Origin of the sequence: Cernens ardua, from assembly GCF_051251085.1 — a bacterium.
GTDB lineage: Bacteria > Pseudomonadota > Gammaproteobacteria > Pseudomonadales > Halomonadaceae > Cernens > Cernens ardua.
In genome coordinates this window covers 57,672-115,342 of record NZ_JBPCZH010000007.1, presented here as the reverse complement: position 1 = coordinate 115,342, position 57,671 = coordinate 57,672, and the positions used below count along the sequence as shown (strand labels likewise).

Annotated in this window: 48 protein-coding genes and 1 pseudogene (2 of these 49 cut by a window edge); 26 read left to right on the top strand and 23 right to left on the bottom strand. The window is 49.3% G+C overall.

The window, feature by feature from the left end; all coding sequences use genetic code 11:
* The 4 genes from LMG33818_RS12080 to galU all read left to right on the top strand — a co-directional run.
* On the top strand, nt 1-10 hold the end of the coding sequence (locus tag LMG33818_RS12080) for a TerC family protein (RefSeq protein ID WP_442323647.1). 1,574 nt of this gene lie to the left of the window's left edge; only the last 10 of its 1,584 coding nucleotides appear in the window; its start codon lies beyond the left edge, outside the window; the stop codon is at nt 8-10.
* Between the two features lie 46 nt (nt 11-56).
* On the top strand, nt 57-521 hold the full coding sequence (locus LMG33818_RS12075) for a transcriptional activator RfaH (protein WP_442323646.1): 465 nt from the start codon (nt 57-59) through the stop codon (nt 519-521).
* Nucleotides 522-713: 192 nt separating this feature from the next.
* Complete coding sequence (gene scpC, locus LMG33818_RS12070; protein ID WP_442323645.1) at nt 714-2,207, top strand: succinyl-CoA:acetate CoA-transferase ScpC; 1,494 nt, start codon at nt 714-716, stop codon at nt 2,205-2,207.
* 431 nt (nt 2,208-2,638) lie between these two features.
* Entirely contained in the window at nt 2,639-3,526 is an 888-nt protein-coding gene (galU, locus tag LMG33818_RS12065) for a UTP--glucose-1-phosphate uridylyltransferase GalU (RefSeq protein ID WP_442323644.1), read from the top strand.
* A gap of 206 nt (nt 3,527-3,732) precedes the next feature.
* On the opposite strand, the gene LMG33818_RS12060 is transcribed toward galU, so the two are convergent.
* The gene (locus tag LMG33818_RS12060) at nt 3,733-4,023 is read right to left on the bottom strand and encodes a hypothetical protein (protein ID WP_442323643.1); all 291 of its coding nucleotides are present in this window, start codon (nt 4,021-4,023) and stop codon (nt 3,733-3,735) included.
* Nucleotides 4,024-4,138: 115 nt separating this feature from the next.
* Nucleotides 4,139-4,774: an MBL fold metallo-hydrolase gene (locus LMG33818_RS12055; protein WP_442323642.1), complete on the bottom strand. Its 636-nt coding sequence runs from the start codon at nt 4,772-4,774 to the stop codon at nt 4,139-4,141.
* A 260-nt stretch (nt 4,775-5,034) separates the two neighbouring features.
* Between LMG33818_RS12055 and LMG33818_RS12050 the strand changes: the two genes are divergently transcribed.
* Entirely contained in the window at nt 5,035-5,517 is a 483-nt protein-coding gene (locus LMG33818_RS12050; protein WP_442323641.1) for an FKBP-type peptidyl-prolyl cis-trans isomerase, read from the top strand.
* 307 nt (nt 5,518-5,824) lie between these two features.
* Here LMG33818_RS12050 and LMG33818_RS12045 read toward each other — a convergent pair whose 3' ends face one another.
* A complete protein-coding gene (locus LMG33818_RS12045) occupies nt 5,825-6,601 on the bottom strand; it encodes an NlpC/P60 family protein (protein ID WP_442323640.1) in 777 nt (258 codons plus the stop codon).
* A gap of 369 nt (nt 6,602-6,970) precedes the next feature.
* On the opposite strand from LMG33818_RS12045, the gene LMG33818_RS12040 reads away from it, so the two are divergent.
* Nucleotides 6,971-7,174: a heavy-metal-associated domain-containing protein gene (locus LMG33818_RS12040; RefSeq protein WP_442323639.1), complete on the top strand. Its 204-nt coding sequence runs from the start codon at nt 6,971-6,973 to the stop codon at nt 7,172-7,174.
* Nucleotides 7,175-7,178: 4 nt separating this feature from the next.
* Here LMG33818_RS12040 and cueR read toward each other — a convergent pair whose 3' ends face one another.
* The 3 genes from cueR to LMG33818_RS12025 all read right to left on the bottom strand — a co-directional run bounded on the left by cueR (nt 7,179) and on the right by LMG33818_RS12025 (nt 10,598).
* Nucleotides 7,179-7,577, bottom strand: coding sequence for a Cu(I)-responsive transcriptional regulator (gene cueR / locus LMG33818_RS12035; RefSeq protein ID WP_442323638.1), 399 nt, complete (start codon nt 7,575-7,577; stop codon nt 7,179-7,181).
* A gap of 97 nt (nt 7,578-7,674) precedes the next feature.
* Nucleotides 7,675-10,248 carry a heavy metal translocating P-type ATPase gene (locus LMG33818_RS12030; protein ID WP_442323637.1) on the bottom strand — a complete coding sequence of 858 codons (2,574 nt, stop codon included), beginning with the start codon at nt 10,246-10,248 and terminating at the stop codon, nt 7,675-7,677.
* Nucleotides 10,249-10,352: 104 nt separating this feature from the next.
* Nucleotides 10,353-10,598 (bottom strand): GlsB/YeaQ/YmgE family stress response membrane protein, encoded by a 246-nt coding sequence (locus LMG33818_RS12025; protein ID WP_442323636.1) that lies wholly within the window; start codon nt 10,596-10,598, stop codon nt 10,353-10,355.
* Between the two features lie 483 nt (nt 10,599-11,081).
* Between LMG33818_RS12025 and coaA the strand changes: the two genes are divergently transcribed.
* On the top strand, nt 11,082-12,026 hold the full coding sequence (gene coaA, locus LMG33818_RS12020) for a type I pantothenate kinase (RefSeq protein WP_442323635.1): 945 nt from the start codon (nt 11,082-11,084) through the stop codon (nt 12,024-12,026).
* 448 nt (nt 12,027-12,474) lie between these two features.
* On the opposite strand, the gene LMG33818_RS12015 is transcribed toward coaA, so the two are convergent.
* Nucleotides 12,475-13,284, bottom strand: coding sequence for a Cof-type HAD-IIB family hydrolase (locus tag LMG33818_RS12015; protein WP_442323634.1), 810 nt, complete (start codon nt 13,282-13,284; stop codon nt 12,475-12,477).
* 393 nt (nt 13,285-13,677) lie between these two features.
* Here LMG33818_RS12015 and LMG33818_RS12010 point away from each other — a divergent pair, with 393 nt between their 5' ends.
* The 4 genes from LMG33818_RS12010 (at nt 13,678) to gpgF (ending at nt 19,225) form a co-directional block, all read left to right on the top strand.
* Complete coding sequence (locus LMG33818_RS12010) at nt 13,678-15,630, top strand: exoribonuclease II (protein WP_442323633.1); 1,953 nt, start codon at nt 13,678-13,680, stop codon at nt 15,628-15,630.
* Nucleotides 15,631-15,909: 279 nt separating this feature from the next.
* A complete protein-coding gene (gene gpgS, locus LMG33818_RS12005; RefSeq protein WP_442323632.1) occupies nt 15,910-17,043 on the top strand; it encodes an N-acetylglucosaminyl phosphatidylglycerol synthase in 1,134 nt (377 codons plus the stop codon).
* Nucleotides 17,040-17,852, top strand: coding sequence for an N-acetylglucosaminyl phosphatidylglycerol deacetylase (gene gpgD, locus LMG33818_RS12000; RefSeq protein ID WP_442323631.1), 813 nt, complete (start codon nt 17,040-17,042; stop codon nt 17,850-17,852). Before gpgS ends, gpgD begins: the two co-directional genes overlap by 4 nt.
* Nucleotides 17,853-18,184: 332 nt before the next feature.
* Complete coding sequence (gene gpgF, locus LMG33818_RS11995; RefSeq protein ID WP_442323630.1) at nt 18,185-19,225, top strand: glucosaminyl phosphatidylglycerol flippase; 1,041 nt, start codon at nt 18,185-18,187, stop codon at nt 19,223-19,225.
* 8 nt (nt 19,226-19,233) lie between these two features.
* Here gpgF and LMG33818_RS11990 read toward each other — a convergent pair whose 3' ends face one another.
* The 8 genes from LMG33818_RS11990 to LMG33818_RS11955 all read right to left on the bottom strand — a co-directional run bounded on the left by LMG33818_RS11990 (nt 19,234) and on the right by LMG33818_RS11955 (nt 26,992).
* Entirely contained in the window at nt 19,234-19,944 is a 711-nt protein-coding gene (locus tag LMG33818_RS11990; RefSeq protein ID WP_442323629.1) for a CTP synthase C-terminal region-related (seleno)protein, read from the bottom strand.
* A gap of 86 nt (nt 19,945-20,030) precedes the next feature.
* Nucleotides 20,031-20,639 (bottom strand): methylated-DNA--[protein]-cysteine S-methyltransferase, encoded by a 609-nt coding sequence (locus LMG33818_RS11985; RefSeq protein ID WP_442323628.1) that lies wholly within the window; start codon nt 20,637-20,639, stop codon nt 20,031-20,033.
* Nucleotides 20,626-21,093, bottom strand: a complete 468-nt coding sequence (locus LMG33818_RS11980) for a bifunctional transcriptional activator/DNA repair enzyme AdaA (RefSeq protein WP_442323627.1) — start codon at nt 21,091-21,093, stop codon at nt 20,626-20,628. Before LMG33818_RS11980 ends, LMG33818_RS11985 begins: the two co-directional genes overlap by 14 nt.
* A 354-nt stretch (nt 21,094-21,447) precedes the next feature.
* Nucleotides 21,448-21,870 carry a GIY-YIG nuclease family protein gene (locus LMG33818_RS11975; protein ID WP_442323626.1) on the bottom strand — a complete coding sequence of 141 codons (423 nt, stop codon included), beginning with the start codon at nt 21,868-21,870 and terminating at the stop codon, nt 21,448-21,450.
* Between the two features lie 15 nt (nt 21,871-21,885).
* Entirely contained in the window at nt 21,886-22,602 is a 717-nt protein-coding gene (rpe, locus tag LMG33818_RS11970; RefSeq protein ID WP_442323625.1) for a ribulose-phosphate 3-epimerase, read from the bottom strand.
* Nucleotides 22,603-22,649: 47 nt separating this feature from the next.
* Nucleotides 22,650-23,660 (bottom strand): asparaginase, encoded by a 1,011-nt coding sequence (locus tag LMG33818_RS11965; RefSeq protein WP_442323624.1) that lies wholly within the window; start codon nt 23,658-23,660, stop codon nt 22,650-22,652.
* Nucleotides 23,661-23,851: 191 nt separating this feature from the next.
* Nucleotides 23,852-25,348 (bottom strand): aspartate ammonia-lyase, encoded by a 1,497-nt coding sequence (gene aspA, locus LMG33818_RS11960; RefSeq protein ID WP_442323623.1) that lies wholly within the window; start codon nt 25,346-25,348, stop codon nt 23,852-23,854.
* A 249-nt stretch (nt 25,349-25,597) separates the two neighbouring features.
* Nucleotides 25,598-26,992: an MFS transporter gene (locus tag LMG33818_RS11955; RefSeq protein ID WP_442323622.1), complete on the bottom strand. Its 1,395-nt coding sequence runs from the start codon at nt 26,990-26,992 to the stop codon at nt 25,598-25,600.
* A gap of 432 nt (nt 26,993-27,424) precedes the next feature.
* Between LMG33818_RS11955 and LMG33818_RS11950 the strand changes: the two genes are divergently transcribed.
* Complete coding sequence (locus tag LMG33818_RS11950; protein ID WP_442323621.1) at nt 27,425-28,054, top strand: ANTAR domain-containing response regulator; 630 nt, start codon at nt 27,425-27,427, stop codon at nt 28,052-28,054.
* A 39-nt stretch (nt 28,055-28,093) separates the two neighbouring features.
* Nucleotides 28,094-29,269 (top strand): CmpA/NrtA family ABC transporter substrate-binding protein, encoded by a 1,176-nt coding sequence (locus LMG33818_RS11945; protein ID WP_442323620.1) that lies wholly within the window; start codon nt 28,094-28,096, stop codon nt 29,267-29,269.
* 130 nt (nt 29,270-29,399) lie between these two features.
* Here LMG33818_RS11945 and nirD read toward each other — a convergent pair whose 3' ends face one another.
* The 3 genes and pseudogenes from nirD to LMG33818_RS11930 all read right to left on the bottom strand — a co-directional run.
* On the bottom strand, nt 29,400-29,783 hold the full coding sequence (gene nirD, locus LMG33818_RS11940; RefSeq protein WP_442323619.1) for a nitrite reductase small subunit NirD: 384 nt from the start codon (nt 29,781-29,783) through the stop codon (nt 29,400-29,402).
* The gene (gene nirB / locus LMG33818_RS11935; protein ID WP_442323654.1) at nt 29,783-32,326 is read right to left on the bottom strand and encodes a nitrite reductase large subunit NirB; all 2,544 of its coding nucleotides are present in this window, start codon (nt 32,324-32,326) and stop codon (nt 29,783-29,785) included. The genes nirD and nirB overlap by 1 nt, the downstream gene beginning before the upstream one ends.
* Before the next feature lie 441 nt (nt 32,327-32,767).
* Nucleotides 32,768-33,616: pseudogene (locus tag LMG33818_RS11930) on the bottom strand (NAD(P)/FAD-dependent oxidoreductase); the annotation flags it as partial.
* Between the two features lie 938 nt (nt 33,617-34,554).
* On the opposite strand from LMG33818_RS11930, the gene LMG33818_RS11925 reads away from it, so the two are divergent.
* Nucleotides 34,555-37,275, top strand: a complete 2,721-nt coding sequence (locus LMG33818_RS11925; RefSeq protein ID WP_442323618.1) for a nitrate reductase — start codon at nt 34,555-34,557, stop codon at nt 37,273-37,275.
* 435 nt (nt 37,276-37,710) lie between these two features.
* Here the strand turns inward: LMG33818_RS11925 and LMG33818_RS11920 are convergent, their stop codons facing one another.
* The 4 genes from LMG33818_RS11920 to LMG33818_RS11905 all read right to left on the bottom strand — a co-directional run bounded on the left by LMG33818_RS11920 (nt 37,711) and on the right by LMG33818_RS11905 (nt 40,864).
* The gene (locus tag LMG33818_RS11920; RefSeq protein WP_442323617.1) at nt 37,711-38,490 is read right to left on the bottom strand and encodes an L-threonylcarbamoyladenylate synthase; all 780 of its coding nucleotides are present in this window, start codon (nt 38,488-38,490) and stop codon (nt 37,711-37,713) included.
* A gap of 469 nt (nt 38,491-38,959) precedes the next feature.
* Complete coding sequence (locus tag LMG33818_RS11915; RefSeq protein WP_442323616.1) at nt 38,960-39,619, bottom strand: TIGR04211 family SH3 domain-containing protein; 660 nt, start codon at nt 39,617-39,619, stop codon at nt 38,960-38,962.
* A gap of 542 nt (nt 39,620-40,161) precedes the next feature.
* Complete coding sequence (locus LMG33818_RS11910) at nt 40,162-40,494, bottom strand: DUF1820 family protein (RefSeq protein ID WP_442323615.1); 333 nt, start codon at nt 40,492-40,494, stop codon at nt 40,162-40,164.
* 1 nt (nt 40,495) lies between these two features.
* Complete coding sequence (locus LMG33818_RS11905; RefSeq protein WP_442323614.1) at nt 40,496-40,864, bottom strand: hypothetical protein; 369 nt, start codon at nt 40,862-40,864, stop codon at nt 40,496-40,498.
* A gap of 156 nt (nt 40,865-41,020) precedes the next feature.
* Between LMG33818_RS11905 and miaB the strand changes: the two genes are divergently transcribed.
* The 11 genes from miaB (at nt 41,021) to LMG33818_RS11850 (ending at nt 54,486) form a co-directional block, all read left to right on the top strand.
* Entirely contained in the window at nt 41,021-42,364 is a 1,344-nt protein-coding gene (gene miaB, locus LMG33818_RS11900; RefSeq protein ID WP_442323613.1) for a tRNA (N6-isopentenyl adenosine(37)-C2)-methylthiotransferase MiaB, read from the top strand.
* 646 nt (nt 42,365-43,010) lie between these two features.
* Complete coding sequence (locus LMG33818_RS11895) at nt 43,011-44,012, top strand: PhoH family protein (RefSeq protein WP_442323612.1); 1,002 nt, start codon at nt 43,011-43,013, stop codon at nt 44,010-44,012.
* Nucleotides 44,009-44,584 (top strand): rRNA maturation RNase YbeY, encoded by a 576-nt coding sequence (ybeY, locus tag LMG33818_RS11890; protein WP_442323611.1) that lies wholly within the window; start codon nt 44,009-44,011, stop codon nt 44,582-44,584. The genes LMG33818_RS11895 and ybeY overlap by 4 nt, the downstream gene beginning before the upstream one ends.
* Before the next feature lie 81 nt (nt 44,585-44,665).
* Entirely contained in the window at nt 44,666-45,532 is an 867-nt protein-coding gene (locus LMG33818_RS11885; protein ID WP_442323610.1) for a CorC family transporter, read from the top strand.
* Nucleotides 45,533-45,907: 375 nt separating this feature from the next.
* Nucleotides 45,908-47,404, top strand: coding sequence for an apolipoprotein N-acyltransferase (gene lnt, locus LMG33818_RS11880; RefSeq protein WP_442323609.1), 1,497 nt, complete (start codon nt 45,908-45,910; stop codon nt 47,402-47,404).
* 8 nt (nt 47,405-47,412) lie between these two features.
* On the top strand, nt 47,413-48,156 hold the full coding sequence (locus tag LMG33818_RS11875) for a YdcF family protein (RefSeq protein WP_442323608.1): 744 nt from the start codon (nt 47,413-47,415) through the stop codon (nt 48,154-48,156).
* 145 nt (nt 48,157-48,301) lie between these two features.
* A complete protein-coding gene (leuS, locus tag LMG33818_RS11870; RefSeq protein WP_442323607.1) occupies nt 48,302-50,884 on the top strand; it encodes a leucine--tRNA ligase in 2,583 nt (860 codons plus the stop codon).
* A gap of 221 nt (nt 50,885-51,105) precedes the next feature.
* Entirely contained in the window at nt 51,106-51,711 is a 606-nt protein-coding gene (locus LMG33818_RS11865; protein ID WP_442323606.1) for an LPS-assembly lipoprotein LptE, read from the top strand.
* Between the two features lie 14 nt (nt 51,712-51,725).
* Nucleotides 51,726-52,787 (top strand): DNA polymerase III subunit delta, encoded by a 1,062-nt coding sequence (holA, locus tag LMG33818_RS11860; RefSeq protein ID WP_442323605.1) that lies wholly within the window; start codon nt 51,726-51,728, stop codon nt 52,785-52,787.
* A gap of 158 nt (nt 52,788-52,945) precedes the next feature.
* A complete protein-coding gene (gene slyA, locus LMG33818_RS11855; RefSeq protein ID WP_442323604.1) occupies nt 52,946-53,410 on the top strand; it encodes a transcriptional regulator SlyA in 465 nt (154 codons plus the stop codon).
* A 617-nt stretch (nt 53,411-54,027) separates the two neighbouring features.
* On the top strand, nt 54,028-54,486 hold the full coding sequence (locus LMG33818_RS11850; RefSeq protein WP_442323603.1) for a universal stress protein: 459 nt from the start codon (nt 54,028-54,030) through the stop codon (nt 54,484-54,486).
* 192 nt (nt 54,487-54,678) lie between these two features.
* On the opposite strand, the gene LMG33818_RS11845 is transcribed toward LMG33818_RS11850, so the two are convergent.
* On the bottom strand, nt 54,679-56,688 hold the full coding sequence (locus LMG33818_RS11845; protein ID WP_442323602.1) for an ATP-binding cassette domain-containing protein: 2,010 nt from the start codon (nt 56,686-56,688) through the stop codon (nt 54,679-54,681).
* Nucleotides 56,689-56,972: 284 nt separating this feature from the next.
* On the opposite strand from LMG33818_RS11845, the gene LMG33818_RS11840 reads away from it, so the two are divergent.
* Nucleotides 56,973-57,671: the 5' portion of a TatD family hydrolase gene (locus tag LMG33818_RS11840; protein WP_442323601.1), read on the top strand. Its footprint extends 141 nt past the window's final position; only the first 699 of its 840 coding nucleotides appear in the window; it begins with the start codon at nt 56,973-56,975; its stop codon lies off the right edge, out of view.

Here is a 57,671-nt window from a genome sequence, read left to right as displayed (position 1 = left end):
TGGAGAATAGGGCTTTGCTGGCGTTTAATCAGCGCTAGCACGTCAGGAAGGATTGTATGTCTGAAAATTACCGATGGTATACCATCCAATGCAAGGGGCGGGAGTCTGTACGAGCGGCCGAAAACCTGCATCGGCAGGGGTATGAAATCTTTCATCCCCTCGTAGCCAATACAGAGGGCCGCCACACTCCACTATTCCCCTATTATCTATTTATTCGACTGAATCTGATCGATAGCAACTGGCGTCCTATCCGTTCTACCCGTGGCGTTCTTAAGGTCGTGCGTTTTGGACCACAGCCCACACCTGTTCCCGATGACTTTATCGTCACGTTGAAGGAGTTTGCTTTTCAGACAGAGGCAGACCCCGTCAATCATTACATCCGGCTCAAACCCTCGTTGAAAAGTGTGAGCCCGACGGATAAAAAAGAGTATCTCGCCGTCCTCGACAAACGAACCGGGGATGAGCGTGTTATTGCACTGCTGAACCTGATAGGTGAAATCAATAGTTCCAAAACACGTTGATTACATGGAATATCGCGTTGGATTTGGCAATGCCGATATAATCACAATGCCCAATGCAAGTTCCCGCTCAAAAGGTATATTCTTACCCTGAATGGATGTGCTCTCCTGAAGGCATCAGGCGCCACAAGCCCGGAATATGCTTTCAGGAAAACACGCTATATATGACTAGCGTAGTTGAAGGAGAAAGTAGAAATGAACACTCGCTGCCGACTGCCCGATTGGGAGTCCAGGGAGATGACAGCTGAGCAGGCTGCCTCATTAATCCAGGATGGCATGGTTGTCGGAACAAGCGGTTTCACCCGCGCGGGAGAGGCCAAGGAAGTCCCCCTCGCATTGGCCAGACGTACCCGGACGGAACCCTTGCAAATAACCCTGATGACAGGTGCTTCATTAGGGAATGATATTGATGCCAATCTGGTTGAATCCAATGCTGTATCTCGGCGCCTCCCCTTTCAGGTAGACAGGGTAATGAGAAAGGCAATCAATGAAGGCCGGGTCCTTTTCACTGATATTCATTTATCAGAGGTTGTAGAACAATTACGTAACCGGCAACTTCCTGCTGTAGACATCGCCATCATTGAAGCCGTCGCCATCACTGAAGAAGGAGGTATTGTACCCTCTGCTTCTGTAGGCAATTCAGCCACCTTTGCACAACTGGCTGACAAAGTGATTGTGGAGCTGAATGAAAGCTGGCCATCAGCCCTTGAGGGACTCCATGATATCTATTTGCCTGAAATGCGCCCGAATCGTACACCGGTAGATGTTGTCGCCCCTGATACCCGAATTGGTACGCCCTATATTCAGGTGCCCCCTGAAAAAATAGTGGCCATTGTACGCACCAGTCGTCCGGATTCCCCGTCGAACAATACCCCCGCTGATGATGAAACCCGTCAGATCGCCTCACATCTGGTCAACTTCCTGAGTGAAGAAGTACGGCAGAATCGTTTACCCCCTGAGTTGTTTCCGATCCAGGCAGGAATCGGTACCATGGCCAATGCAGTGTTGGAAGGGCTGGCAGATTCTTCTTTCAAAGGGCTGACAATGTATTCCGAGGTACTGCAAGACAGCGCCTTCGATTTGCTGGACAAAGGAACGCTTCGCTTTGCCTCTGCAAGTTCCATCACCCTCACTAAAGCATGTGGTGATCGAGTCTGGCCTAATATCGAGTCCTATAAAGACCGGTTGATTCTCAGGCCTCAGGAAATATCCAACCTCCCAGAGATCGTTCGTCGTCTGGGTATCATCGCTATCAATACAGCACTGGAAATCGACATCTACGGCAATGTAAATTCTACCCATGTTGCCGGCACCCGTATGATGAACGGTATCGGTGGTTCAGGTGACTTTGCGCGTAACGGTAATCTTTCGATATTTATTACGAAATCACTGGCGAAGCATGGCGATATATCGAGTATCGTGCCTTTCGTCAGCCACGTGGATCATTGTGAGCACGATGTCGATATTATTGTTACAGAGCATGGCCTGGCTGACTTGCGTGGTCGCTCGCCCAGAGAGCGTTCACGACTGATTATCGAAAACTGTGCCGATCCACTCTACCAGCCTGCACTTAACCGGTATATAGAAGAAGCCGAGAAACGGGGCGGGCATACACCTCACTGCCTTGAAAAAGCGCTTTCATGGCACGTAGCGCTTGAACAGGAAGGATCGATGACGTCCATTCGATAAACCGGGCGACAACAGGCAATCAACCCAGCTTTGAATCTTGCACAACAAGACGGATTGGTTGCCTGTAACATCGGTTTTCAATTGACTATTCTCCATTCACTGTTTGTTAACACCCGCATATATGGCATGGAGAAATTTTTTCTTGCTGCTGAAATTGGGACTTCGAACCACAAAACGCCAAACTTGGAAAAAGTCCCCCCTCTTTCACGTAACATTTCGTTTACGGCATATACGTATTCGTCTTCGGATAATAGAAACAGTGTCATAAAATACAAAAGGCAAAAAATTATCACTGGAACACAACCGAACAAAATTGCCCTGACCACATGTTCCTCTTATCATAACAGGATAGGTTGAAGCGATGAGTACGTATTACTTGCTTGTTAAGTTTCTCCAACCTGCGCATCCAAACATCAAATGAGAGATTATAAATGATTCGTAAAGCTGTCCTCCCGGTAGCAGGATTCGGGACACGTTGTTTGCCCGCTTCCAAGGCTATCCCCAAGGAAATGATTACGATTGTTGACAAGCCGGTTATTCAATATGTTGTTGAAGAAGCGGTAGCTGCAGGTATCAAGGAAATCGTACTTGTCACGCACTCTGCCAAGGCGGCGATAGAGAATCATTTTGATAAACATTTCGAGCTTGAGCATCAGCTCAAGGAAAAAGGAAAACTTGACCTTCTGGAGCAATTGAAAAACATCATCCCGGATGATGTCACCATCGTTTCAGTGCGTCAGGAAGAAGCCTTGGGATTGGGACATGCCATTCTCTGTGCACGCCCGGTTATCGGTGACAATGAACCCTTTGTGGTTATGCTGCCTGACGTATTGGTAGATGCAAAGGGTAAAACACCGAACGATTTGGCACGCATGATCGAAGCTTATGACGAATCAGGCGATGCCCAGATCATGGTTGAAAACGTAGCGCCGGAAGTAGCCTACAAATACGGGATTGTCGATATCCAGGGTAATGATCCAGAACCCGGCCAGCATGCCAAAATCAAAGGAATGGTCGAAAAACCAAAAACCGGTACTGAGCCCTCTACTCTCGCCGTTATCGGCCGCTATTTGCTGCCAGGCAATATTTTCCCGCTTCTGGCCGATACTAAACCCGGCGCAGGTGGTGAAATTCAGCTAACGGATGCCATTGACGAACTTCGCAAGGACGGCCATGTGGATGCCTATCGCATGACAGGTGACACCTATGATTGTGGTTTTGCGCTAGGTTATCTCGAAGCGACTCTCTCTTATGGTAAACGTCATCCCACGTTGGGTAAGGATTTTACAGCGCTTCTTAAAAAATATGCGGATGCTTGAGATTCCCATATCAGTATCTGAAAAACCAATATATGGGGGCATGATCAAATAAAAAGGCGCCGCTGATTTGATGAGTCAGCGGCGCCTTTTTATTATTCAGTGCAATTTTTCATGCTTGAACTATTTTCCAACCAACATCCTGATGCTCAATGAACACTAATCCCCAATGAGCCCCCAATGAACGCTTTTCCAACTCAAAAGCAGGCTCAGGAATGAATTTTACTGAGCGCAAAGCGCACCACTTTCAGGGCAACAAATGCAATGATTGCCATCAGTACGAGCGTAATAATCATGGAGAGAGGATGAACGATCAAAGTCGCGATCAAGATACCCGTGACGACTGGCCAGATAATACGATCACTTTTTTCACTGGCTTCCTCAGGTTTAAGCGGTTCGGGAACATAACTTTTAATGAGATTGCCGAAAAAGCCATCCCACATAACATAGCCACCAATGGCGACAACCAGAAAAACAACAATCCACACTAGCGATGACATTGGAATCTCTCTCCTCAAAACAGTTTTGATTGAGTGAATATAGTTACTTTTTTAGAAATATTACCACTGTTTGCAAGGCAATGCGTACTAACCCCATTGCCAGCTCTCGCAAATACTAAAAGTGCTGAAGGAATGGATTGTTTTTTCGCTCTTCACCGACTGTTGAAAAACGCCCATGCCCAGGGATAAATTGCATATCATCCCCCAAAGGTAATACATGTTCTTTAATACTGTTAAGCAATGCTTCCATACTGCCATTGGGCAGATCTGTCCGACCTATAGATCCTCTGAAAAGAACGTCACCCATTACAATCAATTTACCCTTCTGATCAACAAAGATCACATGTCCAGGTGAATGTCCGGGACAATGGTAGACATCCAGTATTTGCTCGCCAAACTCGATGTGTTCGCCATGGTTCAACCAACGATCAGGTACAAAAGGTCGTGCTGGAGGAAAGCCAAAATTGGCAGCGTATTCACTCACATTCTGTATCAGGTAATGATCGTCCTTGTGCGGGCCAATAACAGGTACATTCAATTCCTCTTTCAAATCCGCGACAGCGGCAACATGATCAACATGCCCATGCGTCAGAAGAATGGCTTTAACTGTCACATCGGCAGCATTGATCATGGCTCTGATTTTGTCGATGTCGCCGCCGGGGTCTACCAAAGCGGCCTCTTTTGTCTCCGGGCAAATCAACAATGTACAATTCTGGACGAAGGGTGTGACCGCCGTCGTACGAAACTCCATTTCTGCTTCCTCTTTGAATCTGCATCGTGCATGGTAATTCCTTGCTTGATCATTATCCTAACGGATACGTGAAGAAAGCGGAATTATCGCTTTGGACCCTACCCCAAACACAAAAAAGTCAGAAAAGTTGTTTTTAGCCCTTGAAAAGTATTTCGGTCGTGCCCACCTAATACATCAGATGCGCGGAATTGCGTAACGCTCATCTGGTTGGCGATCCGTCGGCTTGATGAATAAACACACAGCCAAAAAGGTTTTTTATTATGCAGATCGCACCCAATTCTGTTGTAGCGTTTCATTACACTTTAACCAACGATCAGGGCGAAGTTCTTGATAGCTCTGAAGGCCGGGAGCCACTTTCCTACCTGCAGGGTAAAGGTAACATCATCCCGGGTCTGGAGCGCCAGCTCGAAGGTCACAAAGCGGGTGACAAAGTAAAGGTTCGTGTTGAACCTGCAGAAGGTTATGGAGAAGTACAGCCTCAATTGGTGCAGGAAGTTCCACGTTCATCCTTCCAAGGCGTTGAAAACGTTGAGCCCGGTATGCAGTTCCAGGCACAGACGGAAGGCGGCCCCCTCCTCGTCACCGTTACTAAAGTTGAAGGCGACACTGTCACAGTCGATGGCAACCACCCTCTCGCGGGTCAGCCCTTGAACTTCGACGTCGCTATCGACTCTGTTCGTGACGCCAGCGAAGAAGAGCTGGAACATGGTCATGTACATGGCCCAGAAGGTCACGAGCACTAAGCACGAGCTCTGAGGAGCGTAGCGGTCAACGATTATTTCGCATATTGCAATGCAAGGTGATTAATCAACACCGCTCTGTAAGAATCTCAAACTCTTACAGAATAAGTGGAAAAGAATAAAGCAGGAAACAGAGGAGCAAAAGCCTCGTTTCCTGTTTTTTTATGTACATATATTCCAACCGAAAAAAACGTACATAGGGTCATCTCTACAAAAAAACCCGAAGGCTGGAAGATATCCAACATTCGGGGTGTAGTTCTGTAGACTTGCATGTGGGCCTTCCAAAACACGAAAGGCCTTTATAATAAAATCAGATGGAATCAGAAATGCGAGATGGTTCGAGACGCGCCGCCAGTTCTGAATTATCCATGGTACGACGTGCTGTCCAGTAGTGCTCTTCCCAGTAGGGATTGCTCAAACGGGACAACTTAACCCCTTGAGACGTAGACGCATGCATGAAATAACCATTACCTACGTAAACTCCCACGTGTCTATCTCCCCGATGAGGGCGGAAAAAGACAAGATCTCCTGGACGAAGATCAGCCTTGGGCACACGAGCCCCCTGAATGACCTGACCTAACGTCGTTCTGGGAAGTTCATAATCGAAGCTGGTACGGAAAACATGTTGCATCAAGGCTGAACAATCAATACCACGATGCGTGGTTCCACCATAGAGATAACGGGTACCGGCCCAGGCAGCATACTGTTTTAACAGCGCAGCTCTCACCAGTGAGGGACTCACCTGCCGGATATTATTGTAATGCGTAGGTGTTACATGATAAGTCGCCAAGCGTTGTGCATGAGGTAATGAACGGGCATGGTATGCGACTCTGCGTTCATGAATCGGGGCTTTGCGATGTACGACGTGATGAATGCGGGAACGTGATGCATACGCATGACGTACTGTATGCGATCTAGAGTGATGGATTACTGGGTGATGTGCTCTATGTGAAGCGACCGCCCGCGATGAAGCTGGATGATGGTAAACGTGATGGCGGGTAGATACGGCTTCATGTGCATTTGCTTGTTGTGTGGCAAACCCGGCGAGAAGGAGAGCCAGACAACAACGACCTGTCAATTGACGCATGAGGGCTACATTCCGTCGTTGTTATTTGTACAAAATCTGCCAGCATCCTTGATGAAGATGGATAACTGACCGCGCGTGATAAGTAAATACAGCTGGTAGATTACAACTACTTTGTCAAGCAACAAAGTAGACATTAATGATATTAAACAATTTCCATCATTTGTACATATTTATCTACGATTAAGTTGCGATTTCGGCATCAATTAGCAATTCGTACTCAATTTTGTGACATTTAGTGCTTCCATGTTAAACGATAGTCTAACGATTTCTGCTCACGAATTTATATAGACAAGGCTTGACCTTGCCACCTTGGCAAGGAGCATTCTAAATACAGGCTACAAATTATCTGATATCAGTAAGGAGATTCAAATGCAATCCTATGAAGTGCCCTCCATGAGCTGTGGTCACTGTGTGAAGGCGATCACCAACTCAATTCAGGATATCGACGCGCAAGCCAAAGTAGATATAGACCTCAAGACCAAACGCGTAAATGTTGAAACCACGGCAACATCAAGCGAAATACTCGAAGCAATTGATGATGCTGGCTTCGATGATGCCAAAGCCATTCATTAATTCATTAAACAACCGGGGTGCCAGTAAGGCCGTTCAGAATGGCACATTCCGGTTGCTCGTTGCCATGACATTCACCAGCCAATTTGAGCAAAGCTTTACTCATTGAAAGCAGCTGCTCTGCTTTTTTTTCCAATGCCTCGCTGTGTGATAACGCCAATGCTTTGACGTCCGCGCTACTTCGTGACGGATTACGCCACAACGCCAACATGGCATCCATCTGTTTCACCGAGAAATCCAGCGCTCTCAATCTTTTTATAAACAAGAGGACTTTGAGGTCTTCCTGGCCATAAGTCCGATAACCGGCTGCTGTTCTATGCGCTGGTGGTATCAGTCCTACTGATTCATAGTAGCGAATCATTTTCGCAGTAATACCCGATTGTTCTGCAATCTCACCAATATTCATGACAAACACCCTCTTGCCTAAAACCTGGTCCGGGGCAGCCCTATACATGAACTAGTCTTCAAGTATTCCTGCGACACACCCCGAGGTTGTTGAAGTGTCACATGGAATAACGATCCATCTGCCTGAATTTTCTCAATCTCAGCGCATTGGTGACGACCAATACGCTTGAAAATGCCATCGCCAAAGCAGCCAACATAGGCGATAGGAGAATATGAAACGAGGGATACAACACTCCGGCAGCAAGAGGTATCAATAGTACATTATAGCCAAATGCCCAGCCTAGATTCTGTTCGATATTACGCAAGGTGGCACGACTTAAGCGAACGGCATCTGCAATGGCCCATAGCGAATCAGACATCAGGACAATATCACCGCTTTCAATGGCGATATCCGTCCCCTGCCCCATGGCTATGCCCACGTCGGACTGTGCAAGGGCGGGTGCATCATTGATACCATCTCCTACAAAGGCCACTGCCCCATACGTTTGCTGCAATGTTTTAATGGCTGTCAATTTTTCTTCAGGCATGAGCGGTGCCAAGACTTGAGTGATACCTGCACAATCCGCTACTGAATCGGCAGTAGCTCGCTCGTCACCACTCAAGAGTGCTACGTGTATCCCCTCTTGGTGGAACCAATGAACAACGGCTGCCGATTCGCTCTTCAAGGGATCCTCGACTTTCCATATTGCCACCGGCGTTCCATCAATAGCCATATAGAATACACTTGCCGAGGTCGAATGATTTTCACTTGATAAAATCCCTGCAGTACTTTCAGTACCGCCATTAATCTGTAAACCAGAGGAGGCAACTACTTTCTTAAGTAACTGTTCATTGCCAATCGCCACTCGGCTACCCGCCACTTCGCCAACGATACCCTGCCCCGTATACACATCGACATTTTCCACTGGCAGCAGTGAAAGTGACCTTTTTTCGGCATACGCATTGATCGCGCGAGCCAATGGATGTTCTGAGCGAGACTCCAGGCTTGCAGCCAGGCGAACAATATCCGCTTCACTCATATCAGAAACAGATTCGTTCAATCGAGTGATACCCGTCACTGACGGTTGTCCCTGTGTCAAAGTACCCGTTTTATCAAATGCAATCGCCTTGATATTGCGCAAGGTTTGCAATGCCGCACTCTGATTCAAAAGAATACCCAGTTGAGCCGCTCTACCACTCGCCACCATTAATGACACCGGTGTGGCGAGCCCCATGGCACAGGGGCAGGCAATCACCAGAACGCTGACAGCAACACTGATGGATAGCGCGATGGGAGCACCACATAGCCACCAGACAACAAAGGTAAGTAAAGCCAATGCCATAATGACAGGCACAAAAACCGAACTGACTTTATCGACCAATGATTGAATTGGTAACTTGCTGGATTGGGCCTCTTCCACTACTTGGACGATGTGCGCCAGTGTCGTATCCTGACCCACTCGAGTGGCACGATAAGTCAAACTTCCGGATTGATTAATGGTGGCAGCAAACACTGGGTCACCCGCTGACTTTGGCACTGCTGCGGGCTCTCCCGTCAGCATGGATTCATCAACACTCCCATGTCCATCTACAACTTCACCATCCACGGCTACACGCTCGCCCGTTCGCACTATCAGCGTATCTCCGACATGAATGTGATCAACATCCATACTGACTGGCTGTCCGTCACGCAGTATAGTTGCCTGTTTGACCTGCATCCCCATCAGCGCTCGAATAGCATCATTACTTTTGCCTTTGGCACGCGCTTCCAGAAAACGTCCTAACAGAATCAATGTAACAACAACGCCGGCAGGTTCGAAATAGAGATGACGACTTTCTTCAGGAAAAACAAACGGAAAGCATAGAACCACCAAAGAGTAGAGCCAGGCGGTTCCGGCCCCCAATCCCACCAATGTATTCATTTCAGGCGCACGATGGAGTAACGCCTTGAAACCTGTCAGCAGGAGGCTACGCCCAGGTAGCCACAGTACCAATGTGGTCAGCACCATTTCGATCCACGCCAGCCCACCCATTCCTGAGGTCATGGAGGCCTTGTGGGTGAGTGACGGCATGAAATCCATACCCATGCCTATGATGACCAGTGGAACAGTCAATGAAATAGCAATCATCAACTGACGAAAACGCTTTTGTTGCGCCGATTTTTGCCGGGCATCAGGGGACTCGGATCCCTTTTTATCGGCCAGTTGCGCCGGATATCCCATCCGCTCCAACGCACTGATCATGGCTGCCGTATTATCCTGCGCCTGTGCACTAATCACATGGGCCTTTCCATTGACTAGATTAACCTGACACTCCATCACTCCGGGGACTTTCATCAACGCTTTTTCCACGCGTCGAACACAGGAGGCACAGGTCATGTCTTCAACGTTGAGATCCACAGAATGTTCAACCAATGGATAACCCAGCCGATCCAGAGTTGACTTGATGGACTTAGTATCCACTTTGCCGGTCGTTACAATACGAACGGTACCATTGGCGAAATTGGCTTGAGCCTCTTGAATAGGATCCAGCTTGAGCAATCCTTTTTCGACACGTCTGACACAAGAAGCACAGCTCATCCCCTCCAAGGCCAAGGTCACGCTCTGAACAGGGGGATGACTTGAAGAAGAGGAACGTTTGGATGGTTGCCGGCTAGCCCTTTCAGGGCGCTCGACGCTTTCTTGATCAGACATGATGAGGAACCTCACTGCTCAGAAGTGAAGCTATTGTCAACCTTGCCAAATTGGGAAGGTCAAGCAGATGCCACGTTGGATATAAAAGGAGGCTAACCGTGGTATTAGCGTTCTCTTACTTTGGCGATAATCCATAACAACAAAAGTGCACCGATAATGGAGGTGACAAGGGACCCTATAAATCCACCGTTATTGTGTAATCCAAAAATACCAATAACAGGGCCACCAATTACGCCACCGACCAGCCCGATCACGGTATTACCAACCACACCAAACTGGGTCCGGCGAAAGATCGATCCAGCAATCCAACCTGCCAATCCGCCCACAATGAGCCACAAAATCAAGTTCATCTTCACGTCCTCGACTAGCGATAATCTCTGATATACAAGCGATACGAACGCCATGTTAATTGGCATACGTACTCGCATGTTCCATACGTATTTCGGTATTCCTCTGACATATAGGCATCACCCCTCACTTACAAGGGTCGTAGGTGATTTAACTCCCAATGACACAAAGAAAATTGCTTTCGCCATTAGCCTTTATTGTTATTTTGTTTTACCTTCCCGTTATGACAAAGTATGTTCACGAAAAAGAGCATGTCAGGAATAAAAATGTGGCCAAAATCCTATATGACTTGTTGGTCTGCGTTATGGGCCCCATGGCTGGAGAAATCCAACCGGATATCAGATTACAGTCATAGCCTGAGTTCATCCCGATAACACCCGCTCACATTTTCAGTTGTACAGGTAACGGAATACAGTCCAGGCGCCCGGAAGCCATTTGGCAAAGGGTGCTCTCTTTTATAAATTGATGGAACGAGCCGAAGGCGAATGCAGGATACATCAGTGAATAGCCCATTCATGCGCTTTACCCGCGAACAATGGGCTTCTTTGCGTAATGCCGTACCAATGACGCTAACAGCGATTGAGGTAGAGGCATTGAAAGGTATTAACGAAGATCTTTCGATCGATGAAGTGATTGCCATTTACCTACCCCTGGCGAGGCTTCTAAACTTTTACTACAGTACCCATATTCGCCGAGGCAACGTGTTAAGCCGCTTTCTAGGGACCCATGAGCGTCGCCCTCCCTACGTCATCGGCATCGCTGGAAGCGTCGCCGTCGGAAAAAGCACCACGGCTCGTGTGTTACAGGCACTCCTTAGTCGTTGGCCGGAACACCGCAAGGTGGCACTGGTGACAACGGACGGTTTTCTGCGTTCAAACGAAGAGCTTCAGGAAAGAGGCTTGATGCAGAAAAAGGGCTTTCCCGAGTCCTATAATACGCGCCATCTCGTCGAGTTTGTTGCGGATCTAAAAGCCGGTAAACCCCGCATTGAGGCCCCGCTCTACTCCCATTTGATCTATAACATCCTCAAGGACGATGTGCAGGTCGTTGAACAGCCCGATATCGTGATTCTGGAAGGGTTGAATGTACTTCAAACCCCGAAGGATTATCCCGATCTGGAGCGCCATTCCTTTGTATCGGACTACGTGGATTTCTCCATTTACGTAGATGCCTCGTTGCCCCATTTAGAGCAGTGGTATGTCAAACGCTTCATGAAACTACGCCACAGCGTATTTTCCGACCCCGACTCCTATTTCCACAAGTATGCTCATATGGAAGATCAGGAAGCCATCGACACGGCAAAGGGGATCTGGCACAACATCAATGAGCGCAATCTGATCGAAAACATTTTGCCCACGCGTGACCGCGCCAGCCTGATTCTGACCAAGGGGGATGAACACGGTGTGGAGGAAGTACTGTTAAGAAAATGACGTAAATCAAAATGGCCCTTACTTTTGTGGGCTATTTGATTTCTGCAGTTTTCATCTATCGGCATACATCAAATGGCACCGCTATATATCACCATATCTCAAGATGAAATACGCCCATAGTACTGGCAAGCCATAAGCCGTCAAGGCCATGAGTGCAATCAAGGTAGAGGAATACGGCCGGAAAAAGTATGAAAGAGGAGGAAAGCAAGTAGGAACGAATGGTTTCCCATCCGCCCTTTCCGCCATTGCCCTATCCGCCATTGCCCTAGCCACCTGGGCCTATCTACCATAGCCTTATCCACGATTGCTCTTTCAGGAGTGGCCCTTTCATACCCCCTCACGGGCTGAGTGGAGTACGCAGGTGCCTCTTCGCACGGGTCATTTTGGAAAGCCCAAGGAAGCGTATTTTCAGTCGCTCACTCCCCGGGAAGCCCATAATTTCGGTAGATCAGTCCTTCAACCCGAAACGTTTGCGAAGCTCATGCGCAACACCAGCCTCGTCATTGCTACCAATCACATTCACACCCGGCAATACTTCAAATAATAACGGGTTGGCATTCGCCATGATATTGCCGTGCCCTACATACTCAAGCATTTGAATATCATTCAGATTATCCCCAAACGCAATGCAGTTCTCGGCAGACAAACGAATACGCCCCAGCAGATCCCTGATCGCATGAGCCTTATTGACACCTGCGGCCATGACTTCCAGCGAGTTGGGTAAGGCATAAGTGATATACACCGAATCACCAAGTGATTCACGAAGGTCAGCTTCGATTTTTGCAAGCAGTTCAGGGGCACCGATATAGAGTACTTTGCCCACCCCTTTATGCGCCGAATTGACAATAGACGGGTCGACTTCATATTCAAACCCGGTACTGGCATGAAAATCACGGATCGCTTTATCAGCACGATCGATATACCAAGCATCTGCCGTGTAAAGATTAAGTCGTACAGAATCGGGGCGCTCAACTGAGGTCAGCGCTTTGACCAGCTCAGGCGACAAAAGCTCTTCAAAAAGCAGGTTGTCATCAGGGTCATACAAATGAGCACCGTTGGAACTGATGATGTAGGTGGATACACCCAACAGTGAACGTACTACACGGATATCAACGACATGCCGGCCCGACGCAATCGCCAAAGGGACACCACGCTGCTGTAATTCCTGAAATGTCTGGATCGTTAAAGGATCCAGCGAGTGAGCATTGTTTAATAAAGTGCCATCAAGGTCACTCACCACAAGTGAATCGGTCAACATAGCGCCTCACAATCATTATGAATACAACTGCTCTTTTTCTGTGAGAATAGGCACAAATTACGTTACTTCCCACGCCTTTGATATGGGGACTTTCCCACAGGAAAACAAGCTGAATCATATGGATTCATTGATACGCATCTGGGCAGAAAGAGTCTCTAAACGAGTGACCGTGACCGCTCCGACATGCATACCTCATTGTATGGATATCACTTTATACGCCGGTATATTATCAAGCGTATATGACAGTTTAGTCGTGTTCTTCCCTTAAGCGTAAGCACATGAACATGGCCTGAGCATATACAAATCTCCAAGACTTTTTCATCGAAGCTCTTTAACGACCGCTGTAGTCTCCTTTATGATAGTCCCCCCAGTCTTTCCAAACGATCGAATTCAATGTTTTCAGATAACCCTCTTCTCGCACAACTGAAGCAGCAGTTGCATGACGAAACTCCGCGCGTCACTGGCGTCATCAAGGGCACGGATAAAAGTTTCGGCTTTCTCGACACCGACGATGGTCAGTCCTATTTTGTACCGCCCCCGATGATGAAACGCGTCATTCATGGTGACCGTGTGGAGGCCACTCTGCATACCGAGGGTGAAAAGCAACGGGTTGAGCCGGAAACCCTGCTTGAAGCATCGCTTGAGCGTTTCATTGGCCGCGTACAAAAGCGGGATGGACGCCTAGGCGTACTGCCGGATCATCCGTCCATCAAATTGACGTTGAATGCGCGCGTTAAAAAAAGTCTGGACGAGTCGTCTATCAATGAAGGCGATTGGGTCGTGGCCCGCCTTGTGCGCCATCCATTGCGCCCGGATGATCGCTCATTTCAAGTGCAGATCGAAGAGATTATCAGTCATGCCGATGACCCCCGTGCGCCATGGCGCGTGACACTCGCACGGCATGCTCTGGAGTATGCTTCTCCTGTTGAAAACGAACCCACAGAGCGTCAGGACGATGACGGACTTGAACGTCGTGATCTGACTCAACAGCCCTTCTTCACCATCGACAGTCGTTCTACACGCGATATGGATGATGCGCTGCATATCGAAGCCCGCGAAGAAGGTGGCTGGAAGCTCACTGTGGCCATCGCAGACCCTACCGCTTACGTCAAACAGGGCGATCCCATTGACGAAGAGGCGCGTCGTCGTGCCTTCACGGTCTATTTGCCGGGTCAGAACATCACCATGCTGCCTGAGCGGCTGGCAGATGATCTATGCTCTTTGCGTGAAGGAGAAGATCGGGCTGCACTCGCCTGTACCATGGAGATTGCGGCAGATGGTCAGCTCTTGAACCATGATTTCTTTGCTGCAAACGTGCGTTCTCATGCCCAATTGGCTTATGACGATGTGTCCGATTGGATTGAAGGGCAATGCGACTGGGCACCCACGTTCGAACAGGGAGAAGAACAACTCAAGCTATTGAGGGATTTCACCCTTGCTCGTTTTGAGTGGCGCCAGAAAAATGCGATCGTGTTCAAGGACTTCCCTGACTACGCTTTCGAACTGGACGATGCGGGCAATCTGGTCGAAGTCCGAATTGAGCCACGCCGTATCGCAAATCGCATGGTCGAAGAATCCATGATCATTGCTAACATCAGTTGCGCAGAATTCCTCAAGGCCCATACCGGGACAGGGATTTTCAATGTTCATCTGGGTATTGCGGCCGAGAAAGTGGATCATGCACTGAAATTCCTCGAAGGTCAGTCTGTCGAGACCACGCGTGAAGCACTTTCCGAACTTGCAAGCTGGCGCGAGCTGCGTCACCAGTTGGATGCACGTGAAGATGACCCATGGTTTGAAGCACGCTTGCGCCGTTTCCAGGGCTACACCTTCATGAGCACGGAACCCCAACCCCACTTTGGAATGGGGCTTGAGTCCTACGCAACCTGGACATCTCCGATTCGCAAATATGGTGATATCATCAACCACCGGTTGATAAAGTCTGTCTTGAAACAAGAACAGCATAATGCTCTTCATGATGCAGAGTCCCTCACCGCTCACCTGTCGGAGCGTCGCCGCCTGAATCGCATGGCCGAGCGTGACGTCAAGGATTGGCTCTATGTCCGTTATCTGACCCCGGCGGTCGATACCGAAACCACCTTCAAGGCGGAAATTGTTGATATCCGCCGCGGTGGGATGAGAGTACGCCTGGCTGATAATGGCGCCACTTTGTTCATTCCTGCATCAACAATGGTTGCAGACAGAGATGCATTGGCGATAGATGACAAGGAAGGAACGATTGCCATACATGGTGAGCCAACGTTCAAACTGGGTGACATCATTGATGTAACCGTCCATGAAGCCCGTGAAGAAACACGTTCACTTATCGGGCGTGTCGTTGCGTAAATTGCTTGAGTCAAGAAGCCGTTTGTGGCGCCAGGAGTTACATCACACATAAGGCGACTCATCTTTTTATACGGCGACTTTTTATACCTAAAAGAAAGATTACGGTATACTAACGCTCAATTATCGAAAGGTTATCCCATCAATGATGACCGAACCCCCAGAATGTAGCTGTTCTGGGGGTTTTGCTCATGTTGGCTCAATGCTTGTCATTGGGCCAAGCGCAACATGGTTTTTGGTAAAAGTGGAGAAAATGCCACTTTGACAGGAGGAAGCGGCAGCGTGCATATTGCCGACGTCACAATGTTTTATGCCCCATCCAGTGGAGGTGTACGAACGTATCTGGAAGCCAAGCGCCAACGCTATAGGCAGTTACCGGATATAAACCATACCCTCATGGTACCACTCACCAAAGGTGCGCAGGATGCTGCGGGCATTATTCGTATTCCTTCCCCACCGTTACCATTCAGCAATGGGTATCGTTTTCCGCTTCGCCGTAAACCCTGGGTAGATCGTCTGAAAGAGATAAAGCCCTCCATTATTGAGGCGGCAGATCCCTATGTCACCGGATGGGCCTCTATTGATGCAGGTAAAGCACTCGATATTCCCGTTATCGGATTCTATCATTCGGATCTTCCCGAAATGCTGGGGAGCCGCTTTGGCTCATCAGTAAGGGAATATTTACAACAGTACGTTCACAGACTGTATCAGCATTATGAACGTGTATTGGCTCCGAGCCATGAAATGGCCAACAAGCTGGTCGACATGGGAGTGAAAAATGTCCATGTTCAACCTCTGGGAGTAGACTCCCATCTGTATAATCCGGACAAGCGCGATCCCGCTATCAGACAAAAACTGGGACTCGCCGATGAAACGCGCTTGCTGATCTTCGCAGGCCGCGGCTCTCACGAAAAAAATCTGCCTGAACTTCTAAGTACCATGCGGTTACTGGGTTCGGATTATCATCTTTTGATGATTGGGTCCAACATGCCAACCCACCTACCCCACAACGTAACAACCATTGATCACTTTGTCCCCCAAAGCGAGCTTGCAAGATATCTAGCGAGCGCCGATGCACTTGTGCATGCCGGCACAAATGAAACATTCGGGCTGGTAGTACTGGAAGGGATGGCCAGCGGTTTACCTGTTGTCGTATCACGAGCAGGGGCATTGAAGGAAAACGTCAACGAATCCTTCGGCATGCTGTCTGATCCCCATGATCCCGTGAGTATGGCACACTCGGTTAAAGCACTGTTCGAGCGTGATACCATAGCGTTGGGTAAACGCGCACGGCAGGAAGTAGAACAGCGTTTTGACTGGTCTGCCGTTGTCACTGGCGTCCTTGGCCATTATGAGCAGGCGCTTGGTATCACCCTTCCGCAGAAACCCGATGATGTGAGTATTCAAGTTCCATGAGCCAGACAATAGCGCCAAACACCCGTGAGTCCTCAAGGCATCACTCAGAAGCTTCATCAGGGCAACAAACCTTCATTGTCGCATTGCACGATATTTCGCCCAATAACTGGCCCTATTATCGTCCCTTTGTTGAGCGCATGGATGCAATGGGTAATGTCAAACTAACCTGGCTGGTCGTCCCCGACTTTCACCATAAAAGTGCTTCATTCAAGGACCCTGCTTTTCTAAACCTGCTTGAAAAACGTTTGGAAAAAGGAGACGAGCTGGTCTTGCATGGTTTCTATCATTGCGATGAGGCACCTGCGCCCACCAATATAAAAGACTACTTCATGCGCCGTTTCTATACGGTTGAGGGAGAGTTTTACCCATTGGCAGAGGACGACGCACGATCTCGTCTTGAACGTGGCATCGAACTTTTTTCACAACAGAACTGGCCCTTGCATGGATTTGTTGCGCCTGCGTGGTTAATGGGTGATGGTGCACGCCAAGCATTGAAAGAGCTCCCCTTCCGATACACGAGTGATCCGGGGCATTTTTATGAACTGCCCGACTTTACTTCACATCGTGTGCCTACACTGGTGTGGAGCTGCCGCGCCCGTTGGCGTAGAGCCATGTCCTATGTCGTGAATGAGGCATCAAGACTGCAGTATCGTCATCTCCCCACCATTCGAATGGGGCTACACCCTATTGATATGCAGTATGATGCTGCCAGAAATTACTGGATCAAGTGTATAGAACGCTTGCTGAATGAAGGGCAGCGTTCTGAGACCAAGATCGACTGGCTGCATCGTATAACGACGACCACCTAATGACACTCACTGGTGTTGAAACATGAAGGGTGACTTGATTCAGCTTCTCAGTACAGTCAGTCACCTTGGTAAGCCTGAGCGGTATTGAACTTTACGTACATGCTCATAATGAGGTGAATGCACATGATCTGAGTCGTATTCAACATTCACCACGCGCACTGCACTTATCATGTTGCATCATGGGATGTATGGCTGAACATGGATGCACGCCTGAATATAATAAACCGGCTTTGTACGCAGCGGTATTTTCTCCCTGCCAATAGCGGTCGAGTTAGTATAGCGCCGTACATAATTCAACAGGATTTTCGATCCTTCTCCGATACAGGATGGGCATGTTCCGAACATTATTGCTCCTATTGGCCGGCCTCGTGCTGGTGATAAGCATTCCCCTTTTCCTCGGGGGACATGAGTTGTGGCGTGAGCTACTTCATTTCCCTACTCACCTGCTGTTGGTCATGATAGGCATGATCTTCGTATGCTGGTTTCTCAATGCGGCAAAACTGAAGGTACTTCTTGCGGGGCGCTCAGGCTACCTCAGCCATTTTGAAGCGATGGGCGTCATCATGGCGACCGAGTTTGCCATTTGCGCGACACCGGGCGGCGCAGGAGGCCCCATCACGTTGATCGCATTGATGAAACAACGGGGGATGAAACCCGCCCAAACAACAGCCGTCTTTGCCGTCGACCAGATGATCGACATGCTGTTCTTTTTTACTTCAATGGCAGCAATGGTCATTTACATTGCCATCAAGGCCGTCAATATGCATTTCGGCTGGATACTGGGCATGCCCATGTTATTAATGGCCACCGGTTTTATCCTGATTTTTCTGATCGCAAAATATCAGACCCAAGCGATTCGGGCAGTCGCGGGATTATTGAATCTTCTGAAGCTCAAGGCACATCGTCGTTATCGAATGATACGCCGCCTGCTGGTGTTTAGAGATTCATTGCGTGAAACACTGAAAATGCCTCGGCATCTTTTGTTGGCAGCCTTCATGTTTGGAGTTCTTCACTGGATTGTGCGTTATAGCGTACTGTATCTGGCACTTTATGGACTTGGAAAACACCTCGATTGGGGCTGGACATTCCTGGTGCAAATGCTCTCCATGGCCGCGGGTCAGCTGACGTTATTGCCGGGAGGAGCCGGAGGAGCCGAATTGAGCTCAATGGCCATGCTTTCGCCATTGGTCGGTGAACATGTGGCTGCTGCAGCCATTCTGATTTGGCGCGCGGTGACTTATTATTTCTACCTGATTGCAGGCGCCCCGGTCTTTATGTATTTGGCAGGAAGCGCACTGGCACAACGAATATTCAAGGCACGCAAGAAAGATGAGGAAGCCGCCATCAGAGAAGAAGTAGAATCCGACTCTTGATTAACCACTTAACTGTAACGTGGTTTTCTGGCTGCCGCTGCTGCAAGAAGTGCGTCGGCCAGAGGCACGGGGCTACCTTCGAGTGCATCGCGTTCGGGTTGAAACATGGTAGCTACGTAAAAAGGATGTGTTGTTAATTCAAAACCACGTGGTTCCCCCTCCGCATTTTCGGCATTGACCACCAGTTCTCCAGTCATAAACAATACCTCGCTGTACTCAGGATTAATGCCAAAACTACATTGATATGTAGCCTGAATAGCATTTTGTCCGGCGTATGCACTATACAGATGAGTCATCGGTTTAAGTCTTATTTCCTGCTTCACGTTGATAAGTGAACAGACAAGCGATCTGATCACCTGCCGGCCACCTGTTTCAAATTCTGCATGAGTAGCATCCTTCCACCCCAGCACATTGCGTGCCCACTCAAGAAGCATATGTTGACAGCCACCACATGTGCCCATCAGAGGAAGCTGCTGCTCACGTGCTGTACGAATCACTTCCAGAACACGGTCAGCATCCACATAAGGGCTTCCAGGCGCGAGCCATATCGCATCACAGTCAATTCGGTCTGACGAGAGAGAAGCGGTCTCCAACCACACTAGCTTAATGGTAAGACCGAGTGCTGCAGCGGCTTTGGTCAAGGCCAGCGGAATGGCCTTGTGCGCGATGATGGTGTCTGAGTAATCACCAACAATCCCGATTGATAGAGACTGAACCATAGAATCATTTTCACCACGGTAGAGATTGATCACCATGAATGGTGGTCGATGAAAGTGACATGAATCAGTCAGGAATACAAATAAACTCAATTACTTTTGGGGTGACTGTGTGATTCATGCTCCAGCAACCACCGCTTACGTGGTAATCCCCCTGAATAGCCGGTCAACTGCCCATTCTTGCCAATGACTCGGTGGCAGGGGATCACGATGGCCACTCGATTGGCGCCCACGGCATTGGCAACTGCACGAACCCCATTAGGCCGTTGAAGTTGCTGTGCCAAGGCTTGATAGGACACCGTATTACCGTAGGGAATTTTATCCAGTGCTTTCCAGACCTCACGCTGAAAATCACTACCGGGTAGGTCCAGAGATAAACTGAATGTCTGACGCTGGCCACCGAAGTACTCTGTCATCTCCTGCTCGGCCTGTCGTGTATGGTGGTTCTCGCCATAGAGAATGGTTGCCTTTAAACGCCGCTTTAGATCACGAAACTCGGTTTCAAGCATACGTCGATCAGTGAACTCCATCAGGCAGATGCCCCTTTCTGTTGCGCCGACGAACATCGGCCCCAACGGTGTGGTAAAACGATGGAGATGAATAATCGTATCTCCATGCTCCGCACCTGCTTTAAAATGTTTGTTATAGGTATAGGCGAAACCGCTGAGAGACTCGTATCCACTATCAAAAGGCCGCATCAGTCATTGAACGCCCTTCCTTCAACTCTTGTACAGCCGTATTGATTCTGTGCATGCGTTGATAGGCCTGGAAGGTAATACCATGATATTTCAGGAACCAGCGTCGTACCCGTTCGGGACTGATATGCTGCAGCCGTAACTCTGAATCCTTGATTCGTGTTTTCGGAGATGCCTTCACCAGAGCCAGCGCTTGCTCGATAAAGGCCGGTGCTTCCTGAGCATGTGCAATAGGGCGGCAAATCTTGCAGGGACGAAACCCGGCCGCCAACGCAGATTTGGCATCACGATAGAACTCGACATTTTCACGTTTGGGTTTACGTGCCCGACAATCGGCTATACAGAAAATGCCGGTCGTCTTTACCCCGACAAAAAAGACACCCGTGTATTCGGAATCTCGTTCCAGCAATGCCTGATACCAGCGGTCACACAATGCATGGTCATTCACATTCAACACCGACTATCCGCCAACACCATGATGCTTCAAAAGAAGAAAAACCATCAGGGAGACTTAGAGCGAGGCAGGTTCAGCGTACAACCGAAAAATGGACAAGTATTTTGATATAGAACTACGGGAGGAACTTTAAATCTGAATTGAAAAAATGAATATGGCGGGAAAACAAAGCGCACACCTACGCTCATTTCGGCCTACCGATTGAAAGTCTGAAGATGCCATCGTGGGTAAAAATCCGGATTGGCTAGCATTTAAGTGAAAAGAAAATGACAAGCGCAAAGAAAAACTGGCATTAATAATTGCGAAAGAGCCGTGCAGGTGGCGTACACTGCTCTCCGCTTGATGATGAGGAAATGCTCAACAACTGTCCAAACGCTTATCCCCCGCAATAATCGCGAGTTTCTCCCTACGAGAAAGCTGTTTCACCGCATATTCGAGCTTTAAAGCGCGGGAATGGCTGCCCACCTCTTCGTAAAAGCGTAATGTCAGCGGGCCCTTGCCACGCAAGGCGCGGGCACCACGCTTGCCCCCAACATGTTCATTGAATCGGCGCGCTACATTCTTGGTAATACCGGTGTAAAGACGCCCCGCCGCCGTCTCGATCATATAGACAAACCACGGAGCGTCTTCCGGTTGAGCAGACAACCCTGCACTCTGTATGTGTGCTTGAGAAGAGACATTAACCTGAGATGCCATGTTGTCAGTTGCTACAGGATGTTCTTCGCCTGAAAAGCGCTCCACGGACGGGCATTCGGCTGACGAAGACTCTGAATGGATCATGAACGTAAAACAGGCTCAGTTGGTAACCGAATCCAATGCCTTTTTCATTTCACCAATAACCGTGTCATAGCCATTGGGATCGCTCTCGGAGTGAGCACCAAAGATGGCAGAACCTGCTACGAAGGTATCCACGCCCGCCTCGGCAATTTCAGCAATATTATTGGGCTTAACGCCACCATCGATCTCAATGCGGATATCCTGATGACCCCGTTCATCCAGGAAACGACGTGTCTCACGTACCTTGTCCAACATGCCGGGAATGAATTTCTGCCCGCCGAAGCCGGGGTTTACACTCATGATGAGTACCATGTCAATCTTGTCGAGGACATAGTCCAGATAGCTCAACGGGGTTGCAGGGTTGAACACAAGGCCTGCACCCACTCCTGCCTCCTTGATTAATGACAGGGAACGATCGATGTGTTCACTGGCTTCAGGGTGGAAGGAAATATGACTGGCCCCTGCCTTGATGAACTCTTCAATCATACGGTCCACTGGCTTGACCATCAGGTGAACATCGATGGGCGCTTCGGTGCCCGTCTTTTTCATATGCTTGTAAAGCGCTTCACAGACAGATGGACCAATCGTCAGGTTGGGGACATAGTGGTTATCCATAACATCGTAATGAACAATATCAGCCCCACTCTTGATCACCGCCTCTACTTCTTCACCCAAACGTGCAAAATCAGAAGATAGAACGGACGGAGCAATTCGATATTCAATCGGTACAGCCATGAAGCCCTCCACAAGGGATAATTAGGATAACAACAGTTTAACAGCGTTCAGGCGTTTTCGCCGAGTTCTCCGAGCACATTGTGTGACATCCATTGCCGCTTTTCCACCTCGGAGAGCCCACTTCCAAGAAGCCAATGGAGTTTGCCAAAGGCAGCTTCTCGAGTCATGCCCCCTCCACTGATAACACCGATATCGCTCAAACGGGAACCTGCCGCATAATGGCCCAGCGTCACACCACCGCACAAACACTGTGAAATCGCCACGACGACGACACCTCCTTTTATAGCGTCTTCCAGCACCGCAAACAGAGGCTCATTGTCACTGGGTGCAGTCCCGCTCCCATAACATTCAAGCACCAGACCTTTGACATTTGTAAGAAGTGCTTTTAGCTGCTCGGCCAAGATACCGGGGAAAAGGGGCACGACCGCAATATTAACCGCTATATGATCCGCTGCCACCTGGAGAGAAGGCGGTAATGTCGAGAGGGTTTTCATCCCTTCCGCGGGTAAACCTTCTACTGGGCCAAAGGCATGATAGCCTGAGCTTGACAACTTCCGACAGGCGACCCCGCTCATTAGCTGCCCATGAAACTGGACATGCACTCCCGCTTCATTCAGATGGTCGAAGGCGCCAAGGCTATCGAAATAGTTCTCCCACGCATCACTCCCGGACACACCGGCAGGCAACATGGAACCTGTGATAACGACAGGTAGAGGAAAATCAGCCAGACGAAAGGACAGGGCTGCTGCAGTATATGCAAGGGTATCCGTACCATGAAGAACAAGAATACCCGTTGCACCCTGGTGCTTTGCTTCAACGCACTCATCAACTAACCGCGTCCATAAGGCGGGTTCAAGATTGGCACTGTCAATCAAAGGATCCAGTTCCTTGAGTTTCCAATCAGGGAAGGAGCGTTCTGCAAATGACTGCGCTTCACGTGCTAGCGTCTCGAAACCGGAAGCGGGTGCCAATCCAGCGGCAGAGGGCTGCATTCCAATGGTGCCACCTGTATACAGGACCTGAATAAAGGAAGTGTGGGAGGTGTCAGAGTGACTCAAGGAAGGAGCTCCTAAACATGATAAAGGGCAATGAAATCAATGGAAAAACAAGGCCATGACCAGCGGCAGGGGCAATGGAATGGCAGGTATATGATGCCCTTTTCTTCCAACGAGATAAATCACTGATAAGAAGATAAACTCCGCTTTACCGCCACTTCATTAAATAAACGGGGCAAAGCGAAAAAGATTCATCAATGGTGAAGGCTATGCGGCCCTACCATGTTTTCCGGCGTTAGAATGTCGCGCAATTGTTCGTCGCCGATCAGTTTTTCTTCCTTAACCAACGACAACACGCTTTTGTTTTCAACCAATGCGCGTTTGGCAATTCGGGTCGCGTTTTCGTAACCAATGTAGGGATTCAGTGCGGTAATCAAACCAATCGAGTTCTCAACCAAATAATGGCAATGCTCCTTATTGGCCGTGATACCTTCAACACAATGGGTACGCAGCATGTTGATCGCCCTGGCAAGTGAACGAATCGAATCGAAAAGCTTGTAGGCAATGAGCGGCTCCATCACATTGAGCTGGAGCTGCCCCGCCTCTGCGGCCATGGTAATAGCAGTATCATTGCCAATGACCTCAAACGCCACCTGATTAACCGCTTCAGGAATAACCGGGTTGACTTTACCGGGCATGATCGAACTGCCCGGCTGCCGCGGCGGTAAATTGATTTCATTCAAACCGGTACGAGGCCCGCTGGAAAGCAATCGCAGGTCATTACAGATTTTGGACAATTTAACAGCTAGACGTTTAAGCATACCTGAGAAAAGCACAAATGCGCCCATGTCGGAGGTGGCCTCAATCAAGTCAGCGGCAGGCACCAGCGGTTGTTGAGATATGCGAGCCAAAGCCTCTACCGCTTTTTCCTGATATCCGGGCTGGGCATTAATCCCCGTGCCAATCGCGGTCCCCCCAAGGTTGATTTCAACGAACAGGTCGGGTACTTGTTTTCTCAAGCGTTCCAGGTCTTCCCCAAGGGTTGTAGAGAAGGCATGAAACTCCTGGCCCAATGTCATGGGCACAGCATCCTGCAACTGTGTACGGCCCATTTTAATGACATCTGCAAACTCGTCACCTTTGTCCGAAAAGGCCTGGCACAGTGATTTCAGGCTGGCGAGAAGGTCATGGTGCGTGAGTAGCATACCCAGTCGAATAGCTGTCGGGTAAGCATCATTGGTGGATTGTGCCATGTTGACGTGGTTGTTCGGATGCAGGTACTGATAGTCGCCACGCGCATGCCCCATATGCTCAAGGGCAAGGTTGGCTATGACCTCGTTGGCATTCATGTTGGTCGAGGTACCTGCCCCGCCCTGAATCATGTCAACCACAAACTGATCCTGATAATGGCCTTCCATCAGCTGTGTGCAGGCAAACCTGATAGCCTCAAAACGCGGAGTATCCAGTTCACCAATAGCATGATTGGCCTCTGCGGCCGCCAACTTCACCATGGCCAACGCAATGATGAATCTCGGATAGTGGGATAGCGTTACACCGGAGAGTTGAAAATTCTCGACAGCGCGAAGCGTCTGAATACCGTAATAGACGTTGTCAGGCACATCTAACTCACCCAACAAATCATGTTCCCGTCGATAGGCCTGTGGAGGAACCTGCTGTTTTGTCTCTTCCGATAGAAGTTCGGCCCCGGGGCGCTGACGTTCCTGAAGGGATTGATCGCTTGTATTTGCCATGTGTGACGAATGCCTGCATGTGAGAGAAGAAGCCTGAATGTGAGCGAAAACGCTGAATAAACATCGCCGCTCGCGACACGTATTATGTTTACAAGGCTACCGTGTTCCCAAACGCATATCTAATGCCAGATAGGTGTGAGTAATGCACAACAGGCATCATCACTCATAAGTAAACATGTTTCGCTTAAGAGGATGTTTCCACACACCCTACACACCCTGATTACTCTTCCTTATGATCGGTCACTCATATCAGATAGAGATACCCTCTTTCGTAAATCGGTTTCCAGAACGCATATAGCACCACCACACAATCGCAATACAGAGTAAATAAAAAAGCATAAAAATGTAGACAGCCGGGATCAGCGAGCCACTTGTTTGCTTGGCAATAGCGAAACAGCGCGGTATGAAGAAACCGCCATAGGCACCCAGCGCAGCAATCACACCAATGGCAGCCGCGGCATGCCGTTTAATAACAGCCATTGCGGCATAATCCTGATTGTCGGCCCCTGCTCTAAAAATCGCCGGGATCATACGATACGTAGAACCATTACCCGTTCCGGTAAAGACAAATAACAGCATGAAGCCAAGAAAAAATAGGATAAAGCTTTTCACTTCAAGTGCATGAACGACACAGAAACCACCCACAATCATCATCAAAAGCGAAATCACCGTCACGTGCGCGCCTCCGAAGCGATCTGCCAGTGAGCCTCCCAATGGGCGCGTCAATGAGCCGATCAATGGCCCCATAAAGGCAAGGCTCAAACTGACGCCCGGAAAAGCCATGGTCATCAAGGTAGGAAAAGCACCCGAAAAACCAATGAAGGAACCAAAAGTGGCAATATAGACAATAGAAATTATCCAAGTGTGGGAATGGTAGAACGCGCCTTTATAACTGGCAAAATCTGCCTTCGCTGCCTTGAGATTATTCATGCGGAAAAAAGCCAGTATGGCTGCGATGATAGCCAATGGTATCCATAGAGCGCCCGCACGTGCCAAATGTACGCCAGTGCCTGTAAACACTAAGGGGGGAATAATCAATAGCGCTACCGCAACACCAATATTGCCACCAGCTGCATTCACGCCCAATGCTTTGCCCTTTTCACTTTCCGGATAGAAAAATGAAATATTGGCCATTGAACTCGCGAAGTTTCCGCCCCCAAAACCCCCAAGTGCCGCCAAACCTGCCAATACGGGAAATGGTAACCCCGGATGATTGACCGCGTATACAATTCCGGAGCAAGGTAGAATGAGCAGTAAGGCAGAAATGATCGTCCAATTGCGTCCACCAAAGCGCGGAACCGCAAAAGTATAGGGAAAGCGTAGGGTTGCCCCTATCAGGTTGGGGATGGCAATCAGCCAAAAGATCTGGTCTGCGCTCAGGCTGTATCCCACTTTGTTGAGTAATGGAGCCACGACCGCCCAAAGTTGCCACACGGCAAAGCCGATGAATTCAGTATAAATTGAGATCCACAGGTTACGCTTGGCAATGGCGCGCCCTTTTGTTTGCCAAAATGCTTTGTTTTCAGGATCGAAATGATCTATCCACCGTTTATCTCCAGAAAGGGAAGGCGTGTGATAATCATTCACTATAGAGGAGCGACGAGATAGATCGTTGACCGCTTTTTTTGTGTTATTCGATTCCATGACCAATGCTCCGAGCATTCGGATAAAATGGGGTAACATGAGAATCGACGCACTCGTATCTTTTCTGGATCTGGTCCACGTCGAAGAGAAGGCCAGGCTCAACGGCTTCTTGAATGTTACAAAAGCAAAAAACGTACCAATTTTATATTTTTATTTTATGCGTGAACCGTTAGAGTAATACTGTTGAGGGTGTCAGGGTAACGTTTTGCACGATTTACGTGCCGAAAGAATCCATTCAAGTGCTTGTGCACCACGATGCGTACTCCTCCTTTGCGGAGGGTTATTCGTCGTAGGAATCGCAACGCCTGATGTAATTCAGTGATTGGGTATCCGTATCTTCTACCCATGTCGAAATTCCCTCTATTGGATTCCCTTTATCGAATGTCCGTTGATATAAGCGAAAGCCCCTGGCAAGGGTGTTGAGGAGACGAAATGAGCGTGCGCGTACTCATCGTGGATGCACGTTCCAAACGTTCTCATGCATTGAAGAGTGCATTGGAAGAGTCGGGATTCGAGGTCCTGATGGTGGCTGATGAAAGTGCTGATTTGCATGTACTTATCAAACGTTTGGAACCTGATGCGGTGTTAATTGATACAGGATTGCCGAGCCGCGACATCCTCGAGCATTTAAGTCAGATCAATCGTCGCTACCCTCGTCCGATGATCATGTTTTCGCAGGACTCGGATACACAACTTACCCGTGATGCATTACGTGCGGGTGTCAGTGCTTATGTGGTTGAGGGGGTGGTACCCTCTCTGGTACGTTCCCTTGTCGAAGTGGCAATCGAAAATTTCGATGCACATCATCAATTGCGTCAGGAACTCACCAGGACACGTGAAAGTCTTGCTCAACGCCGAACCATTGATCGAGCCAAAACCTCTCTGATGGAGCGCTATGGCATCGATGAACAGACCGCATACTCGCAAATGCGTAAACTGGCCATGGACCGGCGGTCCAGCGTTGCAGATATTGCACAACAGCTACTTGAGCGTCTGAAGGATACGCCCTCGAATCCTCCTGTCAGTGACCACGATGACAAACACGAAGGTGACGACGCATGATATCGCTCACGACTCACTCGTTTTCAGCGGAGAACCCAAATGAATACGCTTGAAACACACCAGCTGCGTATTGCGATGTTACCGTTGACGGATGCTGCACCGCTGGTCGTGGCCCAAATGCAAGGCTTTTTCGCTGAAGAGGAACTGGATGTCGATCTGGTTATCCTGCAGTCCTGGGCACAGGTCAGAGATGCCATTCAGCTGGAAGAGGTAGAAGCCGCCCAGCTGTTACCGCTGATGCCGTTGGCTGCCTCATTGGGGCTGGACGGCATAAAAACACCGATCATCACGGCACTTACACTGAATCGTAATGGCAATGCGATCAGCCTTTCTTCCCCCCTGTATCAACGTGCTATCACTGCCCTGCCAGAAGCGGAGCACGATCATTCGCAACGAGGCAAGGCATTGGCGAAAGTGGTTCGGCAGCGGCAACAGGAAGGATTGCCAAGGTTACGACTGGCCCATGTCCACCCTTTTTCATCGCATCACTATTTATTAAGAGCCTGGTTGTCTGATGCGGGTATAGATCCGGATAACGATGTTGAGCTGCGAGTTGTTCCTCCATCACTCATGGCAGATTACATGACGGAGGGAATGATTGATGGATTTTGTGTCGGTGCGCCATGGAGTGATGCTGCTGCTGGGCAACAAGTCTCGCATCTTTTCGTGCGATGTGAAGAACTCTGGCCTAATGCTCAAGAGAAACTTCTGGGGGTAAGACAGGCATGGATGGAGACTCACCCTCACACCCACCAGGCACTGTTACGAGCCATTATCAAGGCCGGCAGGTGGCTGGACAGCAACGCTGAACATCGCCTGGCAGCCAGCCATATGCTCGCGGAAGGTCACTACTTCGATCTTGACGTTGAAAGTATCAAGCCGGAACTGTATGAGCGTTTCAGACACAGAAGCGCTGATGACAATGTCGGTATCGAATTCTATCAGCATAGCGCCCAACATCCCAGCAAGGCCCAGCTACTGTGGTATGCAGCGCAACTGAAACGCTGGGGCCATTATACGGATGAAGCGCAGTTGCGTGAGACAATCGACCGCATTATTCGTGCCGATATCCATTCGCAAGTGAATGCGCCTATCGAGGGGAAAGATACAACGACTGAGACCCTAAATGATGGTGCCAATTATTCAGATCACGCCACATTCGAGGTGGCCGGCCAACGGTTTGATCCGAGCGCACCTTTTGCCGATCCCACTTGAAGCTGGGTGGAGGCCATAAAAGTCATAATAGTGGCTAAAACGTTAACGGGGTGGCAGGATGGTTGCTTTCACTCGCCGCGTGTAGGCGTATCCCGTGCCCCGTTAACATGGTGCTGAAAGGCACTAGAGGTTATCCACCGATTTCAATTATTCCCTCGCTCACACGAACAGGCCAGGTGGTTAACGTCACTTCGGGTGACTCTAGGCATTCCCCCGTGGACAGGTTGAAATGCTGCTTGTACAACGGAGACGCCACCGCCGGGATGCCATCGACATCACCGACAATACCACGCCCAATTACATTGGCGCCGGAAAAAGGGTCCTTGTTGGAAACGGCATAAATACGCTCGGTAGTATCTGCCCGATTTTTCAACAGGAAAAGCGCAATTTGTGTCTGGCCATGATAAACCGTTACCCCCGCATTGGAGGCAAGGTCCTCATAATGGCAGAGAGGTGTCCACTCTCCCGAAGGCTCTGCCCTTTTTTCCCCGAACGTCGATTCAACAGGACTCATCACAGGCTCTCCTCTATGACAGGGATCTCATCCACACGGGCAGGACGTCGCTGCCCACGCTCACGAACATACTGCAGATCCGGATCACTCATTTCCGTATTCACAAAGGTACGGAAGCGTTTGAGTTTTTCGGGGTTGGACAACGCAGCGGCCCACTCATCTTCGTAACTTTCAACAACACGTTCCATTTGGCGCTCAAGTTCAGCCCCTAGGCCAAGGCTGTCATTAATAACGACCTCCTGTATATATTCCAGACCGCCCTCGATATTTTCACGCCATACTGACGTCCGCTGAAGTTTATCGGCAGTACGAATGTAGAACATCAGCAAACGATCGATGTAACGGATCAGTGTTTCATCATCAAGGTCCGTCGCGAAGAGCTCTGCATGGCGCGGCCGCATCCCGCCATTGCCACACACGTACAAATTCCAGCCATGTTCAGTGGCGATAACACCAATATCCTTACCTTGCGCCTCGGCACACTCACGGGTACAGCCGGACACACCAAACTTGAGTTTGTGAGGTGAGCGTAGCCCCTTGTAGCGATGTTCAAGCTGCAACGCCATGGACACACTGTCCTGTACACCATAACGGCACCAGCTGTTGCCCACACACGATTTCACTGTACGGGTAGACTTGCCATAGGCGTGCCCGGTCTCGAAGCCTGCAGCAATCAGTTCTTCCCAGATATCGGGCAACTGATCGAGGCGAGCACCAAACATGTCAATACGTTGACCACCCGTGATTTTGGTATAGAGGTCATATTTTTGAGCGACCTCCCCCATAGCTATCAGTTTTTCGGGTGTAATCTCGCCACCCGCTATACGTGGAACTACAGAATAGGTGCCGTCTTTCTGCATGTTTGCCATGAAGGCATCGTTGGTATCCTGCAAGGGTTGCAGATCCGAATCGGTAATCGAGCGATTCCAGTTGCTGGCGAGAATGGAAGCTACGGTTGGCTTGCAGATATCACAGCCCAGCCCACCATTACCATGACGTGCCATCAACGTATCGAAATCCTGAATTTTCTCGATCATGACCATGTCGAACAGCTGTTGGCGAGTAAACGAAAAATGTTCACACAGGCTGTGATCGACCTCGACCCCCAGGGCAGACAACTCGGCTTCGAATACCTGTTTCACCAACGCGGCACAGCCACCGCAAGTAGTCGATGCTTTCGTACTGGCCTTTAACGCACCAAAATCGAGGCAGCCATCATCAATAGCTTGCCGTATGGCGCCTTTGCTTACATTATTGCACGAGCAAATCACCGCTGAATCCGGCAGGGCGTCAGCGCCTAAAAGCGGGGTATCACCCGTCGTGGGTAAAATCAGCGAGGCCGGGTTTTCCGGTGCCTCAATGCGGTTTGCCACATACTGTAACAGCGTGTCGTAGTAGCTGTTATCCCCCACCAAAACGGCACCCAACACAAATTTGCCATCTTCACTCAAGATCAGCCGACGATATGTAGCGCTACTTTCGTCCATGAAATGAACACTGCGCGCGCCCGATGTCATCGCATGGGCATCGCCAATGGAGCCAACATCGACCCCCAGCAATTTGAGTTTTGTCGACATATCTGCCCCGGAAAACAGTTCGCATGGTAGACCAGCCAATTGGTCTGCCACCAATTGCGCCATGCGGTAACCGGGAGCGACCAATCCGAACACGCTGCCTTTCCAACTGGCGCACTCACCAATGGCATAGATGTCAGGATCGCTGGTTTGACAACGGTCATTGACAATGACCCCACCACGTTCAGCAATCTTCAAATCACACGCGCGAGCCAGTGTATCCTGCGGACGAATACCCGCAGAGAACACGACAAGATCCGTATCCAGTGACTCGCCATCGGCAAACTTCATACGGAACCGATAACCCTCTTCGCCGGGGACAATAGCCTGTGTCATTTTGGAAACATGCACACCAACGCCGAGTGCTTCAATTTGCGAAATCAGCGCAGCACCGCCCTGCTCGTCCAGCTGAACCGGCATTAATCGAGGAGCGAACTCCACTACGTGCGCTTCAAGGCCCAAACTCTTGAGCGCATTGGCTGCTTCGAGCCCTAATAATCCGCCGCCGACAACAACACCACGTTTCGCACCCTCACTTGCTGCGCGAATCTGATCCAGATCGTCAAGTGTTCGGTATACCAGGCGTGCATTGCCTTCACTGCCGTCGATCGGAGGAACGAACGGATAAGAACCCGTCGCCAGCACCAGCTCGTCATAGTGATAAGACCCGCTGGCCGTCACCACATACTTTTCTAAGCGCTCAATATGATCAATACGCTCCCCCAAGTGAAGCTCGACATTGTTGAGGGCATAAAAATCGGCTTCACAAAGAGCCAAAGATACCGCATCGCGACCACTGAAGTACTCTGAAAGATGTACACGGTCATAAGCGGGATGACGTTCATCACCGAAAACAATAATCCGGTGTGACTGCTGAACGTTCAATTCAATCAACCGCTCTACACAGTGGTGACCGACCATGCCATTACCCACCACGATAATGGTGGGACGCTGTTTTTCTTCAGCCATAGATGAATCCTCTGCCATGTTCATGGTCTGACTCCTGCAGGTGTTTTGTTGTGTAGTCGGGGCATGTTGTGTATCAGAAGGTGTGTCTGCTTCATAAAGCCAGTGATCACCCTCATCAACTTTTGTTTCGGCCAATGCATGTGCATACCAAAGAGGGCCCAGCCGCGTATCATTTATCAGGCAACCTGCACGAATTTGACCATCATTCAGGCATATCGCGCGATAATCACCCAATTCGGTGTCCCTATAGCGATACCAGATGTCCCCTTCTTGACCGAAGGGATCACCAAAAGCATAAAGATCGATCCCGCTGATCTTCAGCCGAGATGCAGAAGGATAAGCATCGAAGAGTTCATCTTCGCCCATCAATTGCGAGAGCAGGACATCCACCTGACGCCAAATGGGATCGACCAGCCCAAAGGTTTCCCCTCGATGTTCGATGCACTCGCCCAGTGCGTATATGTGCGGATCACTGGTGAGCAGCTGATCGTTAACCTGTATGCCACGCCCACACATAAGCCCGGCTATCCGCGCCAGCTCGATATTGGGCCGAATACCCGTAGCATGGATAAGACGCTGTGCAGGGAGTTGCTCGCCATCATTCAGAGTGATAGAAGTCAGCTTACCTTCACCATCCGATGCAATGGCGCTCACCGTGTGTTGAAATTTGAAACGTAATCCACGCTCGGAAAGCAAATCGGCCAATTGCCGCCCACCCTCTTCATCGAGTTGTCGATTAAGCGGCCACTTCCCCCGATGAATCACGGTGACATCGGCGCCTTGCAGACGGAGACCTTCGGCAACTTCAAGCCCTAAAAATCCGCCCCCGATAACACATACAGGCATGCCCGGCATGGTCTCTGCCAACAATCCATCGGCATCTGCCAATGTTCTGAATTCACCGATTCCGTCGATACAATCACCTTCAAACGGAACTCGATGTGTTTTCGACCCTGTGGCAATCACCGCACGCGTATAGTGAACAGTCTGGCCAGACACGGTCCTGATAACGTGATTTTCCCGATCGATATCGATTACAGGATCAGCCAGATAAAGGTCAACCGCTTCTTCTTCCTCAAGTGACGGCGACAATAGTTCGTGACGCTCTATTTCCCCGGACAGCAGCTGGGAAAGCAGGACTCGGTTATAACCGAAATCGGGCTCAGCACTGAAAACAGCAATACGCATACCACAGGTATGTGAAAAGTGACTGGACAGCAAACGTGCAACCAGACGCTGCGCTGCCATGCCGCCGCCAATGATGGCCAGTATGGAGGATGTCTCTTGCATGGCTGAATCCTTTAATGCGTCCTGCCCTTCATCATCATGAAGAACCCACAAATAAAAAACGCCCGAGCCTTCCGTTGGAAAGGTTCGAGCGTCTTTGCTCTCATATACAGATTTTAGACTCTGCTACTGTTATACAATTGCGTCATACTGGAGCAGAGATACCCTGGAAATTCAATTGGCACCGCAATAAACTCATGGCTTCAAAAAGTGCCACATTCTTCTTTCATGCTTTAACATTCTTCCATTCTTTTCACAGCAAATGCCAATACGTTTGCTTGTCTTGACGATTATCCGATCATCCTACTGATAGACTTGTTCGCCGTTGAAAAAACCTATCAATACTTACTATCAAGACTTACCGGTCGTCAGGCTCGAGGGATGTACTACTCATCTTTTAGAACGGGCTAACACCATTTATGGGTAACCACTTCATCCATCGATAACGACTTGTTTCATCAAGGTACTTTATCAAAACATAATCGAATAGAAACAATCATGATTCATGCCTAAAAACAACAAACACCCTATTTATCAGCAAGTTAAATAAAATTCAGGCTATAAACACCGCTGTAAGTTTATTCAACAAACCATTTTACGCACCATGAATGATCACTCTCTTCAATTTTGCACCATCAATCACCATTTTCTTTCTCTAAAAATATCTTAATGCAAATTTCTGCAGCGTAATGCCCCAGAGGCAGGTTAAAAGAAGAAAACTGGCCCAGTTATTGCCTGTCTAAAGGCAACTGACTTGATGTCAGAAACATTGACCAATGACGTTATTCAGAGAGCAATTTCTTGATAACGACCTTGATGAGCAAAGGGGCTCACTTCACAACGCGTGGAGTGGGCCCCTTTTGCTTGAAAATGATGGCTCCAGAAATAACAGCATGTATAACGATGTTGGGCACAGCGGACCAAAAAGGCGGGGAAAGTAAATGACAAACGCTACCCGAAGACCGACAAACCAGACGGCGACGACCTGCCCCTACTGTGGCGTAGGATGTGGCGTGATCGTAAATCATGGACGTGAGGTGAATGTCCAGGGAGATACTCACCACCCCGCCAATCAGGGGCGATTATGTGTCAAAGGCAGCGCCTTGCATGAAACATTGGGCAAGCAAGGGCGTGTCACTCAATCGTACGTGGATGGTCAACAAGTGGCATGGGGAAAAGCTATCCAATCGATTGCCCATCGCTTGACTTCTATCCGCGAAGAATTTGGACCTAAAGCCATCGGCGCGTATCTCTCGGGACAATTGTTGACAGAAGATTACTACGTGGCCAACAAATTCTTTAAAGGATTTGTTGGCACCCCCCATTTGGATACCAACTCTCGCCTATGTATGGCGGCTGCAGTGGTCGGCCACAAGCGAGCTTTCGGGGCGGATGCGGTCCCCTGTTGTTATGAAGACCTGGAACAGGCGCGTCTGTTGGTGATTGTTGGCAGTAATCTTGCGTGGAATCACCCCGTACTCTTTCAACGGGTCAAAGCGGCGAAAGAGCGCAATAGCACCATGAAAGTCGTTGTCATAGACCCCCGCGTCACGGATACCTGTGAGATTGCGGATCTCTTTCTGGGTATTCGTCCCAGGGCCGATATTACCCTCTTTAACGGGCTATTGAGCTATATAGCCGAACAGGGCATGCTTCATCAAACCTTTATTGATGAACATACCGAAGGTTTTGATGCCGCGCTGGAAAAAGCCCAACAACAAACCTGCGCGCTAGAAGCCCTCGCCAACGAGTGCGATATTGATGTTGAACGCCTGACTACCTTTTATCACTGGTTCAGTCATGAACCACGAGTAGTCACGTTATTCTCACAAGGGACCAATCAGTCCGACCATGGTGCGGACCGTGTCAATGCGATTATCAATTGCCATTTGGCCAGTGGCCGCATTGGGTATGCAGGCGCCGGCCCGTTTTCAATTACAGGTCAACCCAATGCGATGGGCGGACGTGAAGTCGGGGGGCTGGCTAACCAACTGGCTGCACATATGGATTACGATAGCCCAGGTGCACGTGATCGCCTGACACGCTTTTGGAGTACGCCCTCATTAAAGACTAATGTTCCTGAAGGTCCCGGCTATAAAGCACTGGATTTAATCGAGGCTATCGAACGAGGCGACATAAAAGCATTGTGGATCATGGCGACCAATCCGGTCGTGAGTTTGCCAGACAGCCAACGGGTCCGACGCGCATTAAAAAAATGCCCGTTGGTGATCGTCAGTGAAGCCATGGCGACATCAGATACCCTCGACTTTGCAGATATCGTGCTCCCGGCCTCCAGCTGGAGTGAGAAAAATGGCACCGTCACCAATTCGGAACGTCGGATATCACGCCAGCGAGGCATTTTCCCACCACCCGGTGATGCTCATCATGACTGGCAGGCTCTCACTGAAGTCGCTCATGCAATGGGTTTTGGCGAAGCCTTTGGCTATCAGGGACCTGCCGATATTTTCAATGAACATGTCGCGTTGTCCGGGTTCGAAAATAACCGCGAACAAGGCTTCAGACTTTTCGATTTGTCCGGGCTCGGTACACTGGACCAACGTGCCTACGATAACCTGGCCCCTGTTCAATGGCCGGTGAACGCGCTGGCACCTGAGGGGACGGCCCGCCTCTACGAAGACGCTTATTTTACGACGCCGTCAGGGCGTGCGCGCTTGATTGCAGTGCAAAATGAAGTACTTGATATGCCACCTCGTCATCATTTTATCCTGAATACCGGGCGAATACGTGACCAGTGGCATACTATGACACGTACCTCACGCTCAGCGCGGTTGAATCGACATCGCTCAGAGCCTTTTGTCGAAATCAACGTCAAGGATGCAGATAGGCTGGGCATTACCTCGGACTCTCTTTTGCACCTTGGCAATCAGCAAGGGAGTTACACGGGACGTGCACAGGTATCAACCCGCATGCGCCCCGGAGAAGTGTTTATTCCGATCCACTGGAACAATCATTTCAGCCACGCCTCTCTTGCCAGCGCATTGATTGCACCACGTCGCGATCCACTGTCAGGGCAACCGGCCAGCAAGTTTGCCCACGTTCAATTATCTGAAATCCCTCTTGCATGGCATGCCGTGGTATTGATGCCAACAGCACCCGAAGTGGCACTACTTGATTCGTTAGCGTTTGAATATTGGGCAATCATCAAACTAAAAGAGTGTTTTCGTATTCAGCTGGCATCTACACGAATTCCAGACGTTCACAGAGTACTGAACAAACTCTTCAGTGGTGCACCAACTCTTCAGGGGAACACCAGCGATAAACAGGATGCCACCTATCTACGTGCGGCCTGGATACATAAAGGCAAACTGACAGGTTGGTTCCGTTCATCTCCTGTCAACATAGCACTCGAGGATGATTGGCTGGATAACTGCTTTGCTGAAGATCAACTTTCATTGGAAGATCGCAGGCAGCTCCTTGCGGGTAAACCACTGGGGGGTGAGAGTCAGGGTACTATCGTGTGTAGCTGTTATCAGATTGGTGAACATCAAATTCAACGCGCCATTGCAGAGGGCCACACGACCGTTGAAGCACTGGGCAAGACACTGAAATGCGGCACTCAATGCGGCTCCTGCATGCCTGAGATAAAGCGTATTATTCAGCAAATACCTGTTATGCCAGCAGAAAATGATGCTTTGTCATAGAGGCTCGAAAGCTCGAATGGACGGCACCTCATGGACAGGGTGACGGATGCATCGACACAAGATAAAAACTGACAGATCAGCCAACCAGGCGCTTAATATCAGAAAATAGAAACGCCTGATAACACTCATTCAAGAGCTACACTGACAATCGCTTTCTCCCACAGTTATCTAAAGCATAAAAAACCGGCTGCATCATCGATGCAACCGGATCAATCAAGGTAGTATGTAGAAACAAATCATTCGATTGTGACGATGCCCTTTTAGGCCATCTTGTTCGAAGGCACCCGTCAACCTGCAACGGTTACTGTAATTTTGTTTTTGTACTTTATTGCAACCACACACTTACCGAATCATTCTTGATTTAACCTGTGGTACGAATACAAACCAACGCGCAAATATCAAAAAACGTTGATATTGATTAACAGTTGATATTGATTAATAGTAGTTGCCGTGACGATAATCCCAGGTCGTAAAGGTATCAGCCAACAATGCCATGATCTTGTTGACATCAAGTCCCTTACGAATCAACACCGGGCAAGGGGTAACATCACGCTGCCCTTTCTGCTCAGGCACCAGCTTACCATCATCATCCACCATGGATACCATCACCCCTTGTTCATAACGGGTGTCAGCTGTTTCATTCGGTTGAATGGAGCGTACATAATCATTGGCACCAATAATCAGGTCAGCACGCTCTTCAATACGCTCACCAATACCTTCAACCAGCCCGCGATTACCTTTACCGGACGGGTTGGCTGAACTGGCAAAGCAGAATTTGCCATGATTTTCCCACAAATCCTTGGCCAGAATTTCGCCGGGTTTACCGAATTTGATGACGAAGCAACTTGTCCCACGCTGATCCATCATCAATTCAGAAGAATTGTCATCCGGAATATGTGACTTGGCATCTTCACGCCAGGGAAGGATGCAACCCAGCAGAATATCCTGATCCCAATGCTTTTGATAAAGCGCTTCGATTTCAGGGTTCAGCTCTGCAAGTGCCCGCAGTTGATCCATGGACCCACAAAGGACTACACCGGGCTTGTTGCGCTTACGCTGCTTGGCTTCGAACTTGCGCTCCAGGCCGGCATGGTCGGATGTAACGATGATATAGCCGACCTTGGTCGGGCAAACGATCATACCGCCTTCATTTTTCAGAATATCGACTGCTTCCGGTTGTAAGCCTTTATTCCATTCAACTCTTACTGGTGCCATTGGATGTCCTTACTGAATAATGCTGAGCCGTTGCGTCGCTCACCTTAAGTTGAGCAGATTGTTGCTCATTAAAAGCAAAAAATCAACAGTAAAATTCAAAAAAACTTAAATAACAACAAAATACAAAAAGAACAACCCTCCCTCAAAGGCACAAAATAGCGCCCAAAAAGTATATTGCGCTTTTTTCTACTTTTATGAGCAATATTGCTGTATTGTGCGAAAGAATCTTTAGCTAATACTTGCATGGCTTACTTGACAGATAAACGGTGGTGCCCGAAACAACGCAAGATAAGCCAATTAAAGAAAAACCAACCGAATCCAAGACCGCCGCCTGTTGCCATTTGAGGTGGGCTACTCACCTCCTGCAACCTGATTCATCTCTTCTCATCCAACACATGCACTTTGGCTGTCGACATAATGATTCCCTGCAGCCTGATAGCTGCAGGGACAAAACCGGTATTCGGAAGGTTTAGAAAAAGCGGTCGTTTCTCTTCTTGCGTTTCGGGATCATATTGGGAAGCACCAGTCCCACGAGCAAACCTATACCCGCGATTCCACCGCCATATGCAAGATAGCGTAAAAGCTCATCCTGATGTTCGCTCCCTAATTGAGCTTGCAGACGACGTACCTGTGACTGGCTGTCATTGAGTTGCTGATTTAACGATGTACGTGTGGATTCCAGTTGCCCAATATATTTTTTCTGGTCGTCGGCGATCTGCTGCAGTGATTGTGCATGCTGCCGGATAGTATCGGAGCTGCTGTTAAGCTCTGCTTTCAGATTGGCTACCTGCTGTTGAAGCGCCGGTACCAGAGCGGCTGCCCCTTCCTGATCCTGTAATTGGTTGCTGGGAATCCAAACGGTATCCCCTTTGGAGGTACGAACCTGAGAATAATCATTCTGGGTGGAAATCACCTGCACTGGTGTCCCTGAATCCAGCGCGCCCACAATGCGATAACCATTTGTAGGACCACTACGGACATAGGCAGACAAATGATCACTCACCCATTGCTGCTGACTGGCCGCCTCCACGTGAGGTACCAGCATTACCCCTACACCCAGGGCAGACATAACGGCCGCGATGCGGCGGGCATGCAATGTACGAAAACCTTTCACTGAAAATAACGACATGATTTAACCTGAAAATAAAAAATATTGAAAAACTGTAAACATGCATTCATTCACGCAACATGAAAAGAAAAATAAAATGAATGAAGCACATCCTGCGATTACAACCATTGATGAGATTATCAAAGGTAATGTGCTATCAATACCTACGAAACACTATAACTAAACAGCTGCATTCATCCCGTTTTGAGTCAATCTGAAACAATGGTTCAATCTCTTGATACTGCAATTTCCGGATATTTCATCTTCTCCACAAATCCTGTGGATAACTCACTGAACAACCCTTGAGTGGAACTCTGTGAGCATATCAACCGCTAGCCAACACACGAACTGATCAAAAAATATTCACTCACGACTGGGATCAGTTGAGTAGAACGCCTGAGAATGCTTCAACATTTCTCAGGCCCCCAGTCCCCCTGGGGAACAGATTGCAACAATTAACAAAAAGCAATTCAAACAGCAAATTACGGACAAAACGCCCTTCCTGCTCAGCAACACATGATGAGTATCAACAAAAAAACAACAAGACCCACAAAGGTAATGACTTAGTCATCACGCTTCGGAGACCATTGCATCGGCTGCTGGGGAAACATTGCGATCTTGCCATCACTCTTCACACTTTTCGCTTCCCCCTCACGTTCAACTTCATCAATGCGAAGCACCATATTGACGGGTAAGTAGCTACGAGTAACGCCCTCAAATGTTCTACGCAATTTGTCGGCCGAGGGATCAACAACCACTTTGCTGGAATCACTGAAAACGAATTCTTCTACCTCAAGAAATCCCCATAACTCGCTCTGGTAAATTTCACGGGCATATAATTCCCAAACTTCACCCTGCTGGTGAACTGTCACGCGGTAAATAGGCTTTGCTGCCATACTATCTCTTCAATTCTGCGGTATGAATATTAAATGCTGAGTAATAACTGATTTTAACATGATTGAATGTTTGGCCGTAATGCTGATAAACACGTATAATGTGGCATTCTTGTATCCAGAGGGTGACGATAGGCACCCCTTCTGAAAAAATCCGACATATCGAATCGAATCCGAAGCCGCACCCTATATCAGGATGAACGACCAGCGTTACCGGGCGGGACCTTTCCACGTCTACCCAGTGAACAGAAAGCAGGCGAAGCGTCCTATCAGGCAAGATTACAGTATCACCACCGCTTTTGGGGCTATTTATGCGCAATGCGACCAGACTGAAAAAGGTGGCAATGGGGATCATGAAAACCGTCGGGTGCATGTAAAAAAGCCCAAGCGCAACACGGTATAGAAGGCCTCGGTCATGTTTTTGTGCGTCCTGTCTGTTCGGCTATTCGATTCGAAACCGTACAAAATGAATAAACTCTTTCTTGGCACATCTTGAAAGCAGGAATTATTAAGGTAGGCGAGTATTCCCATGGCAAAAAAACTCTTCATCAAGACTCATGGCTGCCAGATGAACGAGTACGACTCGGCCCGTATGGCAGATTTATTGGGTGAGTCCCACAAGATGGAAATCACCCATGACGAAACGGAAGCAGATGTCATTTTGCTGAATACCTGCTCTATCCGGGAAAAAGCGCAGGAAAAAGTATTCCATCAGCTTGGGCGTTGGAAAAAACTCAAGCAGGCCAACCCTGACCTGATGATTGGTGTAGGGGGCTGTGTTGCCAGTCAGGAAGGTGACAACATCCGCAAGCGTGCACCTCATGTGGATATGATCTTTGGCCCGCAAACATTGCATCGTGTACCTGACATGCTGAATGAGCGTACCAAAAGCCAGATTTCGGTGGTGGATGTCACTTTCCCCGAAATCGAAAAGTTTGATCGGTTGCCAGCGCCGAAGAGCGAGGGTGCCAGTGCCTTTGTTTCGGTCATGGAAGGCTGTTCCAAGTATTGTTCTTTCTGCGTTGTCCCCTACACACGCGGGGAGGAAATTTCACGCCCATTCGACAGCGTGCTGGATGAAGTCACCCAGCTGGCTGAACAGGGTGTGCGTGAAATAAATCTCCTCGGGCAAAACGTAAATGCCTACCGAGGATTGGATGAATTCGGTGATGAAGTGGATTTGGCTGAGTTGATCGCCACCATTGCCGGTATCGAGGGTATCGACCGCATTCGCTTTACAACGTCACATCCGGTGGAATTCAGTGAAAGTCTGATTCAGGCCTACGCTGAAGTACCTGAGCTTGTGAGCCACCTACACTTGCCTGTGCAATCAGGTTCCAATCGTATCTTGTCGGCCATGAAACGTGGTCATGAACGTGACATGTACATCGACAAGCTGGAACGAATCCGTGCATTGCGCCCTGATATCAGCTTTTCTTCGGATTTTATTATCGGTTTCCCGGGTGAAACAGAGGAAGATTTCGAACAGACCATGGATCTGATCAACCGTATCGGTTTTGACCAATCCTTCAGCTTCATTTACTCAAAACGCCCGGGGACCCCTGCCTCTTCCTTACCGGATGATACTCCTGAAGAGGTCAAAAAAGAGCGTTTGGCACGGTTGCAGAAAACCATCAACGAAAGCTCCCAAATGATTTCAAGACGTATGGTCGGCAATACCGAACGCATTCTCGTTACTGGTTTTTCTCCCAAGGATCCGGGTGAGCTCTCGGGACGCACCGAAAACAACCGCGTCGTCAACTTCAAGGCAGCTAACCCTATTGAATTGATCGGCTATTTTGTTGACGTTGAAATCACGGAAGCGTATGCCAACTCTCTGCGGGGAGAACTGGTCTCAAACGAGCGTTTCTAAAGACTGTATTTTTAAAGGGTAAATTTTCAAGGGCTGTATTCACAGGAACCGGGCTTCCTTCGGGTATTTTTTAACGGCTGTTTGAAAGCCAATGGTCTTGGATAACAGGGCCCTTGGATAACAAGAGTCTACGATAGCAATGCAATGAATCGAGACTCATACCGCCGGGCAGATATCGAATCAAGTGGCTCACTGATACAAATGGCAGGCAGCTTTTTAATATCGATATTGCCCATTGAAGTCATGCGAAAAGAGGTGGCGGCGTTGTCTATTTATTAATAGCCGCCGTATTCTGTACTAAAGTGTTCCGTGTTTTGGCCGATATAACACAAGGTTGATAGAATACTGAGCTGTTTTTAAAAGAAACGTGCCATCACCTGTTGGCGTAGGTATTAGCCACAGTAGGTATTGGCCACAAATGCTTTCGAAGTACGCCTTTGACGAAAACGTACTCATTAACTAAAACGTACTCTTCGACCAGAACACCTATATACTAAAAACACCTATATACTAAATGCCTACCCTTGAAAAAACATCAAATGGGCCTATGTATTAGAATCAAATGGGCCCATGTACTAGAAGGGATAATAGGCCCTATACCCTTGTTTGAAGCGAATGTAACACTCACTTATTCAGGACATATTTCTTGAGCCAAGATACCGCGACAAGTCATCGTATACTTCAAATCACCCTGGAACCCAACGAGCCCATGCGTCTTGCCAGTCTTTGTGGCCAGCAGGACGAAAACCTGAAGCTGGTGGAACAGGGGCTCGATGTGACGATTCGAAATCGGGGCAATACGTTCCAGCTGGCAGGTTCCCAGAAACAGGTAAAAACCGCCGCCAATGTGCTGGAGCAGTTATATCGTGAAACAGAAGGTGACGAGCTGACACCTGATACTGTACATCTGTTCGTTCGTGAAACCAGGATGGAAAAAAAGGACGATGAGACAGGTGACGCTGCCGGGCATGGGCAAGTCGTTATCCGTACCCCCAAAATGATGATCAAACCTCGTGGTATTAACCAACAGGGGTACGTTGAGGCGGTTCGCCAACATGATATCAATTTTGGTGTCGGTCCTGCCGGTACAGGTAAAACCTATTTGGCTGTCGCTGCTGCCGTAGAAGCACTGAACCAGCAACAGGTTCAGCGTATTCTGCTGGTTCGCCCTGCCGTTGAAGCCGGTGAAAAACTGGGCTTTCTTCCCGGAGATCTGGCGCAGAAAATCGATCCCTACCTACGCCCTCTTTACGATGCGCTTTACGAAATGATCGGTTTTGAACAAGTGAACAAACTGATCGAACGTCAGGTGATCGAAATAGCACCGCTGGCCTACATGCGTGGACGTACGCTGAATAATGCCTTCATCATTCTTGATGAAAGCCAGAACACGACACGGGAACAAATGAAGATGTTCCTGACCCGTATCGGGTTTGGCTCCACTGCCGTTATCACCGGTGATGTGACCCAGATCGATTTGCCAAGGGGATCGAAATCCGGACTCACACACGTGCTGGGTGTTCTGGAGAATGTAAAAGGCATCAGTATTACACGATTTTTGTCCAAGGATGTGGTACGTCATCCCTTGGTCCAGCGCATTATTGATGCCTATGATGAATATGAAAGTGAAGAAGGTTCTACTTCATGACAAATCAGATGGGATCAGACCATCCAACGCAAAGTGAGTCTACCGCAAAACCGATTGACGCAGACAGTGATCACGAAAGCGGGCAGAAACCGGCATTTGAAGAAGATTCCTCAGAGCCGGTGGTGGATCTTCAAGTGGCAGTCGATTTTACACCATTGCCCTCGGAAGCAGATATTTTGCAATGGTTAACCATCGTGTTGGACGCTCATCCCGATGATGACCGCAATGAAATAACAGTCCGTTTTGTGGATGAAGAAGAGAGCCGCGAACTAAACCACCAGTATCGTGGCAAGGATTCATCAACCAACGTACTGTCATTTCCCTTCGAAGCCCCCCCCGGCATGGATATCCCCCTGCTGGGTGATTTGGTCATCAGCCCACATGTAGTGCAGCAAGAAGCAAACGAACAGCACAAAGCGCTTGAAGATCATTTTGCGCACATGATCATTCATGGCACGTTGCATTTGATGGGTTATGATCATATTGATGATGACGAGGCGGAAGAAATGGAGCAACTGGAGCGTGGATTGCTCGCCCGTCTGGGGATTTCAGATCCCTATCAGGAACAATGACACTGTAACGTTTATTTTTGATTGAACAGGCTTTAGTGCCTGATCATCACGACGATAAAAAGAGGATAAGAGACCGCCGCCATGAGCGAAGACCGATCGGCTGAACATAGTAAAAACTGGTTGGAAAGACTCCTACAGACTTTTTCAAATGACAATGATGAGCCCACGAGCCGTGCCGAGCTTTTGGAGTTTCTTCGTGAAACAGGTCCCCGCTTCGACCTTGATGCGGAAGGCCTCTCTATCATTGAGGGTGCCTTCGAGATCAGTGACCAGCAAGTGCGTGAGGTCATGATACAGCGGTCCCAGATACAGGCGATCAAATCGGATCAGCGCCCGGCCGAATATCTCCCTTTTATTAATGAATCCGGTCATTCACGCTATCCGGTGATCAATGAAGAGCTGGATGATGTGATCGGCATCCTGCTGGTAAAGGATCTTCTTCCACTGATCGGGCAACCTGAGAGCGAACGTGACACCTTCGATCTGCACAGTGTACTGCGGCCCGCTACGTTTGTACCTGAATCCAAACGGTTGAACAGTTTGCTCAAGGATTTCCGCGATACTCATAGTCATATGGCGATTGTGGTCGATGAGTATGGCGGAACGGCGGGCATCATTACCATCGAGGATATTCTGGAGCAAATCGTCGGTGATATCGAAGATGAACACGATATTGACGAAGAGGATGAAGTTCGCAAGCTTGATGACAATACGTACGCCGTCAAAGCAATCCTGCCCATCGAAGACTTCAATGAAGAGTTCGGTACAGATTTCCCCGATGAAGAGTTCGACACCATTGGTGGCATTGTCATGCAAAGCTTTGGGCATCTCCCCGAACGAGGTGAAGAAACCCTGTTGGATGGCTGGAAGTTTACCGTTACCAATGCCGATAACAGGCGCCTACATTGGCTAAAAGTGGAGCGGCCGGCACCACACGCGGCTGAATAGTATTCATCCCCTCACAAGGGATCTTGATATCAAAGGCCCTGCCCTGCTGTCATTGGCAAGGCTGGGCTTTTTTATAGGTATCATCGTGGCATAAATGAAAATGCCCTTTTCGATTACGCTCCTAGTGCTGACTAAACGGAGTACTCTATTTAAACACTCTGCTCGGTTAACATTCTCAATTCTGTTAACATCCCGTTATCACTCACAACCGAGTGATGTGGCCGGATCAACAACTTACGCCACGCTGAATTGCCGATAATTGAATGGCAGTATGCGTCCAGTTAACCGTATACTCGCCCGAATTGTTTACCCGTGGATTTCCAGCAGCACATACGCCTGGCACGTTGCTGTTGTAGACAAACGATAGGACAGGCCATGCGCCCACTATTTCACAAACCCTGCTTTGCTGTGCTGGTTGCCCTCCTTCTAGGCGCCTTGACCACGTTGACCTTTGCTCCATTCAACTTCTGGTGGTTGGGCCCAATGATATGCGCCCCACTCTATGCATTGCTTCGAGGCACGCGTGTACGCAAGGGCATGCTGATAGGCTTTTTCTATGGAGTTGGCCTGTTCGGTTCAGGTGCATCCTGGGTATACGTCTCCATCAATGTCTTTGGTAATGCCAACGCCATAGAGGCGACACTGCTTACACTGGTCTTCGTCCTCGGCCTTTCCCTCTTCTATCTGATTGCCGCTGCTTTCTATCGTGTCCTGGCACCCAAGGTATCTTGTATAGAGCCTTTAACCTTCGCCGCAGCATGGACACTCGCCGAGGTATTCCGAGGCTGGTTTCTGACAGGATTCCCGTGGTTGTTTTTGGGTTCGGCTCACCTCACGAGCCCACTGGCCAGTTATGCACCGATCGGCGGCGTCTATCTGATTTCATTTTTTGTTGCGCTTTCCGGTGCCTTGTTGTGGCACCTTGTTATCGGACGACGTCTGTGTGCCATTTTGCCTTTGGCATTGATATGGATTGTTGGAGCCCTCCTACCCACTCAATGGTTAACGCCTGATGCTAAAAGTATTTCCGTATCGCTCATCCAGGGCAATTTGCCCGAATCGGAAAAGTGGTCATTTCAAGGGGAAGAGGATGCCGTTAACACGTACCTGGATCTGACTCGCCAGCATGGTAGCCAATCTGATCTGGTCATATGGCCTGAAGCGGCGTTGCCCATGACCTTGCAGGATGCCATGCCGGTATTTGCGTCAGCGCAATCCAGTATGAAAGTGGGAAGCTCACTGATCAGTGGCATTATCACGACTCAAGGAAAGAATTTCTTCAATAGTGCCGTGGCGTTTGATCAACACCCGCAGGGCGGAATGACAACCACGCTTTATCGTAAATACCGTTTGGTGCCATTTGGCGAATATGTCCCACTGGAAGGGCTTCTTCGCCCCATGCTCGGCTTTTTCAATTTACCGACTTCACATATGTCACAGGGCGCAGCCAATCAGCCTCCGCTTACAGCCAATGGGCTGAAGGTGGGAATGTCTATCTGTTACGAAGTGGTGTATCCGGATCTGGTCAGGGAACAGGCCAAACACGCCAACATGCTAGTCACTATCTCCAATGATAGCTGGTTCGGGCACTCCATCGGACCAGTTCAACAAATGCAAATGGCTCAAATGCGAGCATTGGAGAACAATCGCTACCTGATGCAGGACACAAGCGATGGCGTTACCGCAGTAGCCGCTCCTGATGGCCGAATTATTGCCAGTATGCCCCGCTTTGTATCAGGCGCACTGAATACAGTGGTACATCCTGTGTATGGCGAAACACTCTTCACCCGAACCGGTAGCTGGCCGATCATTCTTGTCAGTGTCGTATTGGTAGCAGCAGGCGCAGTGAAATCACGCCGGCAACAACAGTAAATATGCTCATGATGACGTCGACGACATTTTTATCTTTATTGAAAGCATGCCTCTTCCCCCCGGGAGGTGTTGCAACAGCACTGCTTGTTTCAATATTTATCAGTCGTTGGGCCCCCAGAACCGGCTTTTGGCTCGGTGTAGTTTCCGTCATCATGTTTATTGTACTTTCCATGCCAAGAGTCAGCGTGTGGCTGAGCCATCCGAATGAGCAATTCTCCCCCATCACCACAGAACAATGGCACGAAGCGCAAGCCATTGTCGTATTGGGCGGTGGGCGCTCCGCACCTATTCCCGGACAAGCGCCTGAACGCATCAATCTGGATACGTTCGCGAGAGTTGCCAAAGCCGCAGAACTGGAACGTAAAACCCACCTCCCCATTCTGCTAACAGGAGGGCGACCAGGAGGTGAACTCCGTTCCGAGGCCGAATTGATGAAAAACAGCCTGCAGGAAAACTTCGGAATACATGCAAGTTGGCTGGAAAACAACAGCCGTAATACCCGAGAAAATGCTCAACTGAGCTTGCCATTGTTACGTGCCAACCACATCCATACCATTGTGGTGGTAACAACTGCATTCCATATGGCACGCGCAAAGCGAAATTTCGAACGCTGCGGATTCAGGGTTTTAGCCGCCCCTTCAGGCTTTTCGACAAGCCCCCCCGGAATCATGGGGTGGTTCCCCTCTGCACTGGGGCTCGCACAAAGCCAGCGTGCATTACAGGAATATGTTGGATGGTGGGTAGGACGGTAACTTCAAATACTGACAGCCACCGTCCAAGGCGTGCTATCATGGTCAGAAGAATATCGCTGAACATTAACAGTTAAAAGGTAGCCCGGTAGCTCATTCACACGCTGCTAAAGGCTGGCTATTCATTTCAAGGTGTCAAGATCAAGCAATGGATGCACAGTATTCTCCCTCAGATGTCGAACGCAAAGCGCAACAGTTCTGGGAAACGAACAGTTGTTTCAAGGCAGTGGAAGATCCCGATCGTGAGAAATTCTACTGCCTCTGCATGTTCCCCTACCCAAGTGGCAACCTCCACTCAGGGCATGTGCGCAACTACACTCTAGGGGATGTCATCTCACGCTTTCAGCGCATGAATGGCAAAAGCGTTTTACAACCCATGGGTTGGGATGCCTTTGGTATGCCTGCTGAAAATGCGGCGATCAAGAACAAGGTTCCGCCAGCAGAGTGGACTTATTCCAACATCAATAACATGCGTAAACAGCTTAAATCGCTAGGGTTTGCGTATGATTGGGATCGTGAGTTTGCCACCTGCGACAAAGATTACTATCGCTGGGAGCAGTGGTTCTTCTCGAAGCTGGTTGAAAAAGGACTGGTTTACAAGAAAAACTCCACCGTTAACTGGGACCCGGTCGATCAAACCGTTCTCGCCAATGAACAGGTCATTGATGGCCGCGGCTGGCGCTCAGGCGCCCTTATTGAGCGGCGCGAAATTCCCTCGTGGTTCCTGAAAATCACTGACTACGCTGAAGAACTGTTGGCCGATCTGGAAAATCTGGAATGGCCGGAGCAGGTCAAGACCATGCAGCGTAACTGGATTGGCAAATCGAAAGGACTGGAACTCGACTTTCACGTTCCCGAAGTGGGCGAAGCCAATAGTAAGCTGACAGTCTTCACTACGCGTCCGGATACGCTCATGGGGGTGAGTTATGTGGCCATTGCCGCCGATCATCCTCTGGCACGTCTGGCATCAGAACTGAATCCTGAGCTCCTCGCCTTCCGCGAAGAGTGCCGCGCAGGCGGTGCATCGGAAGCCGATCTGGCAACCATGGATAAAAAAGGCATGGATACCGGCTATCGTGCCGAGCATCCCATTACCGGTGAGCTTCTCCCCATCTATGTCGCCAACTTCGTACTGATGGAATATGGGACAGGCGCTGTCATGGCGGTTCCTGCTCATGATCAACGGGATTGGGAATTTGCCACCAAATACGGGTTGCCCATCAAACCGGTCGTCTCTGACCTGGATGGCCTGGAACCCGATGTTAGTGAAGAGGCTTACACGGATTATGGTCAGCTAATCAACTCCGGTGATTTTGACGAGCTATTGTTTGACGAAGCCTTCGATGCCATTGCCAAGTTGCTCGAAAAAGAGGGTAAGGGCCGCGTCAAAATCAATTTCCGTCTGCGCGATTGGGGTGTTTCCCGCCAACGTTATTGGGGGGCGCCTATCCCGATCAAGTACGGTCCGGAAGGTGAAACCGTCGCCTTGACAGATGACGAACTGCCTGTTGCGCTTCCCAAGGAAGTGGAAATCGACCCGACAGGTGGCTCCCCGCTAAAGAAAATGCGCTCCTTTTATGATTTGGGTGATGGCTGGACACGTGAAACGGATACGTTTGATACCTTTATGGAATCCTCCTGGTATTACGCGCGTTTTTGCTGCTCTGATAACCATTCCGCCATGCTGGATGAACGTGCCAATTACTGGTTGCCGGTAGACACCTATATCGGAGGCATTGAGCATGCTATTTTGCATTTGCTTTATGCCCGTTTCTTCCACAAGTTAATGCGTGATTTTGGCCTGATTGACAGCAACGAGCCTTTCAAAAAGCTGATTACCCAAGGGATGGTTACGGCAGAAACCTTCTACCGTGAAGAGGAAGACGGCAGCCGCACCTGGTTCAATCCACTTGAAGTTACGGTAAACCGTGATGAAAAGGGGCGCCCTGTCAGTGCCGTATTGACTCGTGATGGAGAACCCGTTGTGATGGGCGGCATTGAAAAAATGTCCAAGTCCAAGAACAATGGCGTCGACCCGCAACCAATGATTGAACAATTCGGTGCCGATACCGTTCGTTTGTTCATCATGTTTGCTGCCCCTCCAGAACAGTCTCTTGAATGGTCAGACAGTGGTGTTGAAGGCGCTCACCGTTTCATCAAGCGTTTATGGAAACTCACCTACGAACATCTTGAACATGGTGAACCGGGTCACATCGTTGAGTCAGAGCTGAATGAAAATCAGCGCGATCTCCACAGGAAGACACACGAAACCATTCAGAAATGTACCGATGATCTGGGTCGTCGTTATGTCTTCAATACTGCGATAGCGGCGGTAATGGAGTTGACCAATGTACTGGGCAAATTTGACGACACGTCCCTGCAAGGGCTGGCGGTAGAACGTGAGGCCGTTGAGGCATGCGTCCTTCTGCTTTCCCCAATTATTCCTCACGTCTGTCATACATTATGGGAAGCGCTGGGTCACGAAGAACCGGTCATTGATGCCGCGTGGCCAGAAGTAAATGAAAAGGCACTGAAACGTGATTCGATTACCATGGTTGTTCAGGTAAACGGCAAGCTACGCGCCCAGTTGGAGCTTCCTGCGGATGCAGATCGTGTCAAGATCGAATGTGAAGCACTTTCCAACGAAAATGTCCAAAGGCATGTAGAGGGCAAAAGTATTCAGAAAGTGGTCGTGGTCCCCGGGAAACTGGTTAATATCGTTGCCAATTGATATTGCATCATACGCTTGTACGCCAGGCGTGCGTATATCATTCAATTGAAATTTGCAGGGGCAGCCATTATGGGCCCCTGTTTTTCCTCAACGAAGCATGTAGACCAGCACCCGGCATGACGCTGATGTCGAAGAACACTCTTGTCCATGGCGTACAGTAGTGCTGATATGTAACTTCATGCTAAAAAGAACATGATAATACTGACCTTGGGAGCATCCTCTTGAAAGTCTCCGTACCTCATGCTGCAAAACTGAAAGCGCTGTCGGTAGCCATACTCTCTGCGACGTCGCTATCCCTTGCCGGTTGTGGCTTTCAGCTGCAAGGTCTAGGGTCCAATTCAGCGCCTACGGTGCCTGAACTGGAATTCAATATTACCAATGACACCCCGCAGAATGTGGTTGCGCAGCAGATCCATTCATACTTCCAGCAGGCGGGCACCCGTATCGTGGCCAATGCTCCCGTGCAATTGAATGTGGGTGATGCCACCTTTAATGAAACCAACCTGAATTACACGGGCGATGGTGGTACCCAGCAGCGTTTGGTCGTGCTGGATGTGCCCTACTCGATTCAACGAACCAGTGACAATGCGTACCTGGCCGATCAACAAAATATTGAAGTATCCGGCAATTACACCACTAGCACCAATCAGTTACTGCAGCGTGGTGATGTACGCGCACAGCTTCACAAGCAACTGGCGCAACAGGCTGCCATTCAATTGGTTGCTCGTGTCGAAGCACTGGCAACGCATCCACAGGGGCAATCCGTGAAGGGACACAGCACTCAACCTGACGTACCTGCCACAACTGAACATACGCGTCAGCCATAAGGTAGTCTGCGGACATGAAGGTAATGCCCGATAAGCTACCGGCTCAACTCAGTAAATCGCTCGCCCCAGTTTACATCGTATCAGGGGATGAACCATTGCTGCATATGGAAGCCTGCGATGCCATACGCAAGGCGGCCTATGGCAACGGCGCTGATGAGCGTGAAGTATTGGAAGTGGAGTCTGGTTTCAATTGGTCACAATTAAACGATACTGCCAATACGCTCTCTCTCTTTGCCTCCAAACGTTTGATCGAGGTACGTTTGGGGACTCAGTCCCCCGGTCAGGAAGGAGGCAAGGCACTGGAACGCTATGCAAGTGCCCCACCCTCTGATGACATCCTGTTAGTGACTACTGGCCGTCTTGATTACCGCACACAACAAAGCAAATGGTTCAAATCCCTGGACTCCGCAGGCATTCATGTTCCTGTATGGCCGATTGATATAAAACGGCTTCCCTATTGGGTCTCCGACCGCGCCAAACGGTATGATTTCAATTGTACCTCCGAGGCAGCGGCCGCATTGGCTCAACGCTATGAGGGGAATCTTTTGGCGTTGGATCAGACACTGGAAAAGATGCGTCTCCTTTATCCTGATGCCACGTCACTCTCTATCGAGCTGATCGAAGAAGGGGCTGGAGATGGTGCACGCTATGATGTCTTTGCACTCTCTGATGCCTGCATACAGGGCGATAAAAACCGTGCGCTGGGTATTCTTGACGGATTGAAAGCAGAGGGTACCGAAGCCCCCATCCTGCTGTGGGCACTTACACGTGAGCTCCGTACCCTGCTCTCATTACGTCAGCATTTGGATCAGGGGCAACAGTTTGATCATGCCTGCAAAGCGCAAAAACCAGCCATTATCGAACGTAAACGCCGAGCTTACCAAAGTGCATGTCGTCGACTACCAAAGTCACGTCTTTATCGAATGCTAATGTTTGCCCAGCGTATAGATCTCTCTATCAAGGGTGCAGCAGAGCTTCCTGTATGGCCTGCAATCACCGATCTGGTATTGACACTGGCTGGCGGTAAGGGCCCATTGTATGAATGGCCACAGGCATACAGAAGCAGCACTGCTTGATGGGATAATAATTCGCTATCAGTGGGAAGTATGTTTACACTATACAAACTACAACAATCCAGAGCTGTTGCACGTCAGCAGGTGCTCTCATGTTAGACATTCTGTCTGATTCAAGACAGTGCCTAATGTCGGAGAATGGCTCCCAAAGTCGCTAAACCATGATGACAAATAAAGATGACTACACCGCTTCGATAGAAGAATTAGGGAAGTTCTTTTATCGTTTGCCAAGAAACTGGCGCACCTTACTGGATCAGCGTTTGGCCCCACTTGGGCTAACACAAACACGCTGGATGACACTCTACGGCCTGGAACATGCGGGGCCCGGATTAATGCAACGGGAATTGGCCGAAATTATTGGTGTCGAGGCGCCTTCGCTTGTACGCACCCTTGATCAATTAGCAAAACAAGGCTTAATAGAGCGCCGTTGTTGTAAAGATGACCGCCGTTCGAAACGAATTTTTCTGACGCCTGCGGCAGCTCCTCTTCTGACAAAAATCAGTGAAGTCGTCAGCACTGCTCGCATCGAGTTGATGGAAGGAATCGAAGCAGAAGAAATATCCAAAATGTTAGGGATTTTCAACAAAATGGAGCATAACTGCCAGCGTTTGCTCGAGCATTCATGATGTGATGTATGAGGGTGGGCAGGACATGGACCCTGCGTGCTCTCTGTATCTATTTTGATGCTGTATGTGACATTTACCATTAATTCTGCTTTTTAAATGCAGATATAAGTCCTTTCTGCAGGGATAATCTACCCCATGCTCTTCAATCCAAGCCCCATCTGTTGAAAAGACCTCTTTCCGAAAGCATGGCAATACTCGTACGACAACGATATTCCTGTCACCATGTTCCAACAGTATTTTCACTAAATTTAAACGTGTAAGAGAAATAGGTATGTTCTTTTATCATACCTCTATATCCACATCTCAATAACTTCATCCTTAAAACTTTATCTCTAAAACCGCTCCTCTATAACCACACCTTCATAACTCCCCTTGAAGAGCGCTATTTTCTGTTATCATTGGCCCAACATCCTTGATATTTTAAATGCCCAAGTATCAGTCCCAATAATTGTTAGACTCAAATAGCCATTTATCCAACATACTCTTCATTCAAAGTACTGTCTCTTCAAAGTACTATCTCTTCAAAGTATTAACTATTCGAAGTACTATCCATACAAAATATTATCCATACGAAGTACCAACAGTGTCGGATTTGACCGTATGCCCGGAGGCACCTGATGAGCTGTGAATATTCCCATATTGTGGTCGCTATTGATCTTACCGAGCAGTCCAATCATGTGATCGAACAAGCTGTCCCCATTGCTAAACGCACAGGCGCTACATTATCCGTCGTGCACAACCTGGAGCCTATCAGCTATACCTATGGAGGTGACTTGCCGGTCGAAGTCGATACACTTCAGGAAGAACTTGAAAAACACGCCAAGACCCGTCTGGAGGCAGTTGCCGCTCAATTTTCAATTCCTGAAGAACACCAACATATATTGGTCGGTGAGGCTGATACCAGTATCGCCAAATTTGCCAGGAGCGAGCACGCAGACCTTATTGTGGTGGGGTCTCATGGTCGGACTGGTCTTGCCGTATTGTTGGGCTCTACCTCTTCCACGCTGATGAAAAATGTAACCTGCGATGTTCTCGCCGTACGTGTTTCGCCTCAAGAGGAAGAACCCGTAGATTGATCGGGTGGGAATACCTCTTTGATCATCGGCAATACCCCTTGAGCATCTATTTGCCTATTGCACACGTCCGTAAATCAGCGTTGTGAAGTCGCGTGGTGTGGAGTGTAGGCCTCAAGAAACAGTCAGAAGATGAAACAACCAAACCTCAGGGATTGATACTTGCAAGGGCTCGGCTGTTTCATCGTACTACCGCTAACCTTCGCTCAGTTGCTCAAGTTCAACCCAACGTTCCATGCGCGCTTCCAGTGTGTCCTGAGCGGTATTGAGCGCTTTCAACGTATCATCAATAGTGGCCTGATCCTGCTGGTAAAAGTCCGGCTGGCTAATACGTTCTTCCAATGAGGCCACTTGCTGTTCAAGCGTATCGAGCTCTTCAGGCAAGGATTCCAATTCACGTTGCAATTTATAAGAGAGTTTCTGACGTGGTTTGGTTGAAGACGCACTCGTATTACTGTTACTGGACTGATTTTTACCTGAATGAGCGTTGCCGGTGTTAGCATCATCACCGTTGGATTTATCAGAAGAACGGATTCCCTGACTGCTCGCCCCTACGTTCGCAGCCCCCGGTTTGGCCGAGATCGAATCCAGATCACCCGGTGCAGGAGGTAGTTTCCCTCCCTGACGTACCCAGTCTGTATAGCCACCCACGTAGTCATTCACCTGGCCATCACCTTCAAAGGCCAATACACTGGTGACCACGTTATCCATGAACTCACGGTCGTGGCTCACTAGTAACAAAGTGCCGTCAAAGGTCAGCAACAGCTCTTCAAGTAATTCGAGTGTTTCTACGTCCAGATCATTGGTGGGTTCGTCCAACACGAGAACATTGGCCGGTTGGGTAAAAAGTTTCGCCAATAACAGGCGATTGGATTCTCCGCCCGACAACTCACTAATAGGCTGACGCGCACGTTCAGGGCTGAAGAGGAAATCCTGCAAGTAGCTCATCACGTGGCGATCGCGCCCCGCAACAGTCACATGGTCACGCCCCTGCGCCAGGTTATCGTAAACCGTGGCATTCATGTCGAGCCCTTCACGCAGCTGGTCAAAGTAGGCAACCGAAAGCTTCGTTCCCAGTTTGACGCTTCCTTCTGTCGGCGCAAGTTCACCAAGAATAATCTTTAAAAGCGTTGTTTTACCGGCACCATTGCGCCCGATCAATCCAATGCGATCACCACGTTGCACGTCAAGATCAAGATCCCGAATGACGTATTCGCCTTCACTACGACCAGGAACACGGAAGGAGACATTCCGCAGCTCGGCGACGGTCTTCCCGCTACGCTCACCACCATCCACAGTAATCTTCGCCGTGCCAACACGTTCACGCCGCTGCGAACGTTCTTCACGCAGTTTTTTCAATGCACGAACGCGCCCTTCATTACGGGTACGACGAGCCTTGATTCCCTGACGAATCCAGGCCTCTTCCTGTGCCAGTTTCTTGTCGAACTGAGCCTGTTCACGCGCTTCCACTTCCAGCTCATGGGCCTTGGTAGCCTGATACGTCCCGTAATTGCCCGGATAACGGCGTAAATGCCCACGATCCAGTTCAAGAATATCGGTCGCGATCCGGCTGAGGAAGGCGCGGTCGTGGGTGACAAAAAGAACAGCACCCCGATAGGCCAGCAGTTGTTCTTCAAGCCAGCTAATGGTATCCAGATCCAAATGGTTGGTAGGCTCGTCAAGCAGTAGGAGGTCAGGCTCAGATACCAACGCGCGAGCCAATGCCACCCTACGCCGCCAGCCACCGGAAAGGCCTTCCATGAGTGTATCGCCGGGCAAACCAAGACGCTCAAGCACATTATCGATACGCTGATGGAACGACCAGCCATCCAGAGCTTCCAAACGTTCCTGCAACTGCGCGAGGCGGTTCATGTCAGGATCGGCAGAAGCTACAAGGGTATCGTACTCGCTGAGCAAACGACCTATTTCAGGCAAACCTTCAGCTACAATATCGAAGATACGGCGCCCCTCGGCGGCAGGAAGGTCCTGCTCAAGCACACCAATACGTAAATCGGGAGAACGACGAACCTGCCCGTCATCGGGCGGTGTAGTGCCATCGATCACGGACATCAGTGTCGATTTACCGGCACCGTTACGGCCAATCAGTGCCAGACGCTCACCCCGCTCAATGCTGAGTTCAGCATGATCCAGCAGGACATCAGGCCCATAAAAAAGTTGTACGCTCTCGAGCTTTAGCAAACTCATTCGTGCTGTTCCTTAATCTGTCTTTCCGAACGGCTTTCGTCCGTGGGGGATAATACAATTGTACCTGATATCGGCTCTTCACCCGAGCAAGATGAACAGAAACATCAATAAATATCAGTCTTCATCAAGAGTGAAGGCGCTTTGTACAAGAACAAGATGGCAATGCATTTCAAATACGCCATGCATGCCTTGGGCTCTACGGTTTCACGGAAGTCACTCAAGGGGTATGTTTACCCTCTGCGTTAATGTAGGCTGCACGCCAGCTTTGTCCTATTGAGGTTGTCATGTCTGAGTTTCCTGAAAAATTGCGGTTTCACTCCCCCTCTCCCTTGGTGGATATAGGAGCCAATCTGACCCACTCCAGCTTTCAAAAAGATATGGATGCCTTGCTGGAACGCAGTTACAACGCCGGTGTGACCTCATTGATTTTGACAGGGACAGATCAGGCCAGTATCGAAGCCTCCATTGAATTGCTGCAACGCTATAAAGGGAAAGATCATCTGCCTCGTCTTTATGCGACGGCGGGTATACACCCTCACAGCGCCAGTGAATGGACAGCTGAGGCAGAACAATGCGTCAGGCATGCGATACAGGAATCTGACGTGGTTGCTTTGGGAGAATGCGGGCTGGATTTCAATCGTAATTATACCCCGCGGGATATTCAGAAAAAGGTCTTTGAAGCCCAACTTGAGCTCGCCGCAGAAAACCATATGCCACTATTCCTGCATGAACGGGATGCCGCACCTCTGATGTTGGACATGCTCCATAGCTGGCGCGATGATATCACCAATGCCGTTATCCACTGTTTCACTGGCGACAAACCAACCCTTCATCGCTACCTGGATCTGGATCTCTATATCGGAGTAACAGGTTGGTTGTGTGATGAACGACGCGGCCAAACGTTACGGGAAGCCGTTGTGGATATTCCCGACAACAGGCTCATGATTGAAACTGACTGCCCTTATCTGTTGCCCCGAGACCTC

Coding starts and splice junctions, on each gene's coding strand:
- LMG33818_RS12075 (WP_442323646.1), top strand. CDS start 57: ATGTCTGAAAATTACCGATGGTATACCATCCAATGCAAGGGGCGGGAG.
- scpC (WP_442323645.1), top strand. CDS start 714: ATGAACACTCGCTGCCGACTGCCCGATTGGGAGTCCAGGGAGATGACA.
- galU (WP_442323644.1), top strand. CDS start 2,639: ATGATTCGTAAAGCTGTCCTCCCGGTAGCAGGATTCGGGACACGTTGT.
- LMG33818_RS12060 (WP_442323643.1), bottom strand. CDS start 4,023: ATGTCATCGCTAGTGTGGATTGTTGTTTTTCTGGTTGTCGCCATTGGT.
- LMG33818_RS12055 (WP_442323642.1), bottom strand. CDS start 4,774: ATGGAGTTTCGTACGACGGCGGTCACACCCTTCGTCCAGAATTGTACA.
- LMG33818_RS12050 (WP_442323641.1), top strand. CDS start 5,035: ATGCAGATCGCACCCAATTCTGTTGTAGCGTTTCATTACACTTTAACC.
- LMG33818_RS12045 (WP_442323640.1), bottom strand. CDS start 6,601: ATGCGTCAATTGACAGGTCGTTGTTGTCTGGCTCTCCTTCTCGCCGGG.
- LMG33818_RS12040 (WP_442323639.1), top strand. CDS start 6,971: ATGCAATCCTATGAAGTGCCCTCCATGAGCTGTGGTCACTGTGTGAAG.
- cueR (WP_442323638.1), bottom strand. CDS start 7,577: ATGAATATTGGTGAGATTGCAGAACAATCGGGTATTACTGCGAAAATG.
- LMG33818_RS12030 (WP_442323637.1), bottom strand. CDS start 10,248: ATGTCTGATCAAGAAAGCGTCGAGCGCCCTGAAAGGGCTAGCCGGCAA.
- LMG33818_RS12025 (WP_442323636.1), bottom strand. CDS start 10,598: ATGAACTTGATTTTGTGGCTCATTGTGGGCGGATTGGCAGGTTGGATT.
- coaA (WP_442323635.1), top strand. CDS start 11,082: ATGCAGGATACATCAGTGAATAGCCCATTCATGCGCTTTACCCGCGAA.
- LMG33818_RS12015 (WP_442323634.1), bottom strand. CDS start 13,284: ATGTTGACCGATTCACTTGTGGTGAGTGACCTTGATGGCACTTTATTA.
- LMG33818_RS12010 (WP_442323633.1), top strand. CDS start 13,678: ATGTTTTCAGATAACCCTCTTCTCGCACAACTGAAGCAGCAGTTGCAT.
- gpgD (WP_442323631.1), top strand. CDS start 17,040: ATGAGCCAGACAATAGCGCCAAACACCCGTGAGTCCTCAAGGCATCAC.
- gpgF (WP_442323630.1), top strand. CDS start 18,185: ATGTTCCGAACATTATTGCTCCTATTGGCCGGCCTCGTGCTGGTGATA.
- LMG33818_RS11990 (WP_442323629.1), bottom strand. CDS start 19,944: ATGGTTCAGTCTCTATCAATCGGGATTGTTGGTGATTACTCAGACACC.
- LMG33818_RS11985 (WP_442323628.1), bottom strand. CDS start 20,639: ATGCGGCCTTTTGATAGTGGATACGAGTCTCTCAGCGGTTTCGCCTAT.
- LMG33818_RS11975 (WP_442323626.1), bottom strand. CDS start 21,870: ATGATCCATTCAGAGTCTTCGTCAGCCGAATGCCCGTCCGTGGAGCGC.
- rpe (WP_442323625.1), bottom strand. CDS start 22,602: ATGGCTGTACCGATTGAATATCGAATTGCTCCGTCCGTTCTATCTTCT.
- aspA (WP_442323623.1), bottom strand. CDS start 25,348: ATGGCAAATACAAGCGATCAATCCCTTCAGGAACGTCAGCGCCCCGGG.
- LMG33818_RS11955 (WP_442323622.1), bottom strand. CDS start 26,992: ATGGAATCGAATAACACAAAAAAAGCGGTCAACGATCTATCTCGTCGC.
- LMG33818_RS11950 (WP_442323621.1), top strand. CDS start 27,425: ATGAGCGTGCGCGTACTCATCGTGGATGCACGTTCCAAACGTTCTCAT.
- LMG33818_RS11945 (WP_442323620.1), top strand. CDS start 28,094: ATGAATACGCTTGAAACACACCAGCTGCGTATTGCGATGTTACCGTTG.
- nirD (WP_442323619.1), bottom strand. CDS start 29,783: ATGAGTCCTGTTGAATCGACGTTCGGGGAAAAAAGGGCAGAGCCTTCG.
- nirB (WP_442323654.1), bottom strand. CDS start 32,326: ATGGCTGAAGAAAAACAGCGTCCCACCATTATCGTGGTGGGTAATGGC.
- LMG33818_RS11925 (WP_442323618.1), top strand. CDS start 34,555: ATGACAAACGCTACCCGAAGACCGACAAACCAGACGGCGACGACCTGC.
- LMG33818_RS11920 (WP_442323617.1), bottom strand. CDS start 38,490: ATGGCACCAGTAAGAGTTGAATGGAATAAAGGCTTACAACCGGAAGCA.
- LMG33818_RS11915 (WP_442323616.1), bottom strand. CDS start 39,619: ATGTCGTTATTTTCAGTGAAAGGTTTTCGTACATTGCATGCCCGCCGC.
- LMG33818_RS11910 (WP_442323615.1), bottom strand. CDS start 40,494: ATGGCAGCAAAGCCTATTTACCGCGTGACAGTTCACCAGCAGGGTGAA.
- LMG33818_RS11905 (WP_442323614.1), bottom strand. CDS start 40,864: ATGCACCCGACGGTTTTCATGATCCCCATTGCCACCTTTTTCAGTCTG.
- miaB (WP_442323613.1), top strand. CDS start 41,021: ATGGCAAAAAAACTCTTCATCAAGACTCATGGCTGCCAGATGAACGAG.
- ybeY (WP_442323611.1), top strand. CDS start 44,009: ATGACAAATCAGATGGGATCAGACCATCCAACGCAAAGTGAGTCTACC.
- LMG33818_RS11885 (WP_442323610.1), top strand. CDS start 44,666: ATGAGCGAAGACCGATCGGCTGAACATAGTAAAAACTGGTTGGAAAGA.
- lnt (WP_442323609.1), top strand. CDS start 45,908: ATGCGCCCACTATTTCACAAACCCTGCTTTGCTGTGCTGGTTGCCCTC.
- LMG33818_RS11875 (WP_442323608.1), top strand. CDS start 47,413: ATGATGACGTCGACGACATTTTTATCTTTATTGAAAGCATGCCTCTTC.
- leuS (WP_442323607.1), top strand. CDS start 48,302: ATGGATGCACAGTATTCTCCCTCAGATGTCGAACGCAAAGCGCAACAG.
- holA (WP_442323605.1), top strand. CDS start 51,726: ATGAAGGTAATGCCCGATAAGCTACCGGCTCAACTCAGTAAATCGCTC.
- slyA (WP_442323604.1), top strand. CDS start 52,946: ATGATGACAAATAAAGATGACTACACCGCTTCGATAGAAGAATTAGGG.
- LMG33818_RS11850 (WP_442323603.1), top strand. CDS start 54,028: ATGAGCTGTGAATATTCCCATATTGTGGTCGCTATTGATCTTACCGAG.
- LMG33818_RS11845 (WP_442323602.1), bottom strand. CDS start 56,688: ATGAGTTTGCTAAAGCTCGAGAGCGTACAACTTTTTTATGGGCCTGAT.